A 55,636-nucleotide genomic window follows, 5' to 3' on the forward strand; every position below is an offset into this window, starting at 1 on the left:
GGCATCGTCGTCGCCTTGCTGCGCACCGGCCAGACTTGGCAACCAAACTACCAAGCCTAAACACAGTTGCTCATCCGTCGGCTTCGCCGACACCTTCTCCCACGAGGGGAGAAGGGCGCCCCGAGGCGAACTCACAAACGTCCGATTGTCCCACGCAAAGGGACGGACCGCTGGTCGGGCGGGACGAGCCGTTCTGGCCCCGGTCGCCGGCCGCCGGCAGCATCGGGGCCTGTTCGACGCGATGGAGCCTGGGCCTTGAAACGACTGTTGATCGCCACGCTGTTGCTGGCCGCCACCTTGGCGGAAACCGCCGCCGCCAGCGTGATCACCACCTCCGGCCGGGTGGAGGGGCGACAGGAAGACGGTCTGACCGTCTATCGCGGCCTGCCGTTCGCCGCGCCGCCGGTGGGTCCGCTGCGCTGGCGCGCGCCCCGGCCGGCGCCGGCCTGGACCGGGGTGCGCCGCGCCGCCGCCTTCGCGCCCGCCTGTCCGCAGACCGGCGTCTCGATGCCGGGCGAAGCGGCGACCGCGACCAGCGAGGATTGCCTCTATCTCAACATCTGGACCCCCGCCCGGTCGGCCAAGGAACGGCTGCCCGTGCTGGTCTGGATCCACGGCGGGGGGTTCAGCAACGGCGCCACCGCCCTGCCCCTCTATGCCGGCGACCGGCTGGCGCGGCGCGGGGTGGTGGTGGTGAGCATCGCCTATCGGCTGGGGCCGCTGGGCTTCCTGGCCCATCCGGAGCTGACCGCCGAGTCCGGCCACGCCAGCTCCGGCAACTACGGCCTGCAGGACCAGGTCGCCGCCCTGGCCTGGGTGCGGGACAACATCGCCGCCTTCGGGGGCGATCCTGGCAAGGTGACCATCGCCGGCCAGTCGGCGGGGGCGATGTCGGTCAGCATCCTGATGGCCTCGCCCCAGGCCCGGGGCCTGTTCCACCGGGCCATCGGCCAGAGCGGCGGCTTCTTCGAGCCGGTCGAACTGGCGCCGCAATACCGCCTGGCCCGGGCCGAGCAGGACGGCGTCGCCTATGGCGCCTCGGTCGGGGCCAGCTCCCTGGCCCAGCTTCGGGCCCTGCCGGCGGAGGCGCTGCTCGGCGGCAGGGCCGGGCAGGTCTCGCATCCGGTCATCGAGCCCTGGCTGCTGCCCGCCTCGCCCTACGAGGTCTTCGCCGCCGGCCGGCAGAACGACGCGCCGCTGCTGGTCGGTTACAACGCCGAGGAGGCCCGGTCGCTGACCGACGTCAGCCAGGTCACCGCCGCCAGCTTCGCCGCCGACCTGGCCGCCCGCTGGGGACCGCTGCCGCCGCCTCTGGTCGCCGCCTACCCGTTCACGACCGATGCGGAGGCCCGCGCCGCGCGGCTGGCCTTCGAGCGGGACCTGCGGTTCGGCTGGGACATGTGGGCCTGGGCGCGGCTGCAGAGCCATTCCGGCCGCCGGCCGGCCTGGCTGTACCAGTTCACCCTGGCGCCGCCCTTCCCGGCGGGGTCGCCCCAGACCGACTGGCGAGCCGGCCACTTCGTCGAGCTCTGGTACATGTTCGGGCAGGTCGAGCGCGAACCCTGGGCCCGGCCGGTCGACCGGAACCTGTCGGAGGCCATGACCGGCTACTGGAGCAACTTCGCCCGCGACGGCGATCCCAACGGCCCCGGCCTGCCGTCCTGGCCGGTCTACAGCGGGCGCGGGTCGGAGGTGCTGCAGCTGGGCGAGGCGATCACCCTCGGCGGGGTTCCAGACCCCGAGGGGCTGGCCACCTTCGACGCCGTCTACGGCCAGCTTCGCGGGTCCTGAGCGCGTTACGGCCGAGGCGCATCCGGGGCGTCGCGCAGCTTGCGCATCAGGTGGCTGGCGCGGCGGTAGCAGGTGATGATGCTGCCCAGGGCGATGACCGCCAGCCCGCCCAGGATGACCTGGCCCGTGCCGCCCCACAGCGGCTCGAAGGCGGCGATGAGGCAAGTGAGGGTCAGCACGAACATGCGGTGCGGCTTGGCCATCGGGCCGCTGAAGTCGGCGGCATACCCCAGGCCCCGGCCCAGCTCGCGGACATAGGCGGTCAGCACCGCCAGCACGGCGGCCAGCCAGCCCAGCCATTCGCCGGCCGGCAGCTTGATGGCCGCGCAGTAGCCGGCGGCGACGATGAACAGGATGTCGGCGATGCGGTCGGGCAGCTCGTTCCACACCGGACCGGTGGGCGAGGCCATGCCGTGCTCCACCGCCACCATGCCGTCGATCATGTTGCACAGCAGGCGCAACTGGACGCAGACCGCCGCCAGGATGAGGGCGATGCCCCGGCCGACGCCACCGCCGTCGTCGGTGCCGGCCAGCAGCATCAGGGCGGCGCCGAGGGCGGCGAAGACGACGCTGATCGCCGAGATATGGTTGGGCCGCACGCGGGCCTTGCCGAGGGCCCGGGCCAGGCCGACGGCCCAGCCCTTGGAGCGGGTCTTCAGGGGGCGGCGGTTGTCGAGCTCGGTCATGGGGTCTGCGTCCGGCGGCCGCGGACCAGCGCCGCATTGTAGATGAAGGCGTAGAGGGTCGAGAGGCTCCACGGAAAGGCGATGGTGGCGACCAGTTCCGGCGTGCCGATCATCCTGTGGACGAGGGTGAGGGTGGCGAGGACGGCGCTGGCGGTGACGACCGGCGGCAGGACGAAGGCGACAGGCCCGGAAAAGCGGCCGTCCATCCACTCCAGGGCCCGCTTGATGACGCCGGTGAGCAGGGCGCTGATCACGCCTTGGGCGAGGGCCGGCAGCCAGGCGGCGGCCAGTCCGTGGTTGCGATTGGCGAACAGGGCCCAGCCGCCCATCAACAGGAAGCCGAAGGCCATGTGGACCAGGCTGGACTTCATCAGGCGCTGGATCATGGGCCCTCTCCCGTCCCGGACCGTGGGGGCGCCTGCCCGGTGGGTCAAGTCTCGAAGCGGCGGAGTATTTTACCACGGAGGGAGCGGCCGCAAGACCTGAAATTCACTTAATGCATTGTTTTATCAATATTATTTCGTCGGTACTGAGACTGGAAAACACCGGTCCGGCATGCGGATTGTATGGGGGTGGCGTTGTGGAAACGACGGGGTCGCATGGGGGGTGAATCTGTGGCCCGAAGGCGGAGGTCGGTTAGCGGCGAAAGGCCGCTAACCGCCCCTGAGAATTTTACCCGGCGGAAATGGCCTGGGCTTCGACGAGGCCGCGGCGGCGGGCGGCCACCCGGGCGAAGGCCTCGTGGTAGCGGGGGTTCTCGGTGCCCATCCAGCGGTCCCACCAGGTGAAGTAGAGGCCGAAATTATAGCCGGCCTGGGAGTGGTGCAGGTCGTGGTGGGTGACGGTGGTCATCCAATCAAACATCGGCCGGCCGTCGCGACGGGCCGGGAACAGCTCGTAGCCCGAGTGGCCGATCACGTTGCGGGCGATCTGGTGGATCATGAACAGGCCGAAGGCCGGCCAGCTGACCGGGACCAGCAGCAGCCAGAGCGGGCTGAAGGCGGCCATCAGCGCCGCTTCGCCGAGGTCGAAGCTGTAGGCGGTGAAGGGGGTGGGGTTGTTGGAGCGGTGGTGACGGCGGTGGAAGGCGCGGAACAGCCGGGGCCGGTGCAGGGTGCGGTGGACCCAGTAGAAGTAGGCGTCATGGGCCAGGATGGTCAGGACCAGGGAGGCGGCGGTCCAGATGAGGGGCGGCGTCTCGCGGAAGGCCTCGCCCCAGAGCAGGCCGGCCTTGTGCAGGCCGACGGTGATCAGGGCGACGGTCGAGAAGACGGCGACCGAGCGGATCGAGCAGAGCAGCTCGACAAGGTGCTGCAGGGCCGGCGGACGGCCCTCGCGGATCTTCCAGGTCTTCAGGACCGGGGCCAGGAGGACGCAGAGGATGAGCCAGGCCAGCGGCGCGGCGACGATGTAGCGGGTCAGGTCGCCCTGGAAGCCGGAGAGCCAGGCGCGGCCGATCGAGAGCAGGGATTCGGGGAGGGTCATGAGGCGGTCTCGCGGTGGATGCCGGGGGACCGTGGCTGGCGTGGGGGGCCGGGTGCTTCCTTCGAGGCTCGGCGCCTTGTCTGTTTTGAATTCAGCGAGGGTTTTTCAGTTTCAGCGATCCCCCTCCCCCCGACTACCCCGACGAAAGTCGGGGCCCAGCGTCCACCGGGCTTGGCGGTTCGCTCTGATCAGCGCGCGACCTTCTTCTACCTGCCAGCTGGGCCCCGACTTTCGTCGGGGTGGTCGGAAGAGGCCAGCGCCGCCACCCGCCACGCCGACGGCGTCTGGCCGGTGGCCTCCTTGAAGGCGCGGTTGAAGGGGCCGAGGCTGGCGTAGCCGAGGTCGAAGGCCAGGGCGGAGATGGAGGCGCGGGCGTTGGCCGGGTCGGCCAGGGCCGTCTTCGCCGCCTCGATGCGCCGCGCCCCGATGAAGTCGGCGAAGTTGCGGTGGCCAAGGCCGCCGTTGATCAGCCGGCGCAGACGGTGCTCGGGCACACCGACCTCGCCGGCCAGCTGGCCGATGGTCAGGCCTTCGCGGCGCCAGGCGCCCTCGTCCATCAGGGCCTGCAGCCGGGCCAGGGCCGGGCGGTCCTGGGGATCGACGGCGTCGGGGTCGGGGCCGCGGGCCGGTGCGGCGAACAGGGCCGGCCGGGCCTGCAGGAAGGCCGCGGCGGCGGTCAGGCTGATCAGGGCCAGGCTGATGGCCTGCAGCAGGTCCAGCTGATGCGACCGCAGCCCGAACTCGGCGCCGACCTCGAACCCCGACAGGACGATGGCGTAGACGGCGATGAGGATGATCACCGGCGCCCGCAGGGCCCGCCGGGCCTCGACGAGGTCGCCCTGGCGATGGCGCCAGACGACCGCCAGCACATGCAGCATCAACAGCGCCTCGAGAACGTTGTGGGTGATCCACACCCCGGAGCGATAGGAGCCGGGCGTCAGGATGCCGACCACCCCGACCAGGGTCATGACCAGGGGCGGGATCCAGCGGTCGAGGCGGAACGGCCGATCCTCGAACAGGGTGACGGCGAACATCCAGAAGAAGCCGGAACCGCCGAGCGACAGGAACCAGATCGGCGGCATCAGCGTGCGCACCGCCTGGGTGACGACGCCGCCGGAGTTGAGCGCGAAACAGGCGGCCGACAGGCAGAACAGGGCGCCGGTCCAGCGGGCGGGAACGCGCACGCCGCCTCGCAGCAGGCCGATGGCCGTGCACAGCGTGGCCCCGATGGCCAGGCCGCGCAGCAGGACTTCCAGCGTTTCCATCGGCCCTCCCCGCGCGCCTTCCTTCTCTTCGCACTCTTCGCAGAACAACGGCCGCCGGGCCAAGGCTCTTTCGCGGCAAACGAACGTGCTAGCCTTGAGGAATGAGCGCCACCCTGCATCTGATCTGCGGCCTGCCGGGCTCCGGCAAGAGCACGCTGGCGCGGCGGCTGGCCGGGGAGACGGGGGCGTTGCGGCTGAGTTCCGATGTCTGGCTGAAGGCGCTGGAGGCGGACGGCTATGACATCGCGGCGCGGGCCCGGGTCGAGGCGTTGCAGTGGGACCTGGCGACGGAGCTGCTGGCGCGGGGGGTGAGCGTTATCCTGGAGGCCGGGTTCTGGACGCGGGCCGAGCGCGACGCCTGCCGGGCCGGGGCGGCGGCGGTGGGGGCGCGGGCGGTGCTGCATTTCTGCGATGCGCCGGTCGAGGAGCTGATGGCCCGGGTGGCGGCGCGGAACGCGAAGCTGCCGGCGGACAGCTATCGGGTGGAGCCGGGGGACATCGCCGACTGGGCGCCGCTGTTCGAGCGCCCGGGGGCGGATGAGTTGGAGTAGGGGTCGGCAGGGTGTTCGCTCTCCGCCCTCTGGGCGGAGGACGGTTCGGAGCGTGAGCGACGGACCAGGAGGCGGGCCCACCGGCGGTGGGGATTAGCGCGTTCCCTTTCACGCTCGCGGCAGCGGTCGCACCTCACATCCGCCGGTGGAAGTCCCGCCTCGGTTTGGCTCGCTTGCAGCGCTCGCCAAAGCCACTCCGCCCCAGGGGCGGAGAGCGATTGCTACGGCGCCGGCGGCATGGCTTCGGCCTCGGCCCGCAGCCAGCGCAGAAACGTCTTCAGCGCCCTACCCTCCTCGCCAGGCGCTGGGATCAGCACGAAGTCGCTGTCCGAGGGCAGGAAGCCGAGGGGGGCGACGAGGCGGCCGGCGGTGACGTCGGCTTCGACCAGGGGCCAGGGGGCGATCATGGCGCCCAGGCCCGCCACCGCCGCGTCGAAGGCGAAGTGGAGGTGGGCGAAGGCGCGTTCCGGGCCCGGCGGCAGGGCCGCGCCGGCGAGGTCGGCCCATTCGCGCCAGCCGCCCGGATGGGTGGCCGAGACCAGGCGGGGGACGGCCAGGACATTGCCGCCGCGCCCGGCCAGGACATCCGGCGCGACGACGGGGCCGACGGCGTTGGCCATGAAGCGGTGGCAGGGAAGGCCCGCCTGGTCGGCCCGGGAGAGCACCCGCAGAGCGCCCTGGGCCTGGCGCTGGCGGCGGGCGTTGGTGTGCAGTTCGGTGAGGTCGAGGGTCAGGCCCGGCTCGGCGGCGGCCAGGCCGGAGAGGCGCGGGATCAGCCACTTCACCGCCAGGCTGGGATGGACGGCGAGGCGCAGCGGACCGGCCGGGTTGCGGGCGGTGGCGACGGCGACGGCCAGCTGGTCGAAGGCCAGGGTCAGGGGGCGCAGGAGGTCGCGGCCGGCGGCGGTCAGCTCCAGGCGGTGGCGGGGGCCGGTGAACAGGGCGGCGCCGAGGCTGCGCTCCAGGGCCTTCACCTGGCGGGAGACGGCGCCGTGGGTGACGCCGAGTTCGGCGGCGGCGGTCGTCGCGCCGCCGGTGCGGGCCATGGCCTCAAAGGCGCGCAGGGCGTTGAGGGAGACGGTGTTGAGGGTCGGCGCCGGCTTTGAGGCTGTGAGTTTTGCGCACATGAAGGAGGGATACGGCCGGGCAGCGGGATGCGCAATCGCGGCGTCGGCGTCGGCGCAGCTGATAATCCGGGGACACTATATAGATTTCCGCTAATGACCGGCGGCGGACCGACGAGCGCGGCCGGAAATCTATATAGTGTCCCCGGATTATCAGCCCCCGGGCGGTCGGGCGTCTCCTGCTTGCCGCTTGACCCCCGGCGCCAGCCCGGCAAGGTGTCGGCGGTCGGAGGGCGGCGTGCGGATATCTGAGACCATCGAAGCCTTCGTCGCGCGTCAGCCCGCCATCCTGCTGTGGGGGCTGGGCGGCGTGGTGGCGCTGCTGAGCGTGGCGGCGGCGATTTCGGCGGTGCTGCCGCTGATCAACAGGACGAAAGACTACAAGGAGCTGCGCCAGCGGATCACCAGCTGGTGGGTGATGGTGGCCTTGCTGGCCGCCGCCCTGTTGCTGGGCTGGCAGGCGACGACCCTGTTGTTCGTGGTCATCAGCTTCATCGCCCTGCGCGAGTTCCTGTCGCTGGCCCCGACGCGCAAGGAAGACCGGCTGATCATCCTGGCGGCCTATCTGTCGATCCCGGTCAGCTACTTCTGCATCGCCATCGACAAGTACCTGATCTTCCAGGTCATCGTGCCGGTCTACGCCTTCCTGCTGACGCCCTTCCTGATGGCGGCGTTCGGCCAGACCAAGGGCTATCTGGGCCGGGTGGCGATGTTCCACTGGGGCATGATGACCTGCGTCTACAACCTCGGTTACGCCGCCTTCCTGATGCGGGTGCCGGACGCCGAGGCGCCGGCCGGGGCGGCGGGGCTGGTGCTGATGCTGCTGGTCGCCACCGAGTTCAACGACGTGGCGCAGTACGTCTGGGGCAAGACGCTCGGGAAGCGGAAGATCGTGCCGACGGTCAGCCCCAACAAGACCTGGGAAGGCTTCCTTGGCGGCTGGGTGAGCACGGCGTTGCTGATCTGGTTCGCCGGGCCCTACCTGACGCCGTTGACCGGCTGGGGGCTGGGCATCGTGGCGGTGAGCCTGCCGCTGGCCGGATTCGCCGGCGACGTGACCATGAGCGCCATCAAGCGCGACATCGGGGTCAAGGACACCAGCCACCTGATCCCGGGCCATGGCGGCCTGCTGGACCGGGTCGACAGCCTGACCTTCACCGCGCCGCTGTATTTCCACCTGCTGGCCTTCTTCGCGGTGGAGAAGTTCTGATGCTGCGCTGGCTGCGCCTGGCGCTGATCGTGGCGGTGGCCCGGCCGGTGGCGCGGTTCTTCACCGGCGCCGATGTGGAGGGGCGCGAGCGGCTGCCCGTGAAGGGGCCGGCGATCATCGCCGCCAACCACAACAGCCATGTCGACACCCTCTTGCTGCTGACCATCTTCAAGGCCCGGGCGCTGCATCTGGTGAGGCCGGCGGCGGCCAGCGACTATTTCCTCAAGGACCCGGTGATCGGCTGGGTGTCGCGCAACCTGATCGGCATCGTGCCGGTGGCGCGGCGCAAGGCCGGGAGCGGCGAGGATGTGCTGGCGCCGGCCCGGCAGGCGCTGGCTGAGGGCGCCATCGTGGTGGTGTTTCCGGAGGGGACGCGGGGCGATGCCTCCGACACCATGGCCCAGCTGAAGAACGGGGTGGCGCGGCTGGCCGAGGCCTTTCCGGAAGCGCCGGTGATCCCGGTGTGGATCCAGGGGGCGGGCCGGGTGCTGCCCAAGGGCAAGGTGATCCCTGTGCCGATGACCTGCGCCGTGCTGGTCGGCGAGCCGATCCGCTGGGAGGGCCGGCGGACGGCCTTCATGGAGGGACTGCGGGATGCGCTGCTGGCGCTGAAGGCCCAGGCGCCGCCGCTGCGCTGGAGCGAGGGGGAGGACTAGCGCCAGGGCCGGTTTGAAGGCACACCGGCGCCATGCGCATCGTCTCCGGCCAGTTCAAGGGTCGCCCCATCGTCACCCCGCCCGGCCAGACCACCCGGCCGACGAGCGACCGCGCGCGGCAGGCGGTATTCAACATCCTGGAGCATGCCGCCTGGGCGCCGGAATTGAAGGGCGCGCGGGTGCTGGACCTGTTCGCCGGCAGCGGGGCGCTGGGGCTGGAGGCCATCTCGCGCGGGGCCGGCTTCTGCCTGTTTGTCGAGACCGACGATGCGGCGCGCGGGGCGATCCGTGAGAACATCGAGGCGTTCGGGCTGTTTGGCTCAACGCGCATCCATCGGCGGGACGCCACCGACCTGGGCGTGCGGCCTGGGAGCGCCGGGCCGCCGTTCGACCTGGCGGTGCTCGATCCGCCCTATCACAAGGGGCTGGCCGAGAAGGCGATGGCGGAACTTGTGGCGCATGGCTGGTTGAAACCGGGCGCGGTGGTCATGGTCGAGCGCGGCTCGGACGAGAGCCCGTTCGCGCCAGCCGGATACGCGGTGCTCGATGCCCGCGACTATGGCGCGGCGCGGGTGCATTTTCTGCGCTTTGAAGGTGCTTGACCCTCACGGGACGTGAGACCGCAAACCTCTCCTCATGACGAGGACATCCAGGGATATGAGCAGGCAATACACGGTGGCGGAGGTGGCGCGGCTGTCGGGCGTTTCGGTCCGGACGCTGCACCATTACGACGCCGTCGGGCTGCTGAAACCGGCTGAGGTCGGCGCCAACGGATACCGGCTGTACGGGCGGGAGGAGCTGCTGCGGTTGCAGCAGATCCTCTTTCACCGCGAGTTGAAGTTTCCGCTGGAGGCGATCAAGGCGGTGCTGGCCAGCCCGGACTTCGACCGGTTGGCGGCGCTGAAACGCCAGCGTGCGGCGCTGGCGGAAGAGGCGGCGCGGTATCGGAAACTGCTCAGGACCCTGGATGCGACCCTCGCCGATCTGGAAGGAGAGACGAGCATGAGTGAGCGCGAACTGTTCGGCGGGTTTTCGCCGGAGAAACAGGCCGAGCATGAGGCCTGGCTGATGGACCGCTATGGCGACGGGACCAAGGCCCGGATCGCCGGGTCGAAGGCGAGGATGAAGGGCTGGAGCAAGGCCGACTTCGCCGCGCTGAAGGCCGAGGGCGAGGCCATCGAGCAGGCCATGGGCCGGGCGCTGACCGACGGCCTGCCGGTCGACAGCGGCGCGGTGCGGGCGCTGATGGCCCGCCACCACGCCTGGGTGGCCTTGAGCTGGCCCAGCCCGCCGACGGCGGAGGCCTTCGCCGGGCTGGGGGCCATGTATCTGGAGCACCCGGAGTTCACCGCCCGCTATGAGGCGGTCGCGGCGGGGTTGGCGGAGTACATGGCCGAGGCGATGCGGTCGTACGCTGAGGCGGAGTTGTAGGGACCGGTTCGCTGCGCGAGCAGCGTACCTGTCCCCGGTTGGCGTAGACGGTTGAAGCGCGCGCGATCCAACCGGTTGTGCTGACCGGGGACAGGTAGGCCGCGTTCGCGGCCAACCTGTCCCCACCGTCACCAAGCCTTCGCCGTCACCCGGTTGTTGAGTTGGGCCCGCAGGTTGGCGAGGCCCTGCCGCGTGATGCGGTAGGGTCCGCCGCCGGTGCTGGCGATCAGCCTTTTGGCCTTGAGGCTCTTGAAGACCGACAGGGTGCAGTCGGTCATCAGCCAGCCCTCGCGGGACCAGCATTCGACGTCCGTCACCTTGTCGGCCTCGCGCACGAGGTCGATCCGGCCGCCTTGGGCCAGGGCATGCAGCACGCGTTGCTGCGTCTTTGAGATGTTCACTGGAAAGTCCGATGTCGTGAGGCATGACAAGCCGCGCCCTCACAGCCGCGAGGACGGGCGGGTTCAGCGGGCTCTTCGACGACCGGAGCTTGTTATCCGGCCGTCAGGCCCATGCCTCGACGGCAAGGGGTGACATAGGGCGTACCTCTGTTGACGGACGCTGGTTAGCGCGCAGAGCGCTGTTCGGCCAGAGGGCCCAAGCGCCTCAGGGCGATCTCAGGCGCCGGGTGGCGTGAAGGACACAACCACCGATTCGGCCGAGCGCTCGGCCTCGCCATGGAAGACGACCTCGATGTTGTTGCCGTCCGGGTCCCAGAGGAAGCCGGCGTAGTAGCCGGGGTGGTAGGGCCGCTCGCCGGGCTTGCCGTTGTCGCGGCCGCCGGCGGCGAGGGCGGCTTTCCAGACGGCGTCGACCTGGGCGCGGTCGGCGGCCTGGAAGGCGAGGTGGACGTGGGTCGGGGCCGGCGTCTTGTCGTCGGCGGCGTCGATCCACAGTTCGTCGGCCTGCAAGTGGGTGGCGTCCGAGACGACGGGAATCGATAGGGCCTGCAGGAGGGCGGTGTAGAACTTCTGCGTCGCGGCGAGGTCGCCCGCGCGCAGGTGGACATGATCGATGAGGCGGCCGCGGTGGAGGTCCATGGCGGTTTCAACGCCAATGACGCGATACGGTTGCTACAGCGCCGGCTGGCTGGGCGGCGGCACATAGGCGGCGCGGGCGGCCAGAATCGCCGGCTGCTTCTCCTCGGCCCAGGCGACCAGGGAGGCCAGCGGGCCGTTGAGGCCGCGGCCCAGCTCGGAAAGGGCGTAGTCGACCTGGGGCGGGACGGTGGGGTGGACGGTGCGGATGACGAGGCCGTCCTGCTCCAGCCGGCGCAGGGTCTGGGCCAGCATGCGCTGGGAGATGTCGCCGATGCGGCGCTTGAGGGCCGAGAAGCGCACCGGCCGGCCGTCCTTGAGGATCAGCAGGATGAGCACGCTCCAGCGGTCGCCGATGCGGTCCAGCACGTTGCGGATCGGGCAGCTGGCGGCGTCTTCGAAGGCGGGCGCGTTGTCACTCACGGGTGGTCCTCCAGTCCGGGGCGGTCACTGCGCGGTAACCGGGTTACGCCGGCGACCCTTCTTGCGGGGCCGGCCGGCAGGGGCGATCTAGGCGGTATTGAAAGTATACCAGGTACGATCTGGTTATCACAAAGGACCACTCCATGACCATCGCCCTGATCGGCGCCACCGGCTTCATCGGCTCGCGCCTGCTGAAGGAACTGTCCGACCGCGGCCACGCCGTCACCGCCATCGCCCGCGACGCGGCCAAGGTTCCGGCCCTGCCCGGCGTGACGCCGAAGGCCGGCGACATCCATGACGGGCCGGGGCTGACGGCACTCCTGAAGGGCCATGCGGTGGTGATCAGCTCGGTCCACTACCTGGCGACCGACCCGGAGGTGCTGCTGTCGGCGGTGAAGGCGGCGGAGCCGGAGCGCTATCTCGTCGTCGGCGGGGCCGGCAGCCTGTTCGTGGCGCCCGGGGCGCGGCTGATCGACCAGCCGGCGTTCCCGGCCGAGTACAAGGCCGAGGCCTCGAAGGGCGCCGAGTATCTGGCGCGGCTGCAGGCCGAGCCGGCGCTCGACTGGACCTTCCTGTCGCCGTCGGCGGAGATCTTCCCGGGCGAGCGGACGGGCCGGTTCCGGCTGGGCGGCGACGAGGTGCTGTTCGCCGAGGACGGATCGAGCCGCATCTCGGCCGAGGACTATGCGGTGGCGCTGGTCGACGAGATCGAACGGCCGGCGCACCGGCGGGCGCGGTTCACGGTCGGCTACTGAGGGCAGGTATTCCTCCCTCCCCTTTATGGGGAGGGACCGGCGGCGAAGCCGCCAGGGTGGGGCACTGGGAGGCGTCACCTGGCGGCGGGGATTGGCGGCGTTCGACTTCCCCACCCTGCGCGCTTCGCGCGCTGTCCCTCCCCATAAAGGGGAGGGAGGGCGCGAAACCGCCTCTCCGTCGTTACCGCCGCCCGAACAGCCGTTCTATGTCGGCCAGGCGCAGCTCCACATAGGTCGGGCGGCCATGGTTGCATTGGCCACTGTGGGGGGTGGCTTCCATCTCGCGGAGCAGGGCGTTCATCTCGGCGCCGGTCAGGCGGCGCCCCGCCCGGACCGAGCCGTGGCAGGCCATGGTCGAGCAGACCTCCTCCAGCCGCTCCTTCAGGGCCAGGGCCTGGCCGTTCTCGGCCAGGTCGTCGGCGATGTCGCGGATCAGGCCGCCGGCGTTGGTTTCGCCCAGCAGCGCCGGAGTCTCGCGGACCAGGACGGCGCCCGGGCCGAAGGGCTCGATGACCAGGCCGAGCGCCGCCAGCTCGTCGGCGCGGGCGCAGACCCGTTCGGCCTCGGACGGGTCGAGGTCGACGACCTCGGGCAGCAGCAGGGTCTGGCGGGCGACGCCGCCGGCCGCCATCTCCTTCTTCATCCGCTCGTAGACCAGCCGCTCGTGGGCGGCGTGCTGGTCGACGATGACCATGCCGTCGCGGGTCTGGGCGACGATGTAGGTCTCATGCACCTGGGCGCGGGCGGCGCCGAGCGGGAAATCGACGGGGTCGATCTGGCCGGGCTGGGGCGTCGAGGGGCGCTCGAGAACATCCATGTCGAAGCCGGCCATGGCCTCGGCGAAACCGCCGGGAGCCGGCTCGACGCGGGCCGAGACGTCCGAGAGGCCGGGCAGGTTGCCGGTCTGCTGGGGCTGCCAGCCGCCCTGCTGCCAGGCCGAGAAGCCGGTCGCCGACGGCGGCGGGCGATAGCCGCCATAGCCGCCGCCTCCGCCGGGCCGGAAGCCCGCCAGGGCCGCCCCGGCGACGGTGGTGCTGGCCCGGTGGCCGGCCCCGGCCAGGGCGTGCCGCAGGGCCCCGATGATCAGGCCGCGGACCAAGGCCGGGTCGCGGAAGCGGACCTCGGCCTTGGCGGGGTGGACGTTGACGTCGACCAGGGTCGGCTCAAGCTCGAGGTAGAGGGCGGCGGCCGGGTGGCGGTCGCGGGCCAGGTAGTCGGCGTAGGCGGCGCGCAGGGCCCCCTGCAGCAGCCGGTCGCGCACCGGCCGGCCGTTGACGAACAGGTACTGGTGGGCGGCGTTGCCGCGGTTGTAGGTCGGCAGGCCGGCGAAACCGGAGAGCCGCACCCCTTCCCGCTCCTGGTCGATCTCCAGGGCGTTCTCCTGGAACTCGCGGCCGAGCACGGCGGCGAGGCGGGCCAGCCGCCCTTCCGGGCCGGGCGGCTCGGCCGGCAGGCGCAGGACGCGGCGGCCGTCGAGGTCGAGGCTGAAGGCGGTGGCCTCATGCGCCATGGCCTGGCGCTTGACCTCCTCGGTGATGGCCATCTGTTCGGCCCGCTCGGACTTCATGAACTTCAGGCGGGCGGGGGTGGCGTAGAACAGGTCGCGGACCTCGACCCGGGCCCCGTGGGCGCCGGGGAAGGCGGCGGGGCCGGGCTGGCCGGTGGCGCCGCCCTCGACGAGAATGGCGTGGGCGTCGGCCGAACCCTTGGCGCGGCTGGAGATGGTCAGCCGGGCCACCGAGCCGATCGACGGCAGGGCCTCGCCGCGAAAGCCCATGGTGGCGATGTTGAGAAGGTCCCAGGTCCCGTCGGGGCCGGGATTGAGCTTGGAGGTGGCGTGGCGCTCGACGGCCAGACTGAGGTCGTCCGGGCCCATGCCGGCCCCGTCGTCGGCGATCAGGATGCGGCTGAGGCCACCGCCGTCGGCCTCGACGGCGATCTTCAGGGCCCCGGCGTCGAGGGCGTTCTCGACCAGTTCCTTGACGGCGCTGGCCGGCCGCTCGACCACCTCGCCGGCGGCGATGCGGTTGACGGTCTCGGGCGGAAGACGGCGAATGGGCATAAGAGAACCAACCTAGCCGATTCCGAGGGTCATGACCGTAGCGATCAACAGACGCCTCCTGGGCGCGGCCACCATAGCCGTCCTGGCCATATGGCCCCTGGCGCCGGGCGGCGCCACGGCTCAAGCCACTGACGATCCCGAAGGGGTGCTGGTCGAGGAGCTGGTGGTCGCCTCCAACCTCGGTGGCCCGGCCTTCTGGAAGGTCTCGGACGGCGACACCACCCTCTATGTGCTAGGCGCGCCCGGGGCCCTGCCGAAGGGGACCAAGTGGGACGAGCGCCGCCTGGCGATGCGGCTGGACGGGGCCAAGGCGCTGATCCTGCCGCCGAAGATCAAGGCCCGGCCGGTGGTGATGACCGCTTTTTTCCTCAGCAATCAGAAGAAGTTCCAGGGCGGCCCGCCGCTCGACGGTGAGCTGGCGGCGCGGCTGGAGCGGGACCGGGCGGCGTTGAAGATCAAGCCCGAGAAGCTGGCCAAATGGAGGTGGGGCATCCAGGGCGCCATCCTGGCCGGCGAGCTGCAGAAGCCCCTGAAGATGGACGACGACCAGCCGATGACCCGCGTTCTGGCCCTGGCCCGCAAGGCCAAGGTCAAGCAGGTCCGGGCCGGGGCGGCGATCGACCCGATGCCGGCGGTCAAGTCGCTGCTCAGCCTCGACGACGCCGGCCATCGGGTCTGCCTGGAGGATGCGCTGGACGAAGTCGAGGCCGGGCGGGGCCGCATCCGCGAGGCGGCGGCCGGCTGGGCGCGGGGCGATGTGAAGGCGGCGCTGCGGGCTGAACGCGGCTTCGATCGCTGTCTGGCCCGGCTGCCGCTGCTGGCGACCCTGAGCCGCAAGGCCATGGCCGACACCAGTGGCGCCATCGCCCGGCAGATGGCCGTGCCGGGCAAGGCGGTGGCGGTCGTCGAACTGCGCCAGCTGCTGGCGCGCGGCGGGGTGCTGGATCAGCTGAAGGCGCGGGGGTTCAAGGTGGAGACGCCGGCGAGCGCGGGGTGAAGCTCCGCCACCCCCAGGTCGTCATCCTCGGGCTTGTCCCGAGGACCCATACGCGCGGAAGGTCGGCGTAGCGTCCATGCTCGCGCCTCATCTCACCCTTTCGTCGAAGCGGACGAATGGGTCCTCGGGACAAGCCCGAGGATGACGGCGGATGACGACGGATAGAGTGGCCTACAGGCCCGGCAGCTTCACCCAGCCGGACTTTTCGCGCTTGATGACGACGTTCTTGCCGCCGGTCAGCGTCTTGATGCGGGCTTCCTCGGCGGCGGCGTCGACGACCGGGGCGGTCGACGGGTCGGCGCTGGCGGTCGCCGGCTTGTCTTTGCGCCAGAACATCACCGTGTCGGCGAAGCTCTTTTCCTTGTGGGCGACATCGCCGAACTCGTCGTCGACGACATAGCGGACCAGCGGGTCGGCGTTGCCGGCCCCGGCCTTGGCGACCAGCACCTTTTCACCATCCGAACGCTCGGTGGCCAGGACGCGGGCCTGGGCCGAGGCGCGGGAGGCGCTGTCGGGCTCAAGCTCGGCCGGGCGCGGCTCGCCGGGGGCCGGCGGGCGCAGGGCGTAGTCCGGCGGCACGACCAGCGGCGCCTTGGTGACGACCTTGAACTCATCCGGGGTGATCTTGGCGAGGCCCAGCGCCTTGGACGTGGACTGGCACCCGGCCAGGCCGGCGCTGGCCACCAGGGCAGTGATGACGATCGCGCGGTTCAGCTGCATAGCCAAAGAGAAACTCCAGTGGCCCCCCGGCCAAAAATCAGAAGGGATCAGATACGCCAGAACGATGCGGGCGCCAACTGGGACAGTTTACCCGCTCTTCTGCTTACGATCGGCGAGGAATGTGTCGATCAGAAGGAGTACGACGCCAACGCTGATGGCGCTGTCGGCGACGTTGAACACCCAGGGGAACATCAGGTCGGTGAAGTCCAGGAAGTCGGCGACGGCCCCGAAGCGGATGCGGTCGATCATGTTGCCGACCGCCCCGCCCATGATCAGCCCGAAGGCCCAGCCCAACAGCGGCCGCTGGACCTTGCGGGCCCAGAAGGCGATGACGATGGCCACGGCCAGGGAGAAGAAGGTCAGCGCCCAGCGGATCCAGTCGACCTCGGCCCGGAACAGGCCGAAGGAGACGCCTCGGTTCCAGACCATGGTCAGGGAGAAGGGGCCGAACACCGGCCGCGATTCGCCCTCCAGCAGCCCCTGGCTGAGAAACCAGAGCTTGCTCATCTGGTCGCCGACCAGGACGGCCAGCGCCAGGCTGTAGGCCGTCGGCCCCTGGCCAGCTCCGGTGACGGATTCGGGCTCGGGGGTCGGGACCGTGGCGATCTGCGGATCGGCGGGCGTTTCCGGGGTCTCGATGCTCAAGCGGGAGCGCTCCTTGAAGTCAGGCCCAACCGATATCAGGCCGCGCTGGCCTTGTCCCAGGCGGCGACGGCGTCCTCGCAGCGCAGGCACAGCTGGGTGGCCGGCTTGACCTCGGTGAGGATGCGCCAGCAGCGGGCGCACTTTTCACCCTCGGCCAGGGCCGGGTCGACGCTGATCCCTTCCCCGCCTTCCTTGAAGCGAGCCGAGCTGGTGCGGAAGATTTCCGCCGCGTCCAGGCCGTCGAAGGCCGACAGCAGGGCCGGATCGCCGACGGTGACCACCGGGGCGGCCTCCAGCGACGAGCCGATGCGCTTTTCGCGGCGTTCGACTTCCAGGGCGGCGGTCACTGCCGAGGTGACCTGCTCGATCCGGCCCCAGCGGGCGGCGGCCTCGTCATTGCGCCACTCGGCCGGGGTGTCCGGGATGACGCGGAAGGCGTTGGCCGAGGCGTCCGGGAAGCGGCTGGCCCAGGCCTCGTGCATGGTGAAGGGGGCGATCGGGTTCAGCCAGGCGGTCAGCCGCTCGAACACCGCCTCCAGCACCGTGCGATAGGCGCGGCGGGCCAGGGCGTCGGGCCGGTCGCAGTAGAGGCTGTCGCGGCGGATGTCGAAGAACAGGCTGGAGAGGTCGCCCTGGCAGAAGTCGAGCACCGGCCGCAGAACGTCGGCGTAATTGTAGGCGCCATAGGCCTCGCGCACCTGGCCGTCCAGCTCCCACAGGCGATGCAGGATGTAGCGTTCCAGCGACGGCAGGTGGTCGAGCGGCACACGCTCGGCCTCGTTGAAGTCGGCCAGGGCGCCCAGCATGTAGCGCAGGGTGTTGCGCAGCTTGCGATAGGCGTCCGACACCCCGGCCAGGATGGTCTTGCCGATCCGCTGGTCCTCGGCGTAGTCGGTCAGCGCCGTCCACATGCGCAGGATCTCAGCGCCGTATTCCTTGATGATGTCGGCCGGGTTGGTGACGTTGCCCAGCGATTTGGACTGCTTGCGGCCCTGCTCGTCGAGCGTGAAGCCGTGGGTGACCACCGCCTTGTAGGGCGCCGCGCCACGGGTGCCGCAGGCCTCCAGCAGGGAGGACTGGAACCAGCCTCGATGCTGGTCGGAGCCTTCCGAATAGAGGTCTGCCGGCCAGTGGGTGTTGCCCCGGCCTTCCAGGGTGAAGGCATGGGTCGAGCCGGAGTCGAACCAGACGTCGAGGATGTCCTCGACCTTCTCGTACTTGGCCGGGTCGAGGTCGCCGAGGAAGTCACTGGCCGGGCGCAGGTACCAGGCGTCGGCGCCCTCGGTCGCGATCAGGTCGGTGATGCGCCGGTTGACGGCGGCGTCGACCAGCGGCTCGGCGGTGTCCTTGTCGACGAACATGGCCAGCGGCGTGCCCCAGGCCCGCTGGCGGCTGATCAGCCAGTCGGGGCGGGTCTCGACCATGCCGCGGATGCGGGTGCGGCCGGCCTCCGGGTAGAAGGCGGTGGCGTCGATGGCGGCCAGGGCTTTGTCGCGCAGGGACGGGCCCTGTTCGCTGTCCATCCGCACAAACCATTGCGGCGTGTTGCGGAAGATGACCGGGGCCTTGGAGCGCCAGCTGTGCGGATAGGAGTGTTCCAGCCGGCCACGGGCCAGCAGGTTGCCGGCCTCGATCAGCTTTTCCATCACCGCCGGGTTGGCGGGGCCGAACTTACCCAGCTTCTTGCCCTCGGTCTCCAGCACCTTGAGGCCGGCGAACAGGGGGACGTGGGGGTAGTAGGCGCCGTCGGGGTCGACGGTCTCCGGGATGTCCTTGTGGCCGTGCTTGAGCCAGACCAGGTAGTCGTCGGCGCCGTGGCCGGGGGCGGTGTGGACAAAGCCCGTGCCGGCGTCGTCGGTGACATGGTCGCCGGCCAGCAGCGGCACCGGAAAGCCGAAGCCCTGGCGGTCGTCGGCCGAGGGGGCCAGGGCGGCCAGCGGGTGGGCCGTGGTCAGGCCGGCCGGATCGACGGCGTCCAGGCGCGTCCAGCTGGCGGCCTTGGCGGCTTTCAGCACCTCTTCGGCCAGCTTGTCGGCCAGCACCAGCCGGTCGCCGGGCTTCACCCAGGGCTCGAACGCCAGGTCGGCTTCCAGGCTGGCGATACGGTAGAGGCCGTAGTCGATGGCCGGGTTGAAGCTGATCGCCCGGTTGGCCGGGATGGTCCAGGGGGTGGTGGTCCAGATGACCACGGCGGCGTCATCGAGGCCCTTGGTCACCGGGAACTTGACCCAGATGGTCGGGCTGACGTGGTCGGCGTACTCGATCTCGGCCTCGGCCAAGGAGGTGCGCTCGACCGGGCTCCACATCACCGGCTTGGAGCCGCGATAGAGCTGGCCCGAGGCGACGAATTTGTGGAACTCGGCGACGATGGTCGCCTCGCTGGTGAAGTCCATGGTGGCGTAGCGGTTTTCCCAGTCGCCGAGCACGCCCAGGCGCTTGAAGCCCTCCATCTGCACGCCGATCCAGCCCGCGGCGAATTCGCGGCAGCGGCTGCGGAACTCGGCCGAGGGGACCTCGTCCTTGGCGCGGCCCTTGGCCTTGAACTCCTTCTCGATCTCCCATTCGATGGGCAGGCCGTGGCAGTCCCAGCCGGGCACGAAGTCGACGTCGAAGCCGAGCAGGAAGCGGCTGCGGACCACGAAGTCCTTCAGGGTCTTGTCCAGCGCATGGCCGATATGGATGGCGCCGTTGGCGTAGGGCGGGCCGTCGTGCAGCACGAACAGCGGGGCGCCGGCCGCCTGCCGCTCGGCGCGGATGGCGTTGTAGAGGTCGGCCTCTTCCCAGGCCTTGAGGATCTCGGGCTCGAGCTTGGGCAGGCCCGCGCGCATCGGGAAGGGGGTGTCGGGAAGGAAGACGGTTTCGCGGTAGTCGCGGACGGGAGTGGCGTCGTCGGCCATGGGTGTAGGTCTCGGATTATCTGATCGGACGGGCGAAGGAGATCCCGGCGCGCGCGACGGAGGCCGGCGGCGTCACGCCGGGCGGGTAATTCGCGAAGTCATCCGGACACGGGTCATGCCCCGGGCTCTAACAGAGCGGGCGGGGGAGCGCCAGTGTCAGCCCTTCGCCTCAGCCTCGCCGACCAGCTTGGAGCCGATCCAGCTGGCGATGCCGATGATGATGGCGCCCCAGAAGGCGGGCCAGAAGCCGTTGACCTCCAGCCCCTTCATCAGCCAGCCGACCAGGCCCAGCATGGCCGCGTTGATGACCAGCAGGAACAGGCCGAAGGTGATGAACACCACCGGAAAGGTCAGCACCACCAGGATCGGCCGCACGATGGCGTTGGCGATGCCCAGCAGCAGGGCGGCGATGACCAGGCTGGTCCAGCCGTGCGCCTCGATGCCAGGCACCCAGGCCTGCGCGGCCCAGAAGCCGGCGACGGCGAACAGGAACTGGACCAGGAAGCGGGCCATGACGGTATCCTAATGCGCGGCCGTTACTGCGGTTGCTCAGGCGCCGACATGCTGGCCGACATCACCCCGTCCCAGGGCAGGCGGTCAATCTTCAGGCTCGGGCCCCGGGGATCCTTGGTCGCCTTGGCGTCGCCGTAGGTGGCGATGACCTGCAGCGGCCGGTCGGTGACGACGACGAACTCGCAGTCGCCGACCAGGGTCTTGGGCCCGGTCGTCCAAGGGCTTTCCTTGGTCGGGCGGCGGTCGACCCGGCCGCAGGCGCGGCCGCCGACGGTGATCACCAGGGCCTGGGCGGCGCCCTCGCCCTGGGCTGTCGAGGTGCCGCTGGCGCGGGCCATGTAGCGGCCGGCGACCATGGCGGGGATGGTGCACATCGTCTGGGTCTGGCTGATCACCCGGCAGGCGGCGGCGCCGACCTCGGGCTGGGTGTAGCCGGGGAAGGCGCGGGGCGGGCCAAGGGGCGCGGCCGGGGCCGGCGGCGGCGTCGGCGCGCCGGCCGAGGGCGCCTTGACCGGCGGGGTCTGGGCGACCGCCATCTGTCCGGAGGGGGCGGCGACCATCAGCATCGTGGCGGCGAGACCCAGGGCGAGAGATTTGATCATACGCAAACTCCTGATGGGGCGCTTAGGCCGCGTCGCGACGGTTGGTCTTGATGACGCCACGGCTTTCCATGGCCGCCTGGAGCGTATTGATCTTGTTGAAGAGATCAACGGCGCCGTCGAGGTCGAGCACCAGACGGCAGACCGGGCTGGCCGCCTTGCCGCCGGCCTCGTCGGTCGGCCGCTCGACGCAGAACTCGATGCGCAGGGTGCGGCCGTCGAAGGTCAGGCGGTGGGCCTTGTCGGCGAAGGTCTCGGCCAGGTCCGGGCGGTCGATGTAGGTCGCCTCGGCGGGCGCGGGAACGGCTTTGGGCATGGATATTCCTCGATGACGTTCGATGATCTTTGAATGAGGCGCTCTGGCGGCGCCGTTGCGAAGGGCGGAATGCAAACGGGCCGGTCTTGCGACCGGCCCGTCCGAAGTCTGGTCGACGACGGGCGACCTACCAGCGCCAGCGGATGCCGAGGCTTCCGTCAACCGACTGGTAGTCGTCCTGGAACTTCACGCCGAGGTTCAGGAAGGCCGAGAAGCGGTCGTCAGCGCCGTAGACGTTCACGGTGCCGCCGACTTCCCCGAAGCTGCCCGAGAAGTCGTCGGTCAGGGTGAAGTCCGGGCCGGCCGAGTGGAAGGTGACGTCGTTTTCACCCTCGAACTCGTTCCAGTAGCGCGCCACCAGGGCCCACTTCGAAGAGAAGGTCCCATGGTCGACATCGACGCCCAGTCGGCCGCCGAGGCTGAGGCGCAGGCTGGTCACGTCGTCGAAGTCGACGTTGGCCCCCGGCACATCCACCGCGTCGATCGACGAGGAGAGGTAGGACAGCGAACCCAGCGGCTCGAAGAAGCCGTTGCCGCCAATCGGCACCGTCCAGCCACCTTCGACCTGGAAGCCCAGGCTGTCGACCGAGCCGGTGAAGATGTTGTTTGGGGCCGGGGCCAGGGTGATCGCCTGGTGCTCGTAGTCCAGCCAGTTGGCGTTGACGATGGCGTCGATGAACAGCGGGCCCGAGACGTAGGTGCCGTAGACCCCCAGCGTCGTGCCCTCGAAAGAGGTCAGGGTGTTGGAGTTGTCGAAGTTGACGTCGCTGTCGACGAAGCCGAATTGACCACCGATGACCCAGGCCTTGCCCGAACCGCCGCCCATGTAGTCCAGGCCGCCGATCAGGCTGATGGTGTTCTGCTGGTAGGAGGTGTCGAAGTTATAGGTCACCCCGAACAGGTCGTAGCCCTGGATCCGGTCGCGCTCGGCGGCGGCGCCGCTGACCTTGACCCAGATGCCCGCGCCGCTGTCGTCGAGCGCCGGCAGCTGGGTGCGCAGGTCGGCCTGGCGTTCGAACCACATGCCCGTGGTCGTCTGCCAGATGCTGGAGACGGCGGCCCCGAAGGTGGTGAACTCGAAGGCCTCGCTGTCCGGCAGGCCCACCAGGACATGCTGTTTGTTGAGGTTCAGGGTCAGGTCGTAGAAGAACAGACCCTTATCCAGCACGCCATCCGCCGAGTTGAGGTCGGCGCGCCAGAACGACGAGGTCGGATCCAGCGAGAAGTGCGTCGCCGCCGTCGCGCCGGCCCCGGCCACGTCAACCAGGACGATGCCGGTCGGGTTGAAGGCCCCGAAGGCGTTGCCGCTGGTGTCCGTCACCTTGATCTGGGTGCTGCCGGCCGTGCTGCCGCCGGTCAGGCTGAGGCAGTCGGCGGCGGCCAGGACCGCGCAGCTGGTCTGCACCACGGCGCCGAGGTTGGCGTCCATCACCAGGCGGCTGGAGCCCGAACCGGTGAAGGTCGTGCCCGAGGCCAGGATGCGGTCGTTGATCTGGCCGTCCGAGAGGGCGGTCAGGTCCACGCCGGCGCTACCGAAGACGATACGGCCGCTGTTGTTGAGCGCTTCCAGGTTGGTGATGGTCAGGGTGGAGGTGGTCAGCGCCGGCTCGCCGACCACCAGAAGGCCGGTGTTGGTGAAGGTGTCGACCCCGGCTCCGAAGTCGAAGCTGGTGTCGTTGTGGCCGGGCAGGCCGCCGACGGTGCCGGCGTTGGTGAAGATCGCCCCGGTGTTGTTCAGGACGTCGGCCCCAGGCGAGAAGACGGAGGCGCCGACGGTGTGCCAGCTGGTCAGCGAGCTGTTGTTGAACACCACATTGCCGGTCAGGCCGCTGAACCGCACCACGCCGTTGATGCGGCCGGCGTTGTTGACAATGACGCTGCCGCCGACGCCGCGGATGGCCAGATCGTTGTAGCCGCCGACGGTGTTGTCGGTCGAACGGACGATCGAGCCCGCGCCGACGTTGAAGGTGGTCGTGCCGCCCGCCGCGTTGTTGAGATCGACGACCCAGCTGGTCCCACCGGCGCCGGCGCCGACGATGGTCGAGCCCGTGCCGGTGTTGACGGTCACCGCGCCGCCGCCCGAACCGGTGCGGATGGCGCTGCCGTTGACGTCCTGAATGGTCCGGCCGTTGGCGATCAGGACGTTGACCGCGCCCGTGCCGGTGGTCGCGGCGTTGATAGCCGCCAAGCCGGCGCCGGTGGCGGTGACGTTCTGGTTGACGTTCAGGGTGCTGACGCCCGCGCCGCCGTTGGCGGTCAGGATGCCGTTGGCGCCGCCGCTGACGGTGGCGTTGTTGGTGACGATCAGCGTCGCGCCGGTGGTGCCGGCCTGGATGCCGTCAGCGCCGCCAACGACCGCGGCGCCGGTGACGATGGTCACCGCGCCGCCGACCGAGGTGGCGTTGATGCCGTCGCCGGCCGTGCCCGTGACCGCGGCGGCGGTGTCGACGGTGATCACTCCGGCGCCGGAGGCCGTGGCCAGGATGCCGGTGTCGGCGCCGGTCACCGTACCCAAGGTGTCGATGTCGATGAAGCCCGTCGTGTTGGAAGCTTCGATGCCGTCGTCGCCGCCGATGACCGTGGCGCCCGTGCCGATGGTCACCGTGCCGCCGACCGTGGAGGCGTTGATGCCGTCGCCGGCCGTGCCGGTGACCGCCGACGCCGCGGTGGTGTTGACGGTGATCACCCCGGCGCCGGAGGCCGTGGCCAGGATGCCGACATCGGCGCCGGTGACGGTGGCGGCCGTGTCGATGTCGATGAAGCCGGTGGTGCTGGAGGCGTCGATGCCGTCGTCACTGCCGTTCAACGTGCCGCCCGCCACCGTGAAGATGGTCGAGTTGCCCGTCGTCGCGCTGGAGAAGATGGCGTCGCCGCCGGTCGCCGTCACCGTCCCGCTGGTGCCGACGCTGATCGTGCCGCTGGTGTTGGTGGCGATGATGCCGGCCCCGGCGCTGTTGATGGCCGCGTTGTTGGCCACCTGCGCCGTACCGCCGAGGGTGTTGACCCAGATACCGGCGCCGCCGGCCCCGGTGACGGTGATCGGGCTGGTCGCGGTCGTGAAGGCGAACACGTTGCCCGTGCTGGTGGAGTTGGCGCGGATGCCGGTGTTCCCGGCCCAGATGCCGCCGCCGGTCGACTGGATGTTGATGCTGGCCCCGCCGTTGGCCGAGCCGATGATGCCGTTGGAGGTCACCGCGTCACCCGCCGAGCCGATGGCGCCGCTGTTCACGACGACGATCTGACCGGCGGCGTTGCTGTCGAGGCCGACGATGCCCGAGAAGGCCGAGCCGCCGATGGCGCCTGAGTTGGTGATCGAGATGCCGCCGCTGCCGACCTGCACACCGAGGATGCCGTAACCGCCCAGCCCGCCGGTGTTGGCGTTGATGGCCGAGCTGTTGATGACCTGCACCAGCTGGGTGTTGGCGGCGTTGCTGGCGCCGGCGGCGATGCCGTCGAAACCGGCCGTGATCGTGCCGCCGCTGGTGCTCACCAGGACAAAGCCGTCGGTCCCGGTGTTCGCGGCGGTGACGCCGTTGCCCTGGACGCTGGTGATCGAGGCGGTGGAGAAGACCGAGGTGTCGCCCGTGCCGGTGTTGAGGGCGCTGATGCCGGCGCCGGCGACGGCGCCGATGAAGGCGCCGCTGTTGACCACGACGTTGCCGTCGACGGCCTCGGCGCTGATCCCCGTGTCGCTGGAGAAGATCTGGGCCGTGGAGACCACGGTGACGGTCCCGGCCCCGCCGCTCTCGGCGAAGATGCCGGCCGCGTCGAGGGTTCCGTTGTTGACCGCGATGGCGGTCGCCGACTGGATCAGGATGTTGCCCGAGGTCGAGATCGCCCCGATGCCGGCCGAACCCGGGAAGTTGCCGGTCAGGTCGACGCTGTCGAGGCCGAGGATGTCGATGGTCCCCGTGCCGGTGGTGATGAAGATGTCGCCGCCGACGCTGTTGGCGCCGACACCGACGGCGTTGTTGCCGGTCATGGTCAGGTTGAGACCATCGCCGATGTCGATGTCGATGCCGCCGGTCGCGCCGGTAGCCACGGCGATGACGCCGCCACCGCCGTCGGCGTCGCCCGCCGCGCCGTCGTCGACGGTGATGCTGGCGCCCGTGCCGATGGTGATCTCGACGGACTCATCACCCACCGCGTCGTCGGCCGCCTGGCCGCTTTCGGCGTAGACGCCGTAGGCGATGTTGTCGGCGTCGGTGTTGCCGACCACGATGATGACGTTGTTGCCGATGGTGACGGTGGCGTCATTGGCCGCCGAGGAGGTGTAGGAGCCGTAGTCGTCCGGATCGATGGTGACGCCGGCCCCGATGACCGTGGTCGCCGTGCCGAGGCCGGTGTTGATGGACCGCGTGCCGGCGACGCCGGCGGTGATCGAGGAGCCGTCGCCGACGGTGACCGTCACGCCATCGGCGTTGGCCGCGTTGAAGATGCCGCCACCGACCCCGGTCGTGCCGCTGACCATCACGCCCTGGAAGGAGACGTCGACCGCGCCGGCCGTGTTGCCGCTGACGCCGGCGACGCCGGCCCCGAAGGCGCCGGCGCCGTCGGTGTAGATGTTGTTGACCGCCACGACGGTGACCGTGCCGGTCCCGCCGGTGCTCAGGCCGAGGATGCCGCCAGACGCGGTCGGGTCGCCCGGCGTACCGATGTTGCCGGTGTAGCCGACGATGACCTGGCCGCCGGCCGTGGCCTGGGCCAGGATGCCGTAGCCGTCGGAGGCGTCGATGCTGGCCGAGCCGAACACGGCGGCCGCGCCGCCGCCGGTGGACAAGGCCGTGACGCCGTTGCCGCCGGTCGAGACGATCGTGCCGGCGGTGATCGCCTGGGCGACGCCGTTGACGGTGGTGACGGTGATGCCGTCGCCGGCCGTGCCGGTGACGTTGTTGCTGAAGACCAGGGCGACGCCCGAGGTCGACGTCGCCGAGATGCCGGTCGTGCCGGTGATGCCGGCGCCGGCATCACTGACGAGCGCCACGCCGCTCGTGGCGCTGGCGGTCGCGCCGATGCCGCCGGTGGCGCTGATCGTCGCGCCCGCTTCGTTGACGATCTGGGCGATGCCGGTGGTCGTCGTCGCCTGCGCGCCGTCGCCGCCGGTGGCGACCAGGGCGCCGGCGTTGTCGATGAAGGCGACGCCGGTCGAGCTGTCGGCGTTGGCGCCGTCGCCGGCCGTGCCGGTGACCGTCGCGCCGGCCTGGACGGTGATGGACGCCACGCCGCCGCCGGTGCTGACCGCCGTGATGCCGGTCGCGCCGGTGACGTTGGCGCTGGTGTTGAGGTCGACAGTTCCGGCGCCGCTGCCGGCGATGCCGGTCGCGGCGGCGGTGATCACCGCGCCGTTGTTGACGTCGACGCCGCCGTCGCTGGTGGCGACGATGCCGTTGCCGCCGGCCCCGATGGTCCCGCCGGTGGTCACGGTGACCAGGCCGGTGTTGCTGACGGCGTTGATGCCGTCGCCGCCGCTGCTGCTCGCCGAGCCACCGGTGTTGATGGTGAGCGTGCCGGTGTCGGTGGTGGCGCTGATCGCCGGGCCGGCGCCGATGTTGTTGACCGAAGCCGAACCCGTCACCAGGACGTTGCCCGAGCCGAGCGCGAAGGCGCCGACGCCGCCGTCCACAACCGTGCCGCCGAGCGAAATGGTCGCGTCGCCGGAACCGGTGGTGGTGGCCACGGCGCCGTAGCCGGCCCCGGTGGCTTCCACGCTGCTGGCGCCGCCCAGGTTGACCGTGGCCGTGCCCGTACCCGTGCCGGTGACGCTGACGCCGGTCGCGCCGGTGACGTCGCCGTTGATGTTGGCCACACCGGCGCCGCCGGTGGTGACCTGCACGCCGATGTCGGTGGCGGTCACCGAGCCGCTGATGTTGATGTTCACCGAGCCGCTGAGGCTGATGGCGTCAACGCCATCGTCGCCGGCCGTCACCACGCCGCTGCTGAACACGGTGATCGGACCGCTGTTGCTGAACAGGTTGAAGCCGTCGGCGTCGGTGCTGCTGACATCGCCCGTCAGGTTGATGAACAGCAGGCCGGTATCCGTCGAGGCCGCGACCGCCGAGAAGAGGTTGAGCATCGAGACGTTGCCGTCGCCGTTGATATCCACAGTGCCGGCGCCGACGGCGAAAGCCCCGATGCCGCCGTCGGTGACATCGCCGCCCACGGTGACGATGGCGTTGCCGCCGCCGGTGGCGTTGGCGAGGGCCCCGAACAGGAAGGGGTCGGTGGCGTTGATGGTGGCGCCGGTCTGGACCAGGGCGAAGGCCGTTCCGGACCCGTTGGTGATGGCCGCGATGCCGCCGCCGCCGTTCAGGGCGCCGTTGGCGATGACGGTGGCGTTGCCGTTGTTGCTGGTGCCGATGGCGCCGTAGCCGACCGAGCTGGTGTCGTTGACGGTGATGGTGACCGCGCCGTTGGCGGTGACATCGACGCCGGCCCCGGTGACGCCGGTGACCAGGCCGTCGGAAGTAACCGTCACGTCGGTGGCGCCGGTCGTGCCGTCGACGACGACACCGTCGTCGCCGGTGACGTCGGAGACGTTGACGGTAACCACGCCAGTGCCGTTGGAGACGATGGAGACGCCGGCGGCGCCCGTGCCGGTGATCGCGGTCCCGAAGGCGTTGAGGGTGTAGTCGGCGTCGCCGACCTGGCCCGCGACGCCGATGCCGGCCGTGCCGGTAACGTCGCCGTTCAGGGTGACGACGGTGGTCCCGGCGGTGCCGGAGTTGGTGACGATGCCGGCCATGCCGCTGACGTCGCCATTGGTGGTGACCGTGACATTGCCGCCGGTCGAGGTGGCGCTGATGCCTTGAGCGCCCGTGACGTTGACCGCGCCGGTCGTCACATCGACGCCGCCGGCGCCGTTGGCGAACACGCCGATGCCGGCGCCCGAGAGCAGACCGGTGGCGAACACGGTGGAGGTGCCGCCGCCGGTGGAGATGGCCCGCACGGCGGTGCCGGAGGCGGTGACGGTGGTCTCATTGGTCAGGTTGACGAGGACGTCGCCACTGCCGACGGCGTTGATGCCGAAGCCGGCCACGGCGTTGACCGAGCCTTCGTTCATCCGCACCTGCACCACGCCCGCGGTGTTGGTGGCGTTGATGCCGCGGCCGGAGCCGATGGCCGGCCCGGGGCCGCCGTCGACGCCGACGTCGGTCGAGCGCAGGTCGACGAGGACCGCCGGGCCCTGGCCCTGGATGTCGATGGCGTAGCCGAGGGGATTGACGATCGTCGGGTCGCCGGCGCCGACCACATTGGTCGTCGCCCGCACGGTCAGGCGCTCGCCGGCGTTGCCGGTGATGGCGATGCCGTTGGTGACGGTGACGCCGTCTTCGAGGTTGAGGGTCAGGTCGCCGTTGGTCGTCGTCGTGTAGTCGACCGCCACATAGGCCCCGGCGCAGACGAAGATGTCGTCGGCTCCGGCGTTGGTCGAGGGGTCGCCACATTCGTCAGCGGCCATGGCCACCCCTGGCGCGATGGCCAGGCTGGAAAGGCCCACGACGCCGGCCAACAGGCTGGCGGCGACCAGCGAGGAGCTGGCCAGCAGGGATACGCGACGACGGTTACGGATGGAAACGGACATATGGGCAGCCCCCTCAGGTTGCTTATTTTCTTGGCAGGCGCGCGGGCGCACGCCGCCAAATTTGGAAACATCGTTCGGCGAACCTAGGCGAGGGCGTGGCCAACGTCCATCGGGAAATTTCGTGTCGTCTGCCTTGTTTGGGGGGCAAATCGCTCTAGACGCGAACATTGTTCGATTTGATGACCCATCTTGAGTAATGCCATTCGCGCCAACGTGTTATGACGCTTTTACGTCAGGGTCGCATGGCCCAGAATGAGGATACAGGCGGTCGATGACGGGTTTGCGCGGATGGCGGTCGGAACTGGTCTGGACCTTGGGCGATCCGGCCTCAAATGCGGCGGCTTTGCGGCATTTTCCAGATGGTCTGCTGCTTGTCGAGGCAGGCCGGATCATTCAGGCCGGGGCCTGGGACGACCTGGCCCCGACCCTGCCGCAGGACGTGCCGATCGAGGCCCTGCCCGGCCGCATCCTCACCCCCGGCTTCGTCGACGGCCACATCCATTTTCCGCAGCTGGACATGATCGCCTCGCCCGGCGGGGCCCTGCTCGATTGGCTGGAGCGCTACACCTTCCCGGCCGAGCGGGCCTTCGCCGATCCCGGCCACGCGCGCGAGGCGGCGGGACGCTTCCTCAACACCCTGCTGGCCAACGGCACGACCACGGCCATGGTCTTCGGCTCGGTGCATGCCGCTTCGGTCGAGGCGCTGTTCGAGGACGCGCTGGCCCGCGACATGCGGCTGATCGCCGGCAAATGCCTGATGGACCGGGGACCGGAGGGCCTGCGCGACACCGCGCAGGGCGGGGCGGAAGAGACGCAGGCGCTGATTCGGGCCTGGCGCGGCCGCGGGCGGCTGGGCTACGCGGTGACGCCGAGGTTCGCGCTTGGCAGTTCGCCCGAGCAGCTGACCCTGGCCGGGCGGCTGGTGGCCGACAACCCCGACGTCTGGATGCAGACCCACCTGTCGGAGAACGCCGCCGAGATCGAGGCCACCCGCCAGGCCTTCCCCGAGGCCGCCGACTATCTGGACGTCTACGACCGCTTCGGCCTGGTCACCGACCGCTCGCTGTTCGCCCACGCCATCCATCTGGACGACCGGGCCCTGACCCGCATGGGCCAGGCGAAATGCGCCTGCGCCTTCTGCCCGACCTCCAACCTGTTCCTCGGCAGCGGCCTGTTCGACCTGGAACGCACCCGGGGCTTCGGGGTGAAGGTGGCGCTGGGCACCGACATCGGGGCGGGGACCAGCTGGAGCCTGCTGACCACGGCGGCCGAGGCCTGGAAGGTCGGCCAGCTGAAGGGGACGACGCTCGACCCCCTGACCGCCCTCTATCTGGCCGGCCGGGGCGGGGCCGAGGCGCTGGGCCTTCAGGACCGCATCGGCGCCTTCGAGCCGGGGATGGAGGCCGACTTCGTGGTGCTGGACCCGGGCGGCGTTCCGGGGCTGGGCCGCCGGACGGCGGGGGCGAGCAGCCTGGCCGAGCGATTGTTCGCCCTGATGGTGCTGGGCGACGACCGGACGGTCGAGCGGACCTATCTGGCGGGCGAACTTGCGCACCAGCGCGGGTGATGGGGACTGGTTCGGCGCGAAGCGGCGTACCTGTCCCCAAGGGCAATTTGTGGTTAAACAATCATAACGATCCGGCAATTCAGTAAACGTTCGCTAACCATCCCGTGCGACCAAACACGGTATACGGACCTTTACTGTATATCTTGAGCATATCCTAAGCCCCCACCCGTAACCCTGTCTGTCAGTTCGGGGAGTCCGCGACCGCGGGACCCCAGGGGTAACGCGGGGACGTCAAAATGCGTGTCGCCACTATAGTCAGCCTGGGGGCATCGGCCCTGCTGGGCGTCGGAGCGCTGGTCGTCGCCAAGACCTGGCTGCCCGATGGGACCGGACAGGGCAAGGCGGCGGCCTCCGTCGCCCCCGTCCAGAACCTTATTCCGGTGGTCGCGGCCAAGGCCGACATCCCGTTCGGGGTGAAGCTGACCTCCAAGGACCTGATGATCATCAAGCTGCCCAAGGACGCGGTCCCGGACGGCACCTATTCGACCATCGACGCGGTCACCGCGCTGGACAACGGCGGCCCGGTCACCCTGGCCCGCTTCTCGGCCCGCGAACCGCTGCTGCCCGCCAAGCTGTCGGGCGGCGGCGTCAAGGCCAATGTCGCCGCCGTCATCGGCGAGGGCATGCGCGCCTACACCATCAAGGTCACCGACGTCTCGGGCGGCGGCGGCCATGTCACCCCCGGCGACCGGGTCGACGTGCTGGTCGCCATGGAGCCCAGCGACGACGTCAAGGTCGAGGGGGCCGGCGGCAAGGGCGGGGCGGTCAGCGGCGCGGTGCTGCAGAACGTCAAGGTTCTGGGCATGGACCTGATCGCCGACCCGGCCAACGTCGACAAGTTCATCCCCAAGACCGCCACCCTGGAAGTGTCCCTGGAGGACGCCGCCAAGCTGGCCGTCGCCGCCCAGGTCGGCGAGCTGTCCCTGGCCCTGCGCCGCACCGGCTCGGTCGAGCTGGCCCAGGCCGCGCCGGTGCGCACCCTGACCTGGACCTCCGGGGGCCTGGCCCCCGCCCCGGTCGGCGCCGCCAAGCCCGCCCGCCGCGCCGTCGGCCCCCGTCGCCCCGCCGCCGCGCGGGCCCCTGAACAACACACCCTGACCGTGGTCCAGGGCTCCGAACGGGTGACCGTCCAGGTGCCCACCGATCGCCTGGGAGGCTTCTAAGATGCGCGTTCTGTTGCTGACCGCCGGCGCCTGCCTGGCTTGCTTTTCCGTTTCCTTGGGGGCCGCGGCGCCCGCCTTCGCCCAGGCCCCGGCCCAGGCCAAGAAGGGGACGCCCGTCGTCGCCCCCAACATCGCGGCCGCCGTGCTGCCCGACGTCGATTTCCCGACCTTCACGGCCGACGCGGCCCCCAGCCGCTCGATCACCGTCGCCAAGGACAAGTCGACGGCCTTCCGCCTGAGCGGTTCGGCCGGCCAGATCGTCGTCGCCCAGCCCGACATCGCCGAGATCGTCGCCAACACCGACCGCAGCCTCTACATCCGCGGCAAGACCCTCGGCGCGACCAACATCCTGGTCTACGACACCAACAAGCGGCTGGTCGAAGTCATCGACGTCAAGGTCGGCCACGACCTGTCCGGCATCCAGTCCGACATGACCGCCGCCCTGCCGGGCGAGCCGATCAAGGTGTCGAACCTGGCCGGCGGGCTGATGCTGACCGGCGAGGTGTCGACCAGCTCGGTCGCCGCCCGCGCCAAGACCATCGCCGAACGCTACGCCCCCGGCGGCGTCAGCTCGACCCTGACCGTCGAGGCGGCCCAGCAGGTGATGCTGGAGGTCCGCATCCTGGAGGCCAGCCGCGACAGCCTGAAGGACTTCGGCGTCAACCTGGCCGTGGCCAACAACAGCGGCATCGTCTTTGGTTCGGGGTTGGGCCTGATCGGCAACAACCCGGCCCAGGGCACGCTCGGCATCTCGACCAACGTCGGCCCGACCACCATCGACGTCACCCTCAGGGCGCTGGAGGAGAAGGGCATCATCCGCACCCTGGCGCGGCCGAACCTGGCGGCGATCAGCGGCGAGGAAGCCACCTTCCTGGCCGGCGGCGAGTTCCCCTATCCGGTGCCGGCCGGGGTCGGCGAGGTGACCATCGAGTTCAAGCCGTTCGGGGTGAACCTGAAGTTCACCCCGACCGTCCAGGACAGCGGCCTGATCCGCCTGAAGGTGGCCCCCGAGGTCAGCGCCCTGGATCCGACCAACGCCCTGCGGATCGGAACCTACGAGCTGCCGGCCCTGACCGTGCGCCGCGCCTCGACGACCATCGAACTGCGCGACGGGGAAAGCTTCGCCATCGCCGGCATGTTCCAGCAGGACTACGTCAACGCCGTGCGCCAGCTGCCCTGGCTGGGCGACATCCCGGTGCTGGGGACGCTGTTCAAGTCCGGCCGCTGGAAAAGGTCCGAGACCGAGCTCTTGATCCTGGTCACGCCGCGGCTGACCACGGCGGCCGGCAGCCGGGCCCTGACCCCCAACCCAATGATCGCCGGCTCCGAGCCGACCGCCATCGACGTCATCTTCCAGAGCATGGTCATGGACAAGCCGATGACCGCTCCCGTCGGCCAGACCCCGCCCGGCCTGCCGTCCGTCAACTAGAGGAAGCTTAAGACCATGAGTTTCGCCGACCGCCGCGTTCTGGCTATCGGGCCCGGTCTGGCCGAGGCCTGCCGGGCCGCCTTCGAGGGCGCGCGCCTGGAGGTCGTCGCCGCCGACATGCTGCCGCCCGGCTGGCCGCCCGGTCATGAGCCGGAGCTGGTGGTGCTGGACGGCTCGGCCGATCCCGTGGCCCTGGCCGAGGCCATCGCCCTCTTGGCCCGCCTGCCCTTCCCGCCGGCCGCGATTCTGGCCGGCGACCAGCTGCCGGCCGGGCTGATGCGGGCCCTGCTGCGCCTGCCGCGCGCCGACATCGTCGAGGCCCCGTTCGCGCCCCGCGACCTGGGCGAGGCGGCGATGCTGCTGCTCAAGCCCACCGAGATCGCCCAGCCGGCGGCGCATGTGCAGACCGGCCGCTGCTGGACCGTCACCGGCGCCGTCGGCGGGGCCGGCGCGACCACCCTCTGCGTCGAGCTGGCCGCCGCCCTGGCCGAGCGGGCCCAGGGCAAGAAGCGGGTGGTGCTGATCGACCTCAACCTCGCAGACGGGGCCAGCGCCGCCTACCTGGGCGCGGCCGCCAACATGATGCTGGGCCGCGCCAGCCAGGAGCCGGAGCGGATCGACGCCGCTCTCTTGGAGGTGTTCGCCAGCCCGGCCCCCGGCGGCTTCGACCTGATCGCCCAGACCCGCGATCCGCACGGCTTCGAGAACGTCTCGGCCGAGGCGGTGGTGCGGGTGTTGGAAGTGGCCTGCCAGGTCTATGACTTCGTCATCGTCGATGCGCCGCGTCATCGCCGGTCCTGGACCATGGACGTCATGGCCGGCTCGGACGCCCTGCTGGTGGTCAGTGAGCTGACGGTGCCGGCCCTGCTGGCCGCCCGCAGCCTGGTCAGCGAGTTCGAGGCCGACCTGCCGGAGGGTCCGGGCCCGCGCATCATCCTCAATCGCCTGGCCAAGCGGGTGTTCGGTCCCGCCCCCTCGACCTCGGAGGCCGAAAAGGCCCTGGGCCGCAAGGCCGACGGCGGCCTGACCAGCGACTGGGAAGCCGCCGCCGCCTCGGTCAACCTGGGCGGTCCGATCCGCAGCCACCGGCCCAAGAGCCGCATCGCCAAGGACGTCGACGACATCGTCGACCGCCTGCTGGCCGCCGCGCCGCACCCGGCCCATGCGCCCGGTCACGCCGGGAGGGCTGCCTGATGGCCCGCTTCTCCCTGCGCCGCGCGCCGGTCGCCGAGCCGGTCTTCGAAGGGGTTGCGACCACCATCGTCGCGGTCGCCGAGACCCCGCCGCCGTCCAGCGTCGACAACGACATGCTCGACATGCGGCTGAGGCTGCACGCCCGGCTGATCGAGGAGATCGATCTGGGCAAACTCGGCGAGCTCGACGAGGGCGAGATGCGCCGCCAGGTGCGCAAGCTGGTCGGCGAGTTCGCCAAAGATGGCCGCTTGGCGCTGAACACCGTCGAGCTGGACCAGCTGGGCGCCGAGGTGTTCGACGAGATGGTCGGCCTTGGTCCCATCGAGCCGCTGCTCAAGGACGAGTCGATCAACGACATCCTGATCAACGGCCCCAACCAGGTCTATATCGAGCGGCGCGGCGAGCTGGTGCTGACCCCGATCCGCTTCCGCGACAACGACCACCTGCTGCGCATCGTCAACCGCATCGTCGCCGCCGTCGGCCGGCGGATCGATGAGTCGAGCCCGATGGTCGACGCCCGCCTGGCCGACGGCAGCCGGGTCAACGCCGCCATCTATCCGATCACGGTGGACGGCGCGGCTGTGTCGATCCGCAAATTCTCCAAGAAGCCGCTGAGCCTGGAACGGCTGGTCGGGGTCGGGGCCATGCCGGCCTGTGTCGCCGAGTTCCTGCACGGGGCGGTCAAGGCGCGGGTCTCCACCGTCATCAGCGGCGGCACCGGCTCGGGCAAGACCACCCTGCTGAACGCCTTCTCGGCCGCCATCAGCGAGGGCGAGCGCCTGATCACCATCGAGGACGCCTGCGAACTGCAGCTGCAGCAGCCGCATGTGGTGCGGATGGAGACCCGGCCGCCGAACATCGAGGGCAAGGGCGAGATCCGCCAGCGCGAACTGGTCAAGAACGCCCTGCGGATGCGGCCCGACCGGGTCATCCTGGGGGAAGTCCGGGGCGAGGAAGCCTTCGACATGCTGCAGGCCATGAACACCGGCCACGAAGGCTCGATGGCCACCATCCACGCCAACACCCCCCGCGACGCCATCACCCGTCTGGAGCAGATGGTGGCCATGGGCGGTCTGAGCCTGACGCCGGAAAGCATCCGCGGGCAGATCGCCAGCGCCGTGGGGATGATCGTCCAGGTCATGCGTCTGTCGGACGGCAAGCGGAAGGTGATGAGCGTCTCGGAAATCACCGGCATGGAGGGCCAGGTGGTCCAGATGCAGGAGATCTTCGGCTTCCACCGCACCGGCACCGACGCCGACGGCCATGTGCAGGGCGAGTTCAGGGCCACCGGCCTGCGCCCCAAATGCCTCGACGAGATGAACCGCCGGGGCATCCACTACGACACCGCCAACTTCGATCCCCAAAGACCCTTGTGATGGGGCCGCCCTAGATGCCCAGCTTCACCTTCGATCCCAAATGGGCCGTGCTGATCATGGTCTTCGCGGCGGTGTTCACCGGCGTGCAGGCGATCACCGGCCTGGCGCGGGTCGGCGTCGCCCGGCGCAAGGTCAACAAGCGGCTGGCCACCGTCGAGAAGACCGGCAGCCTGGAACAGCTGGTCGGGGAACTGCGCAAACAGCGGGGACTGACGGCTGACGGCGAGGTGGCCCGCGGCATGGGCTGGTTCAACGACCTGGTCATCCGCTCGGGCGTCAATGTGCAGCTGAAGAAGCACCTGCCGATGGTGCTGCTGGGCGCGGCCCTGGTCAGCGCCGTGGTCTTCATGTGGACGCGCAACTGGATGATCGCGGCCGGGGCCGGGCCGGCGCTGGGGATCATCGTTCCGGTCTTCTTCCTGAAGTTCAAGGCCGGGGCCCGGGCCAAGGCCATCGGCCTGCAGCTGCCCAACGCCCTGGAAGTCATCATCCGCAGCCTGGAGGCCGGCCACCCGGTGCCGACGGCCATCGCCCTGGTCGGCCGCGAGATGCCCGATCCGCTTGGCAGCGAGTTCGGCATGGCCGGCGACGAGATCGCCTATGGCGCCACCCTGCAGCAGGCCATCGGCCGCATCGCCGACCGTTGCCGCCACCCCGACGTCGACCTGTTCGCCGCCACCATCCGCCTGCAGGAGAAGAGCGGCGGCAACCTGACCGGCCTGCTCAAGATGAACGCCAAGGCCGTGCGCGAGCGCCACAAGATGCGGCTGAAGATCAAGGCCGCCTCCTCGGAAGGGCGGGCCAGCGCCATCATCCTGACCGCGGCGCCGTTCGGGGTGCTGGGCATTCTTACGTTCGCCAGCCCGCACTTCTACGGCGACGTCATCGGCGAGCGGCCGGTGCAGATCGGCCTCTGTATCCTGGGCGGATGGATGTTCCTGGGGAACATGGTCATGCGCAAGATGATCGACATGAGGATCTGACATGGACCCCGTGCTCTTCCAGCAGATCCTGACCTATGCGGCGGCCGGGCTGATCGCCATGAGCGTCGGCGGCGGCGGCATGATGCTGCTGCGTGAGGCCCGCAGCGGGGCCAAGCGCCGCCAGCGGCTGGCCGGCGACACGGTCGCCAGCCGCCCCGGCCAGGCCAAGTCCGACAGCGGCGTCATGCGCGGCGTCAAGCGGCTGGGCGAGAAGATGGCCATCCAGGACCCGGCCCAGCTCAGCAACATCCGCGCCAAGCTGATCCAGGCCGGCTGGTACAACCGCGAGGCCGTGGCCATCTACCTGGGCGCCCGCGGGGCCAGCCTGATCGTCGCCACCGTCGCCACCCTGTTCACCGTCCCCTGGGCGCTGAGCGGCATCGGCGGGCCGGCGGCCATCGCCGCGGCGGGCGTCTTCGCCGTGGCGGCCATCCTCGGCCCCGACCAGGTGGTCAAGGGCCGGCGGAAGAAGATGGAACTCGAGTACATGGAGGGGTTTCCCGACATGCTCGACCTGCTGGTCGCCTCGGTCGAGGCCGGCCTCTCCCTCGACGCCGCCGTCAACCGGGTGGCCGAGGAGATGGGCCGCCGCTATCCCAACCTGGCCGCCCACCTGCGGTTCCTGACCCTGGAGCTGCGGGCCGGCAAGGCGCGCCGGGAAGCCTGGGGCGCCTTCGCCGAACGGCTGGGCATCGAGGAGGCCCGGTCCCTGGCCACCATGCTGCGCCAGGCCGAGGAGATGGGCACCAGCCTGGGCGAGACCCTGGCCGTCTTCTCCGACGACATGCGGTCCAAAAGGATGCTGCGGGCCGAGGAGAAGGCCATGGCCCTGCCGGCCAAGCTGATGGTCCCGCTCATCCTGTTCATCTTCCCCTGCCTGCTCGGCGTGCTGATCCTGCCGGCGGCGTATCGGATCAGCCAGTCGATGGTCGGTGGGGGGTAGTCCTACGGAGTTGCGGGGACACCAGACTTATCTCGCCCCCGCTCGTTGGCGCAGTTTCGGGGACACTATACTTAATTCCGTTGGCCTTGCTTGTGCAGCCAGCGGTGTGGCCGGAATTAAGTATAGTGTCCCCGAAACTCGGTCCCCGCCGGTTGCCTGAGATAAGTCTGGTGTCCCCGTAACTCCTGCGGCTTCAGGCCTTGGCCAACGCGCTCTTCCGCCGTCCGTAGAGCAGGTAGACCACCACGCCGATGCCGTTCCAGATGAAGAAGCCCCAGATGGCGGTGTTGGGCAGGGTCGTGAACAGGTAGAGGCAGCCGAGCACGCCGAAGACGCCGACCACCGGCCAGAGCGGGGTCTTGAAGATGCGCTTCAGCTGCGGCGCCTTGACCCGCAGGATCATCATGCAGACCAGCACGGCCACGAAGGCGGCCAGGGTGCCGGCATTGGCCAGGGCGGCGATCTCGCCCAGCGGCAGGAAGCCGGCCAAGAGGGCGGCCAGGACGCCGGTGATCAGGGTGACGAAACTGGGGGCGCCGCGCTTGGAGACCTTGGCCAGTCCGACCGGCAGCAGACCGTCGCGGGCCATGACGAAGAAGATGCGGCTCTGGCCGTACATGAAGGCCATGATCACCGTCGGCAGGGCGATGACGGCGGCGGCGGCGACCAGCTTGGCGGCCCCGGCGTGGCCCAGCTGCTCCATGACATAGACCAGCGGCGCGTCGGCCTTGGCGAACAGGTCGGGCAGGACGGCGCCGATCGCGGCGGCGGCGACCAGCATGTAGATGGCCGTGCAGGCGATCATCGAGCCGACGATGCCGATGGTCAGGTTCTTTTCCGGATTCTTGGTCTCTTCGGCGGCGGTCGACACCGCGTCGAAGCCGTAGAAGGCGAAGAAGATGATCGAGGCCGCCGCCATCACCCCGACCTTGGTCCCGTCGGCGTTGACGCCCGAGAAGCCGAACGGGCTGAAGGGGGTGAAGTGGCTGGCGTCGAAGGCCGGCAAAGCCAGAAAGACGAACAGGCCCAGCGCCGCCAGCTTCACGGCGACCAGGATCATGTTGACCGTGGCGCTCTCCTTGGTGCCGACCAGCAGCAGGCCGGCGACGAGGAGGGCGATCAGGGCGGCCAGCAGGTTGAAGCCGCCGCTGAAGACGAGGTGGCCGCTCTCCAGCGCGAAGGTCGAGGCCATCCATTTGGGGTCGACGGGGATGGTGACGAACTCGGCCGCGTGGCCGGCCCAGCCGGCGGCGACGGCGCCGCAGACGACGGTGTATTCGAGGATCAGGCTCCAGCCGACGATCCAGGCCAGGCCCTCGCCGAGCACCGAGTAGCTGTAGGTATAGGCGCTGCCGGCGGCCGGCATCATGGTGGCCATCTCGGCATAGGCGAGAGCCGCACAGGCGCAGACGGCCCCGGCGATGGCGAAGCTGAGCATGACGCCCGGCCCGGCCAGCCCGGCTCCGACCCCGATCAGGGTGTAGATACCGGTGCCGACGATGGCCCCGACGCCGAGCGCGATCAGGTGCGGCCAGCCCAAGGTGGCCTTGAGCTTGTGATGCTCGGCGACGAACCCGCCGTCCATGGGCTTGCGACGCGTCAGGAAACTCATGCGGATTCTCCCCGGAATTGGCGCGAGGATGGGGGTGTTTTGCCCGCCCTGAAAAGTCCCTTCTCCCGCTCGTCGGGAGAAGGTGGCGGCGTAGCCGCCGGATGAGGGCAGCGCCGGCCCCGGATAGCTGGGCGCGTTCTGGCGCGTTCGGCGCTGTCGCCAACCTTCACCTTCCGCTCTGCCCTCATCCGACCCGCTTCGCGGGCCACCTTCTCCCGACCAGCGGGAGAAGGGATTGCGTGGGCAAATCGGCCGGTCCAACCTCGCCGCCGCATCATCGGAGAGACCCCGCCATGTGGAAGGCCCTGAGCGCCGCCGCCCTGATCGTCCTCGTTCCCATGGCCGCCGCGGCCCAGGCGCCGGACTCGAAGGCCAGGCTGGACGCCATCGTCGCCGACTACCAGGCCTGGTCCGACCGCGAGAACCCGATCGGGGCCGGGGCCAACGGCGATCGCGAGGCGCTGGGCAAACTGCCGGACGTCACCCTGGCGGCCGACCAGCGGCGGGCCAGGGACCTGGCCGGCTTCGAGGCGCGGCTGAAGGAGATTCCCGAAGGCGGCCTGTCGGAGAACGACGCCCTCAACCGCGCCATCCTGATCCGGGTGGTCGACGACGACATCGCCTCGATCAAATTCGACCAGAGCCGCTTCGCCTTCTCCAGCGACGACACCTGGGAAGGCAACCTCAGCTACCTGGCCGACAGCGCCCCGATGAGCAGCAAGGCCGACGCCGAGGCCTGGCTGAGCCGACTGGCCGGCGTGCCCAAGCTGTGGGCCGACAGCACCGACAACGCCCGCCGGGGCATCAAGACCGGCTGGGTGCAGCCGCGCTACATCGCCGAACGGGTGCTGGGCGAGGCGAGAGCCAACGTCGCCAAGCCGGTCACCGAGGCCGACCCGCTGGTGCGGGTGTTCGACAAGCTGCCGGCCAGCGTCACCCCGGCCGAGAAGGCCGCCTTCAAGGCCCGCGGCGTCGCCCTGCTGACGGAGAAGATCACCCCGGCCCGGGCCGCCTTCGTCACCTTCCTGGAGAAGGAATACATCCCGGCCACCAAGCCCGAGATCGGCGTTGGCCGGCTGAAGGGCGGCAAGATCTATTACGCCTGGCTGGCCCGCCACTACACGACCACCAACATGACGCCCGAGGAGATCCATGCGCTGGGCGTCGCCGAAGTGGCGCGCATCCGGGCCGAGATGGACACCGTCATGGCCCAGACCGGGTTCAAGGGGACCTTTCCCGAGTTCCTCGCCTTCCTGCGCAGCGACAAGCGGTTCGTCGCCGAGTCGCGGCAGGACCTGATGGAGAAGGCCTCGGAGATCGCCAAGCGCATCGACGACCGCCTGCCGGCCTTCTTCGGGACCCTGCCCCGCCTGCCCTACGGCGTGCGCGAGGTGCCTCGGGAGATCGAGGACAACTACACGACCGGCCGCTACTTCCCCGGCAGCCCGCAGCTGGGCGTGGCCGGCGGCTATATGGTCAACACCGGCAAGCTGGACCAGCGGGGCCTGTACGAACTGCCGGCCCTGACCCTGCATGAAGCGGTCCCCGGCCACCATCTGCAGATCGCCCTGAGCCAGGAGCTGCCGGAGGTCCCGGCCTTCCGCCGCGACGCCGACATGACCGCCTTCGTCGAGGGCTGGGGGCTGTATTCCGAGCGGCTGGGCGTCGAGATGGGCATCTATCGCGACCCCTATGAGCAGTTCGGCCGGCTGTCCTACGAGATGTGGCGCGCCTGCAGGCTGGTCGCCGACACCGGCATGCACTACCTCGGCTGGGACCTGGAGAAGGCCCGCGCCTGCTTCACCGACAACAGCGCCCTGTCGGCCCACAACATCGACGCCGAACTGGCGCGGTATGTGAGCTGGCCCGGCCAGGCCCTGGCCTACAAGATCGGCGAGCGGACCCTGGTGAAGGTGCGGGCCAAGGCCGAGACGGAACTGGGCGAGACGTTCGACGTCCGCCGCTTCCACGACGCGGTGCTGCTGGCAGGACCGCTGCCGATGGACCTGCTGGAAGCGCGGATCGACCGGTGGATCGCGAGTGAGAAGGCGCGTTAGCCTCTTTCAATCTGTCATCCTCCGGGCCCGCGAAGCGGGAACCGGGGGACCCATCTTTCCGCGTGAAAACTGCGGGGAGTCCTTCCGGAGCCGCCATGGGTCCCCCGGTCCGCTACGCGACCGGAGGATGACAGCTATTTTTGGTGTTTCGGTGGGCTAAACCCCCGCCCCTGTCCAGTCCCCGTACCCCGCCCCGTCCGGCTTGCGGCCGGTGAGCTTGGCGTTGAGGCGATGGATGGTGCGGCTGCCGGTGGTCTTGAACATCGCCGGCACGAGGCCGTGAACCAAGCAGGCCAGCCCCGCCGCCAGCAGGGTCAGCCCCACGCCCCAGGAGGCGCGGAAGTGTTCGGTATAGGTCTCGCCAACCGCGCGGGGGTGTGCGGTGAAGGGGTTGTCCATCGTCGGCCCTCGATGTGGTGGCCCTGCTTGGCAGGGGCTGGCGGCGGGATCAAGGCGGCAGGGTAATCGAAGCGGCGACCACTATAGCAGGAGCGGCCCCGGGGTAAGGCCCGATTGTTCAATGTTTTCCGCTATTTGATGCAGGGATGGCGGCTGTATTGAATGTCGGTGAAGCGACAATTTCATGGAGGTCGTGGCTGTAAAAGATGGCGGTCGAATGATGAAATTCAGCCCAGTTCGCGCGAGCGGGCGACGGCGGCGGCGACCGCCTGTTTCAACAACGGCTCGAGGCCCGATTCGGCCATCAGCACCTCCAGCGCCGCCTGGGTGGTGCCGCCGGGCGAGGTGACCTGGCGGCGCAGCTCGGCCGGCGGCGTGTCGCCCGAGGCCATCAGGGCGGCGGCGCCGGTCAGGGTGGAGCGGGCCAGCGTTGCGGCGGCCTCGGGGCTCAGGCCGGCGGCGACGCCCGCCGCCTCCAGCGCCTCGGTGAAGGCGTAGAGGTAGGCGGGGCCGGAGCCGCTGACGGCGGTGGCGGCGTGCATCAGGTCTTCGTCGGCGATCTCGACCACCTTGCCGAGCGGGTCGAACAGGGCGTGGGCGCGGGCCCGGGCCTGGGGGTCGGCGGCGCAGACGGATGCCGTGCCCTGGTTGATGGCGACGGCGGTGGTCGGCATGACGCGGGCCACCCGCAGGCCGCCGAAGGCCTGCGCGATGTCGGCGGCGGCGACGCCGGCGGCGATGGAGACGATCACGGCGTCGGGGGAGAGGTGGGCCGAGACCTGGGCGGCGGCCTCGCGCCAGACCTGGGGTTTGACGGCGAGGAGGACGGTGCGGCAGGCGCCGAGCTCGCTGTCCGGCGGATTGAGCCGCATGCCGTGGATGTCGGCGGCGCCGGGATTGGGATCGCGGATGTAGATCTCGGAGGCGGAAAAGGTCCCGGCCCGCCGCCAGCCCTCGATCATGGCGCCGCCCATGCGTCCGACGCCGAGGATGAGGAGAGGGGTCATGGGGGGCGGGTCCTGCGCTCGAACACTCCCTCCCCTTTATGGGGAGGGACAGCGAGGCGAAAGCCTCGCAGGGTGGGGTACGAAAATCAAAGGGCGCCAAACCCGAGGGATTGGCACCCGTCATCCGACTTCCCCACCCGTCACGCTGCGCGTGACACCCTCCCCATAAAGGGGAGGGAGGGCGCGAGCCCTTCACCGTCGGTGAAGCTACGCCCGGCCGACCGTCTCGAACATGCAGGCGGCCATGGCCTCTTCCGGCGATTTCGCGCCGGCCAGCAGGAAGTCGAAGGCCGGGTAGAAGCGGTCGGCGGCTTCCATCGCCACGTCGATCATTGCGGCCGTCTGGGCCGGGGTCGGGCGTTCGGCGCCGAACAGGCCCATGGCGTGGCGGAAGACCACCTCGCCGTCGTCGGCCCAGATCTCGAAATGGCCCTGCCAGAGGCGCTGGTTGACCAGGTTGGCGAGGTCACAGGCCTTGCCGCGCGTGGCCTTGCCGGCCTTCAGGTCGATGGAGAGGCACAGCTGCAGACACTCGGCCTCGGGCCGCCAGGCGAACCACAGCTCGTAGTCCTTCCAGTCACCGGCCAGGGAGAAGGCGAGATCGCCGTCCTCGGTGCGGTCGAAGGCCAGGTTTTCCGCCGAGAGGACGTGTTCGACCACCTCGAGCGGGTCGAGCGCCAGGAAGGCTTCGTCGTCTTCGGGAGCTGAAATGTCCATCGGTCTTACCGTCCTTTGGAAGGCAGGCGGCGACGGTGGAGGTTCCCCCGAATCACCTGCACGTCCCGACCCTAGTCCTGTTCGTTTACGAGGTCACAACCGCTTCATTCGCGGCGGGAGCGCTACTCGCCCTTTGTCGTTTCAGGCGCCGCACCCTTGAGGGCGGCGACTTCGGCGCGCAGGGCGGCGATCTCGGCTTTCAGGGCCTCGAACTCGTCGCGGCGGATCAGGTCGAGTTCGGCGGCGAAACGGTCGCCCTGGGCGCGGAAGGCGGCCTTGGCTTCTTCGCCGGCGGCCTGGGCGAGGCCGGCGGCCGCGGTGGTCAGCTTGGCGATCTCGTCCAGGAAGGGGTTCTGGGTGTGCATGGCTTAACTCATATGGGAAACGATTGGTGAATGCGAAGGAGATTAGCTAGGACATCCCCAAGTTTCGTCTCTTTCGTGGTCGCGCGTTTGGCCCGATAACCGGTTCCCACTTATCGGAACGCGCTAAGCGAGGTTAACGTCCGTGCCCTTCCCTGACATCAGCCCCTACGTCGGCGGCTGGACCATCGAGCTGTTCGGCGGCACCTTCGGGATCCGCTGGTACGCCCTGGCCTATGTGGCCGGCATCCTGCTGGGCTGGCGCTACGCCGTGCGGCTGGCGCGCAATCCGAAACTGTGGGGCGGCCAGACGCCGACGGCCAACGCGGCCCAGATCGACGACCTGATCCTGTGGGTGACGCTGGGGGTCATCCTCGGCGGGCGGCTGGGCTATGTGCTGTTCTACCAGCCGCACCTGATCTGGGAGAACCCGGCCGAGATCATCAAGATCTGGCAGGGCGGCATGAGCTTCCACGGCGGCCTCTTGGGAGTGATCGCGGCGCTGGTCTTCTTCGCCCGCGGAAACAAGATCGACCTGATCAAGCTGGGCGATCTGGTGGCGCCGGCGGTGCCCATCGGCCTGTTCTTCGGCCGGGTGGCCAACTTCATCAACGGCGAGCTGTGGGGCCGGCCGACGACCATGCCCTGGGGCGTCATCTTCCCCGGCGCCGACGGCTTCCCGCGCCATCCGAGCCAGCTCTATGAGGCGGCGCTGGAGGGGATCGTGCTGTTCCTGGTGCTGCGCTGGGCGACGCACAGCAAGCTCTGGCTGCAGCGGCGGGGCGTGGTCTGCGGGCTGTTCCTGGCCGGCTACGGCCTGGTGCGGATGGCGCTGGAGAATGTGCGCGAGCCCGACAGCTTCCTCTCCGACCTGTTCGGCCTGGGCGGCAGCGTGACCATGGGCATGCTGCTTTCGCTGCCGATGCTGGTCGGCGGGGCCTGGCTGATCTGGCGGGGGCTGAAAGAGCCGGTGGCAGTTGTGAAGACCGACGCCGCCCCGGCGAAGGAAGAGGACGCCAAGTCGGCCCCATGAGCTTGAAAGAACGGCTGAAGGCCGAGATCGCGGCGGGCGGGCCGATCCCGGTCGCCGACTACATGGTGCGTTGCCTGCACGACGGCAGGGACGGCTACTACGCCACCCGGCCGGGCTTGCCCGGTCTTGGGGGCGGCGACGGCGACTTCGTCACCGCCCCGATGGTCAGCCAGATGTTCGGCGAGCTGATCGGCCTGTGGTGCGTCGAGAGCTGGACGCGGCTGGGCAGGCCGGGGCGCTTCCGGCTGGTCGAGATGGGGCCCGGCGACGGGACCCTGATGAGCGACCTGTTGCGCGCCGTGCGGCTGGCCCCCGATTTCCTGGCCGCCGCCGACCTGTGGCTGGTCGAGACCTCCGGGCCGTTGAAGACGGCGCAGGATGCCAAGCTGGCCGGTTCGGGCGCGCAGTGGGCCGACAGCCTGGACGCCGTGCCGGGCGGGGCGCCGTTGATCCTGATCGCCAACGAGCTGTTCGACTGCCTGCCGGCCCGCCAGTATGTGCAGACGCCGGGCGGCTGGGTCGAGCGGCTGGTGGGCCTGACGCCGGACGGCGAACTGACCTTCGGCCTGGCGCCGAGCGAGCATGGCGAGACGCCGGCTGAGGGGGCGATGATCCTGGAGGTCTCGCCGGCCCAGGACGCGCTGGCGGCGGCGATCGCCACGCGGGTGGTCGAGGACGGCGGCGCCGCCCTGATCGTCGACTACGGCCGCGACAAGCCGGAGTTCGGCGACACCCTGCAGGCGCTGAAAGGTCATGAGAAGGTCGGGGCGCTGGATTTCCCGGGCGAGTCCGATCTCACGGTGCATGTCGACTTCCCCAGCCTGCTGACCGCCGCCCGCGAGGCCGGCGCCGAGGCGGCCGACCCCGTGCCGCAGGGTCTGTTCCTGGGGCGGCTGGGAATCCAGCATCGGGCCGAGGCGCTGATCGCGGCGCGGCCGGATCGCTCGATGGTGATTGGGCGACAGCTGGCGCGCCTGGTGGCGCCGGACCAGATGGGCGAGCTGTTCAAGGTGGTGAGCATCCACCAGCCGGGGTTTGTCCCGCCGGGGTTTGAGAGCGCCTGACGACAGCGCCCGATAATCCGGGGACACTATATAGATTTCCGCATCCCGCGACCTGCCAGTCCTCCGATGGCGGCGGCGAAAATCTATATAGTGTCCCCGGATTATCGGCCACCGGCGGTGGAAGTCCTGTCGCTGACCGGCGTTCTCCGCGCTTGCTAATAACTGACCAGTCAGTTATTAAGGCGTCATGCAACCCGGTCCCCCCAAGTTCCAACGCCGCAAGGAAGACCGTCCCGGCGAGATCGTCGCGGCGGCCCTGGCGGTGTTTTCCGAGAAGGGCTTCGCGGCCGCCAAGCTGGATGAGATCGCCCGGCGGGCCGGGGTCTCGAAGGGGGCGCTGTATCTCTATTACGAGACCAAGGAAGACATCTTCCACGCGGTGGTGAAGACCGCCGTCGCCCCCGACATCGAGGTGGTGAAAAGCCGGCTGGAGGCCTTCCCCGGGCCGTTCGGCGGGCTGTTGGAGATCTTCCTGCCGACCATCGCCGGCATCCTGTCGGTGTCGCCGGTGGCCGGCATCGGCAAGATGGTGATCAGCGAGGGGCGCAATTTCCCGGAGCTGGCCCGCTATTGGCACGACGAACTGGTCGCGCCGATGATCGGCCTGGTCAGCGGCCTGATCGCCCGGGCCCAGGATCGCGGCGAGGTGCGGCCCGGCGATCCGAAGCTGTTCGCCGTCCAGATGGTCGCCCCCTTCCTGATGGCCCTGCTCTGGCGCGAGACCTTCGTGCCGGTCGGGGCCAAACCGTTCGATCTCAACCTCCTGGCCGCCCAGCACCTCGCCGTGCTGAAGGACGGCTTGTTGATCGGGAGCGCGTCATGAAGCGTCCGCCCAAAGCTGTCCTGATCGGCCTGGGGGCCGTGATCATCGCCGCCGTCGCGGCCTGGGCCTTCTGGCCCAAGGGCGGGCCCGAGCCGCTGACCGGCTATGTCGAGGGCGAGACCCTGTATTTCGCCGCCCCGCAGTCGGGGGCCCTGACGGCGCTGAACGTCGAGCGCGGCCAGCGGGTGGCGGCCGGGGCGCCGCTGTTCCAGGTCGATCCGGGCACGGCGCGGGCCCAGGAAGCCCAGGCCGCGGCCCAGGCGGCGGCGGCCCAGGACCGGGCGGTCGATGCGCTGAAAGGTCAGCGGCCGCAGGAGCTGGCGGTCATCCAGGCGCAGCGGGCCAGTGCGAAAGCGCAGCTCGACCAGGCCGAGGCCGATTTCCGCCGGGTGCAGACCCTGGCGGCCAAGGGCATCTATGCGCCGGCCAGGCTGGACCAGGCGCGGGCCAGCGCCCAAGTGGCGCGGGCGCAGTACCAGGAGACGGTCAAGCGGCTGGACGTCGCCGAGCTGGGGGCCCGCGAGGACCAGGCCCGGGCGGCGGCGGCCGAGGCCCAGGGCGCGCAGGCGGGCCTGAGCGAAGCGGAGATCCGCGCCCGCCAGCTGGCCCCCGTGGCCCCGACGGCCGGGCGGATCGAGGATGTCTTCTACAGGCCCGGCGAATGGGCGGTGGCCAACACGCCGGTCGTCGCCCTGCTGCCCGACGCGCGGGTCAAGCTGCGTTTCTATGTGCCGGAGACCGAGGTGACGCGGTATCGGCCGGGTGGCCGGGTGCGGTTCAGTTGCGACGGTTGCAAGGGGGGCGAGGCGAGGATCGCCTACGTCAGTCCGCGCCCGGAGTTCACCCCGCCGGTGATCTACAGCCGGGGCAATCGCGAGCGGTTGGTGTTCCTGGTCGAGGCGACGCCGGAAGCGCCGCGAGAGCTGGCGCCGGGGCAGCCGGTGGACATTGAAAGGCTGGGTCGGTGAGCGGCGCAATCCGAGCCCTTCTCCCGCTTGTCGGGAGAAGGTGGCCGCGAAGCGGTCGGATGAGGGCAGCGCCGGCCATCGACGACTGCGTTCGTTCTGGCGCCGTCGGCAAGGCCGCCAACCTTCCAATGCCGGCGCTGCCCTCATCCGACCCCCGTCGGGGGCCACCTTATCCCGACAAGCGGGAGAAAGGCTGGGTCGGTGAGCGGCGCAATCCGAGACCTTCTCCCGACAAGCGGGAGAAGGGACGGTGACTTCCCTCGCCATCGACGTCCACGGCCTCAACAAGGCCTTCGGCGACAAGCACGTCGTGCGCGATCTCGACATCCAGGTGCAGTCCGGGAAGGTCACCGGCTTCCTCGGCCCCAACGGCTCGGGCAAGACCACCACCATGCGGATGCTGTGCGGCCTCTTGACCCCCGACAGCGGCGAGGGCGAGGTGCTGGGGCTGGATTTCCGCAAGGAGGCGCGGGTCATCAAGCGGCGCACCGGCTACATGACCCAGAAGTTCTCGCTCTATGACGACCTGACCATCGCCGAGAACCTGGAGTTCACCGCCCGGGTCTATGGCATGGACGGCCGGCGCAAGCGGGTCGACGAGGCGCTGGAGAAGCTGGGCCTGAGCTCGCGGCGGAGTCAGCCGGCCGGGGCGCTGTCGGGGGGGTGGAAACAGCGACTGGCGCTGGCGGCGGCGACCCTGCATGAGCCGGACCTCCTGCTGCTCGACGAGCCGACAGCCGGGGTCGACCCCAAGGCCCGGCGGGAGTTCTGGGACGAGATCCACGCCCTGGCGGCCGGCGGGCTGACGGTGATGGTCTCCACCCACTACATGGACGAGGCCGAGCGCTGTCACGACATCGCCTACATCGCCTACGGCCGGCTGATGGCGCGAGGGACGACGGCGGAACTGATCGACCAGTCGCGGCTGGTCACCTATCGCGCCGAGGGCGCCACTCAAGAAGGAATGGGCGCCGATCATCTGTCCACGGAGCTTTCGCAAAAGCCGGGCGTCGAGATGGCCGCGCCGTTCGGCTCCGCCCTGCATGTCAGCGGCACCGACCGCGCCGCCCTGGAGGCCGCCATCGCCCCCTATCGCCGGCCGGGCCTGACCTGGAGCGAGACGCGTCCGACCATCGAGGACGTCTTCATCCATCTGATGAACCAGGCGGAGGACAACTTCGCATGAATGGGCAACGCATCCTGGCGGTGCTGATCAAGGAGTTCATCCAGCTCACCCGCGACCGGCTGACCTACGCCATGATCCTGGCCATCCCGATCGTGCAGCTGTTGCTGTTCGGCTATGCCATCAACAACGATCCGCGCCACCTGCCGGCCATCGTGCTGGACCAGGACCGCAGCGCCTTTTCCCGCTCCGTCCTCGTCGCCCTCGACAACACCCAGTATTTCCGCTTCGTCGAGGAGGCCCACAGTCCCGCCGAGCTCGACGCCGCCATCGAGGAGGGCCGGGCCCAGTTCGCCATCACCATTCCGCAGGACTTCGGCCGCCGGGTGGTGCGCGGCGACAAGGCCCAGGTCCTGATCGAGGCCGACGCCTCCGATCCGACCACGGTCGGCGGGGCGGTGGCGGCGGTGTCCGGCCTGACCAGCCAGGCGCTGAGCCACGACCTGACCGGTCCGCTGGCGGGCAAGGCGGCGTCGGCGCCGTTCGAGGTGGTCGTCCACCGGCGCTATAACCCCGAGAACATCACCGCCTACAACATCGTGCCGGGCCTGCTGGGCGTCGTGCTTTCCATGACCCTGGTGATGATGACCGCCCTGGCCCTGACCCGCGAGCGCGAGCGGGGGACCATGGAGAGCCTGCTGTCGACGCCGGTCGAGCCGCTGGAGGTGATGATCGGCAAGCTGGCGCCCTATGTGGTCATCGGCCTGATCCAGACGGCGATCATCCTGATCTTCGCCAAGCTCCTGTTCGATGTGCCGTTCGTCGGCGGCTGGGGGGCGTTGAGCCTGGGGGTGATGCTGTTCATCGTCGGGTCGCTGAGCCTGGGCTTCCTGTTCAGCACCCTGGCCAAGAGCCAGCTGCAGGCCATGCAGATGTCCTTCTTCTACCTGCTGCCCTCGATCCTGCTGTCGGGCTTCATGTTCCCGTTCCGCGGCATGCCCGGCTGGGCCCAGGCGATCGGCGAGGTCATCCCGGTCACCCATTTCCTGCGCATCGTGCGGGGGGCCCTGCTGAAGGGCGTCGGGGTCGAGCATGCCTGGGGGAGCCTGTTGGCGCTCACATTGTTCGTGGCGGTGGTCACCGGGCTGGCGATGAGTCGCTATCGCACGACCCTGGACTAGACAAAGCGCGCCGGCTCACGCATCCCCCGCCCATGGCGGTCTATACGGACATCACCGACGAGGAGCTGGAAGGCTTTCTCGCCCGATACGATCTGGGCGAGCCGCTGGCGTTCAAGGGCATCGCCGAGGGCATCCAGAACTCCAACTTCCTGCTGGAGACGGCGGGCGGACGGTTCATCCTGACCGTCTATGAGCGCGGGGTGACGGCGCAGGAACTGCCCTACTTCCTCGATCTGATGGGTTACCTGGCCGAGGCCGGCTTTCCCTCGGCGCGGCCGATCCCCGACCGCGAGGGCGTGGTGCTGCAGTCGATCCGCGGCAAGCCGGTGGCGCTGGCCCAGTTCCTGCCCGGCCTGTCGGCGCGGCGGCCGACGGTCGCCCAGTGCCGGCAGGCGGGCGAGGGCCTGGCCTGGCTGCACCAGGCGGGCGCCGGCTTTGCGGGACGGCGGGTCAATGACCTGGGCCAGGCGGCCTGGGCGCCGTTGTTCAAGGGGCTGGAAGGCGCCGCCGAGGGGCTGAAGCCCGGGCTGTCGGCGACGATCGCGGCCGACCTGGCGCATCTGGCGGCGCACTGGCCGAAAGAGCTGCCGGCCGGGGTGATCCACGCCGACTTCTTCCCCGACAATGTCTTCTTCCGCGAGGGGCGGTTCGCCGCCGCCATCGACTTCTACTTCGCCTGCGACGACGCCTATGCCTACGACTTGGCGGTGACCCTCAACGCCTGGTGTTTCGAGAGCGCCGGGGAGTTCAACATCACCGCCGGCAAGGCGCTGCTGGCCGGCTATGAGGCGCGGCGGCCCTTGAGCGACGCCGAGCGGGCGGCGCTGCCGGTGCTGGCCCATGGGGCGGCGATGCGGTTTTTCCTCACCCGGCTGGCCGACTGGATCAGCACGCCGGCGGGGGCTCTGGTCAAGCCGAAGGATCCGATGGAATACGAACGCAAGCTGGCGGTCCACCGGGCCGGCCTATCGATCCTGACGGACGCCGTATGACCCCCAAGGTGGTGATCTATACCGACGGCGCCTGCCGGGGAAATCCCGGGCCGGGCGGCTGGGGCGCGGTCTTGATGATGGGCAAGCACATCAAGGAGCTGAAGGGCGGCGAGCCGGCGACGACCAACAACCGCATGGAGCTGATGGCGGCGATCCAGGCGCTGGAGGCGCTCAACAAGCCCTGCACGGTCGAGCTGCACACCGACAGCAAATACGTCCAGCAGGGCATCAAGGAGTGGCTGCACCTGTGGAAGGCGCGCGGCTGGAAGACCTATTCCAAGGGGGCGGTCAAGAACGACGACCTGTGGAAGCGGCTGGACCAGGCGCGGCTGCGGCACGAGGTCGACTGGCGCTGGATCAAGGGCCACGCCGGCCATGAGTGGAACGAGCGGGCCGACGTGCTGGCCGGCGAGGGCATGCGCGAGGCGCTCGGGGAAGCCTGAGTCCGGCGAAGGCTTGACAAGTTCAGCGTTGAACGAGTTAATTGGTTCAACGTTGAACGAAAGGCGCGTGCGCCATGGACCGTCGAAACTTCATCTCCCTGGTCGGCGGCGGCGTGGTGATGGCCGCCGGGCTTTCCGGCTGCGCCAAGGGGCCGGACGCCAGCGTCGCCTGGGTCTCGCCCGGCTCGTCGGAGCGGGACGTGCGCCGCTACGCCCTGGCCCACGCCATCCTCGCCCCCAACCCGCACAACCGCCAGCCCTGGCTGGCCCGGCTGGACGGCGAGGACACGGTCACCCTGTTCATCGACCGGACGCGCCTGCTGCCGGCCACCGACCCGTTCAGTCGCCAGATCGTCATCGGCTGCGGGGCCTTCCTGGAGCTGCTGGCCATCGCCGCCGGGGCCAAGGGCTATACCGCGACCGTGACCGCCTTCCCGGACGGACAGCCGGCCGACACCCTGGATGACCGGCCGTTCGCGCGGGTTGTCTTCGCCAGGGGCGGGACGCTCGACCCGCTGTTCCGCCACATTCTCCGTAGACGGACGGTTCGCGAGCCATTCGACAGAACCCGCAAGCTGCCGGCCGCCGACCTGGCCGCCCTGCAGGCCGTCGCCGGCGAGGGACTGCGCGCCGGGGCCGCGACGACGGGAGCGTCGTTCGACGGCTGCAGGGTCGTCACCTTCGAGGCCTTCGAACGGGAGTGCGATACCCCGGCGGCGCACCAGGAGACGGTCAACCTGATCCGCATCGGCGACAGGGAGATCGCCGAGCACCGCGACGGCATCTTCCTGCGCGGTCCCGGAATCGAGGCGCTCAAGACGGTCGGCCTGCTGACCCGCGAGACCCTGGCCAAGCCCGGGAGCCAGGCTTTCAAGCGGGCCAAGAGCTTCGCCGCGCCGCAGAGCGCCACTGCCGCCGCCTTCATCTGGCTGATCAGCGACGGAAACGACCGACTGGCCCAGATCGCCTCCGGCCGGGCCTACGCCCGCATGACCCTGGAGGCCACGGCCCGCGACATCGCCCTCCAGCCGATGAGCCAGGCCCTGCAGGAGTATCCGGAGATGGCGCCGCTGAAGGCCGAGATCGACAGGCTGGTTGGCGTTCAGAGCGGCGAGCGGCTGCAGATGCTGGTCCGGGCCGGCTACGCCAAGGACGTGGTTCCGGCCCCGCGCAAGGGCCTCGACGATCTGTTCCGGCCCAATCCTTTGAGGGGCGCCTGATGGCCCTGAAGGACCGGCCCGACGTCTCGGTGCTGACCGAGATCGGCATCATTTCGCAGCTGTCCAACGCGGCGCTGGAACGCAGCCTGCCCGAGGGGATGAGCGCCGCTCAGTTCGGAGTGCTGACCCACTTCATGCGGCGTGGCGGCGAGGAGAGTCCGGCGAAACTGGCGGCGGCCTTCCAGGTCACCAAGGGGGCGATGACCAACACCCTGCAGCGGCTGGAGGGGCAGGGGTTCGTCGCAGTGGTGGGAGATGCGGTCGACGGGCGGAAGAAACGGGTGTCGCTGACGGCGGAGGGCGCGCGGGCCTACGAGGCCGGGCTGATGGCGCTGCGGCCGCGCATGGAGGGGCTGCGGGAGGCGTTCACCGACGCGGAGTTCGCGGCGGCGCTGCCGTTCCTGAAGGCGCTGCGGATGTGGATGGACGAGAACCGGTAGAGCCCCCTCCCCTTCCGACTATCCCGACGAAAGTCGGGACCCAGCTGGCAAACCAGAGGACAGGCTGGCGCTGATCAGAGCCGCACCCGGCGCCGTGAGTGGACACTGGGTCCCGACTTTCGTCGGGATGATCGGATTTTGGGTGGGGCTGCCCCTAAGCCGCCTTCACCCGCAGGCTCGCCGCAGAAATCACTTCCAGCACCTGCACCGGCTTGCCCGGGATGAGCGCGTCATCGCTGAGCGCGTCCCATTCCTTGCCTTCGACATGCACCCGGCCACGGCCTTCGGCGAAGATGCTGGCCGCTTCGCCGCGGGCCCCGATCAGGCGGGTGATGTTGTCGTTGATGTCCGGTCCGTCGCCCGAGATGTTGCGCGGCAGGTAGCGCCGCGCCGTCACCGTGACGCCGATGGTGATCACCGCGTAGATCAACAGGTGCACCGCGACGTTGGACGGCAGCACGAAGGTCAGCGCCGCCATCACCGCCGCCGTCACCGCCGGCCAGAGCAGCCAGCCGGACCCCGTCATCAGTTCGGCCCCGAGAATGACCGCCCCGAGGGCCAGCCAGAACCAGACCGCATGCAGGGCGTAGAGGGCTTCCATGGGTTAGCTCCTCGGAGTCCGGGGCGGCGGCGACGGGGCGACGCGCGCGTCGCCGCCGCTCAAGGTCTTCACCAGCTCGCCGATGCCGGCGATGGAGCCGGTCAGGCCGGCGAAGTCGGCCGGGACGATGACCGTCTTCTGCTGCGGGCTGGAGGCCAGCAGGGCGAAGGCTTCGACGTACTTCTGGGCGATGAAGTAGTTGATGGCGTTGACGTCGCCGCGGGCGATGGCTTCCGAGACGAAGGCGGTGGCCTTGGCTTCGGCTTCGGCTTCGCGTTCGCGGGCCTCGGCGTCGCGGAAGGCGGCTTCCTTGCGGCCCTCGGCCTGCAGGATGGCCGACTGCTTGGCGCCCTCGGCTCTAGCGATCTGGCTCTGCTTTTCGCCGTCGGCCTCGGTGATCACGGCGCGGCGTTCGCGTTCGGCCTTCATCTGGCGGGCCATGGCGTTGGTGATGTCCGGCGGCGGGGTCAGATCCTTGATCTCGATGCGCGTCGCCTTGACGCCCCAGGGGTTGGTGGCATGGTCGATGGTGGCCAGCAGGCGGCTGTTGATCTGGTCGCGCTGGCTGAGCACCTCGTCCAGCTCCATCGAGCCGACCACGGTCCGCAGGTTGGTCATGCACAGCTGGGCGATGGCGTAGTTGAGGTTGTCGACCCGGTAGGCGGCGTTGGCGGCGTCCATCACCTGGATGAAGACGATGCCGTCGACCTTCACCACCGCGTTGTCCTTGGTGATGACTTCCTGCTGCGGCACGTCCAGCACCTGTTCCATCATGTTTACTCGCCGGCCGATCGTCTCGATGAACGGGGTGAGGATGGAGATGCCGGGCTTGAGGGTGCGGGTGTAGCGGCCGAACCGCTCGACGGTGAACTCGCGCCCCTGGGGTACGATCTTGAGCACGCTGAAGACGAGGAACAGCGCGACCGCCACAAGGATCAGCGCGAAAATCCAGAACATCGGTAGGCCCTCCCAATCTGAACTTGAGATGACCCTAGCCGAGGTTCCCTTCAAGGGCGAGCCACGCCGAATATCCCAACAGTTGTTGGGCTATTCCTGCGGTTCGGCCGCGGGCGTTTCCCCGTCCTTGAAGGCCGGATCGTCCGGGCCCATGCGCTTGACCGTCCGCACCGAATTGGCGAGCCGCTTGGACAGGCCCTCGCCCTTGCGGGCCACGGCCAGCTCGGCCTTGCGGCTGTCGGGGCCGCAGGCCGGGAACTGCGACTGGCGGGCGGCGAAACCGCTGTTGAACGCCTGCTTGAGGCGGGCCTCGAAGTCGGCGTCGGCCGCCTCGGTGTTGATCAGCTCGGCCATACGGTCGCGCCAGTGCTGGTCGCCGTCGCCGTTGCAGACCTGGCGCAGGGCGTGAGATTCGCCAATGGCGTAGGCCAGGTCGACCAGGGCCTGGCGCTCGGGCGGCGGGCGTTCCTGGGCCAACGCCGGCGTGGCGAGGAGGGCGCAGAGGGCCAGAACGGGAAGGACGCGTTTCATGGTCCGCATCTGGTTCAAGTCTCGCGCCAAGTTCAAGCCCGTTCCCGTGACCGGTTAGCCCAGCATGATGGCGCTGAGCAGGCGGCCGTAGTCGGGCTCGCCGGCCTTGAAGGCGCGGCGGTTGGAATAGAAGAGATCGCTTTCCGTGCAGGTGTCGCGCCCGACCCATTCGGCTTGCTGCACCCCCGCCTGCGCCAGGCGCGACAGCACGAAGCCCGGCAGGTCAAACTGCCGCTTTCCGGGGACGCCGGGGACGAACCAGGCGGCGTGGGCCGGGTCGGCCTCCAAGAAGGTCGCCTCGAACTCCTCGCCGACCTCGTAGGAGGCCTGGGCGATGCAGGGGCCGACGGCGGCGACCATGTTGGCGCGATCCGCCCCCAGCCGCTCCATGGCCGCGACGGTTTCGGCGACGATGCCGGCCCCACCCTTAGGGCCCAGGGCGCCCTTCCAGCCGGCGTGGGCGGCGGCGACCACCCGGGCCTGGGGGTCGGCGATCAGCACCGGGGCGCAGTCGGCGTGCAGGGCGCCGCAGACGACGCTGCGCTGGTCGGTGACCACGGCGTCGCCCTCGGGGCGATAGCGGCCCCAGGGCGCCTCGGCGGTCAGGGCCCGGGCCGAGTGGATCTGATAGCAGGTGTTCAGGGCGTCAGGCATGACGCCGAACCAGCCGGCGGCGCGGGCCCGGTTCTCCTCGACATCGGCGGCCTCG

Annotated in this window: 51 protein-coding genes (1 of these 51 cut by a window edge); 26 read left to right on the forward strand and 25 right to left on the reverse strand. The window is 69.8% G+C overall.

Annotated elements, in window-relative coordinates:
- Positions 1–255: 255 nt before the first annotated feature.
- Positions 256–1,791 carry a carboxylesterase/lipase family protein gene (locus AC1RSK_RS11405; RefSeq protein WP_492907654.1) on the forward strand — a complete coding sequence of 512 codons (1,536 nt, stop codon included), beginning with the start codon at positions 256–258 and terminating at the stop codon, positions 1,789–1,791.
- 5 nt (positions 1,792–1,796) lie between these two features.
- Here the strand turns inward: AC1RSK_RS11405 and AC1RSK_RS11410 are convergent, their stop codons facing one another.
- From AC1RSK_RS11410 to AC1RSK_RS11425, 4 genes are all read right to left on the reverse strand, one after another.
- Positions 1,797–2,477, reverse strand: a complete 681-nt coding sequence (locus AC1RSK_RS11410) for a CDP-alcohol phosphatidyltransferase family protein (protein ID WP_492907655.1) — start codon at positions 2,475–2,477, stop codon at positions 1,797–1,799.
- A complete protein-coding gene (locus AC1RSK_RS11415) occupies positions 2,474–2,863 on the reverse strand; it encodes a hypothetical protein (RefSeq protein ID WP_492907656.1) in 390 nt (129 codons plus the stop codon). The genes AC1RSK_RS11410 and AC1RSK_RS11415 overlap by 4 nt, the downstream gene beginning before the upstream one ends.
- Positions 2,864–3,149: 286 nt before the next feature.
- Positions 3,150–3,962, reverse strand: a complete 813-nt coding sequence (locus AC1RSK_RS11420; RefSeq protein WP_492907657.1) for a sterol desaturase family protein — start codon at positions 3,960–3,962, stop codon at positions 3,150–3,152.
- 206 nt (positions 3,963–4,168) lie between these two features.
- Complete coding sequence (locus AC1RSK_RS11425) at positions 4,169–5,227, reverse strand: helix-turn-helix domain-containing protein (protein ID WP_492907658.1); 1,059 nt, start codon at positions 5,225–5,227, stop codon at positions 4,169–4,171.
- Positions 5,228–5,328: 101 nt separating this feature from the next.
- Between AC1RSK_RS11425 and AC1RSK_RS11430 the strand changes: the two genes are divergently transcribed.
- Positions 5,329–5,778, forward strand: coding sequence for a P-loop nucleotide/nucleoside kinase family protein (locus AC1RSK_RS11430; RefSeq protein ID WP_492907659.1), 450 nt, complete (start codon positions 5,329–5,331; stop codon positions 5,776–5,778).
- A gap of 221 nt (positions 5,779–5,999) precedes the next feature.
- Here the strand turns inward: AC1RSK_RS11430 and AC1RSK_RS11435 are convergent, their stop codons facing one another.
- A complete protein-coding gene (locus tag AC1RSK_RS11435) occupies positions 6,000–6,905 on the reverse strand; it encodes a LysR substrate-binding domain-containing protein (protein WP_492907661.1) in 906 nt (301 codons plus the stop codon).
- A 235-nt stretch (positions 6,906–7,140) separates the two neighbouring features.
- Between AC1RSK_RS11435 and AC1RSK_RS11440 the strand changes: the two genes are divergently transcribed.
- From AC1RSK_RS11440 to AC1RSK_RS11455, 4 genes are read left to right on the forward strand one after another with little or no spacing between them, the layout of a single operon-like run.
- Positions 7,141–8,112: a phosphatidate cytidylyltransferase gene (locus AC1RSK_RS11440; protein ID WP_492907662.1), complete on the forward strand. Its 972-nt coding sequence runs from the start codon at positions 7,141–7,143 to the stop codon at positions 8,110–8,112.
- Positions 8,112–8,768: a lysophospholipid acyltransferase family protein gene (locus AC1RSK_RS11445; RefSeq protein WP_492907663.1), complete on the forward strand. Its 657-nt coding sequence runs from the start codon at positions 8,112–8,114 to the stop codon at positions 8,766–8,768. The genes AC1RSK_RS11440 and AC1RSK_RS11445 overlap by 1 nt, the downstream gene beginning before the upstream one ends.
- Before the next feature lie 32 nt (positions 8,769–8,800).
- Positions 8,801–9,370 carry a 16S rRNA (guanine(966)-N(2))-methyltransferase RsmD gene (gene rsmD / locus AC1RSK_RS11450; RefSeq protein ID WP_492907664.1) on the forward strand — a complete coding sequence of 190 codons (570 nt, stop codon included), beginning with the start codon at positions 8,801–8,803 and terminating at the stop codon, positions 9,368–9,370.
- Between the two features lie 55 nt (positions 9,371–9,425).
- A complete protein-coding gene (locus tag AC1RSK_RS11455; RefSeq protein WP_492907665.1) occupies positions 9,426–10,199 on the forward strand; it encodes a MerR family transcriptional regulator in 774 nt (257 codons plus the stop codon).
- Between the two features lie 128 nt (positions 10,200–10,327).
- Here the strand turns inward: AC1RSK_RS11455 and AC1RSK_RS11460 are convergent, their stop codons facing one another.
- The 3 genes from AC1RSK_RS11460 to AC1RSK_RS11470 all read right to left on the reverse strand — a co-directional run bounded on the left by AC1RSK_RS11460 (position 10,328) and on the right by AC1RSK_RS11470 (position 11,659).
- Entirely contained in the window at positions 10,328–10,600 is a 273-nt protein-coding gene (locus AC1RSK_RS11460; protein WP_492907666.1) for a YjhX family toxin, read from the reverse strand.
- A 216-nt stretch (positions 10,601–10,816) separates the two neighbouring features.
- Positions 10,817–11,239, reverse strand: a complete 423-nt coding sequence (locus tag AC1RSK_RS11465; RefSeq protein ID WP_492907667.1) for a VOC family protein — start codon at positions 11,237–11,239, stop codon at positions 10,817–10,819.
- Between the two features lie 33 nt (positions 11,240–11,272).
- Complete coding sequence (locus tag AC1RSK_RS11470; protein ID WP_492907668.1) at positions 11,273–11,659, reverse strand: winged helix-turn-helix transcriptional regulator; 387 nt, start codon at positions 11,657–11,659, stop codon at positions 11,273–11,275.
- A 143-nt stretch (positions 11,660–11,802) separates the two neighbouring features.
- Between AC1RSK_RS11470 and AC1RSK_RS11475 the strand changes: the two genes are divergently transcribed.
- Entirely contained in the window at positions 11,803–12,414 is a 612-nt protein-coding gene (locus AC1RSK_RS11475; RefSeq protein WP_492907669.1) for an NAD(P)-dependent oxidoreductase, read from the forward strand.
- A gap of 181 nt (positions 12,415–12,595) precedes the next feature.
- Here AC1RSK_RS11475 and mutL read toward each other — a convergent pair whose 3' ends face one another.
- Positions 12,596–14,476: a DNA mismatch repair endonuclease MutL gene (mutL, locus tag AC1RSK_RS11480; RefSeq protein WP_492907670.1), complete on the reverse strand. Its 1,881-nt coding sequence runs from the start codon at positions 14,474–14,476 to the stop codon at positions 12,596–12,598.
- 31 nt (positions 14,477–14,507) lie between these two features.
- Between mutL and AC1RSK_RS11485 the strand changes: the two genes are divergently transcribed.
- Positions 14,508–15,473: a TraB/GumN family protein gene (locus tag AC1RSK_RS11485; protein WP_492907671.1), complete on the forward strand. Its 966-nt coding sequence runs from the start codon at positions 14,508–14,510 to the stop codon at positions 15,471–15,473.
- A gap of 171 nt (positions 15,474–15,644) precedes the next feature.
- On the opposite strand, the gene AC1RSK_RS11490 is transcribed toward AC1RSK_RS11485, so the two are convergent.
- The 7 genes from AC1RSK_RS11490 to AC1RSK_RS11520 form a co-directional block, all read right to left on the reverse strand.
- Entirely contained in the window at positions 15,645–16,193 is a 549-nt protein-coding gene (locus tag AC1RSK_RS11490; RefSeq protein WP_492907879.1) for a DUF3035 domain-containing protein, read from the reverse strand.
- Positions 16,194–16,280: 87 nt separating this feature from the next.
- Positions 16,281–16,799: a signal peptidase II gene (gene lspA / locus AC1RSK_RS11495; RefSeq protein WP_492907880.1), complete on the reverse strand. Its 519-nt coding sequence runs from the start codon at positions 16,797–16,799 to the stop codon at positions 16,281–16,283.
- A gap of 74 nt (positions 16,800–16,873) precedes the next feature.
- Positions 16,874–19,735 carry an isoleucine--tRNA ligase gene (gene ileS, locus AC1RSK_RS11500; protein ID WP_492907672.1) on the reverse strand — a complete coding sequence of 954 codons (2,862 nt, stop codon included), beginning with the start codon at positions 19,733–19,735 and terminating at the stop codon, positions 16,874–16,876.
- Positions 19,736–19,891: 156 nt separating this feature from the next.
- Entirely contained in the window at positions 19,892–20,248 is a 357-nt protein-coding gene (locus AC1RSK_RS11505) for a phage holin family protein (protein WP_492907673.1), read from the reverse strand.
- Positions 20,249–20,271: 23 nt separating this feature from the next.
- Positions 20,272–20,850: a hypothetical protein gene (locus AC1RSK_RS11510; protein WP_492907674.1), complete on the reverse strand. Its 579-nt coding sequence runs from the start codon at positions 20,848–20,850 to the stop codon at positions 20,272–20,274.
- Positions 20,851–20,872: 22 nt separating this feature from the next.
- A complete protein-coding gene (locus AC1RSK_RS11515; RefSeq protein WP_492907675.1) occupies positions 20,873–21,163 on the reverse strand; it encodes a hypothetical protein in 291 nt (96 codons plus the stop codon).
- Positions 21,164–21,290: 127 nt separating this feature from the next.
- Positions 21,291–28,742, reverse strand: a complete 7,452-nt coding sequence (locus AC1RSK_RS11520; RefSeq protein ID WP_492907676.1) for a hypothetical protein — start codon at positions 28,740–28,742, stop codon at positions 21,291–21,293.
- 271 nt (positions 28,743–29,013) lie between these two features.
- Between AC1RSK_RS11520 and guaD the strand changes: the two genes are divergently transcribed.
- From guaD to AC1RSK_RS11555, 7 genes are all read left to right on the forward strand, one after another.
- The gene (gene guaD / locus AC1RSK_RS11525) at positions 29,014–30,309 is read left to right on the forward strand and encodes a guanine deaminase (protein ID WP_492907677.1); all 1,296 of its coding nucleotides are present in this window, start codon (positions 29,014–29,016) and stop codon (positions 30,307–30,309) included.
- Between the two features lie 236 nt (positions 30,310–30,545).
- Positions 30,546–31,472: a Flp pilus assembly protein CpaB gene (gene cpaB / locus AC1RSK_RS11530; RefSeq protein ID WP_492907678.1), complete on the forward strand. Its 927-nt coding sequence runs from the start codon at positions 30,546–30,548 to the stop codon at positions 31,470–31,472.
- Between the two features lies 1 nt (position 31,473).
- A complete protein-coding gene (locus AC1RSK_RS11535; protein ID WP_492907679.1) occupies positions 31,474–32,901 on the forward strand; it encodes a type II and III secretion system protein family protein in 1,428 nt (475 codons plus the stop codon).
- A gap of 15 nt (positions 32,902–32,916) precedes the next feature.
- Positions 32,917–34,095: a CpaE/TadZ family protein gene (locus tag AC1RSK_RS11540; RefSeq protein WP_492907680.1), complete on the forward strand. Its 1,179-nt coding sequence runs from the start codon at positions 32,917–32,919 to the stop codon at positions 34,093–34,095.
- Positions 34,095–35,471 carry a TadA family conjugal transfer-associated ATPase gene (locus AC1RSK_RS11545; protein WP_492907682.1) on the forward strand — a complete coding sequence of 459 codons (1,377 nt, stop codon included), beginning with the start codon at positions 34,095–34,097 and terminating at the stop codon, positions 35,469–35,471. The genes AC1RSK_RS11540 and AC1RSK_RS11545 overlap by 1 nt, the downstream gene beginning before the upstream one ends.
- 14 nt (positions 35,472–35,485) lie before the next feature.
- Complete coding sequence (locus AC1RSK_RS11550; RefSeq protein WP_492907683.1) at positions 35,486–36,454, forward strand: type II secretion system F family protein; 969 nt, start codon at positions 35,486–35,488, stop codon at positions 36,452–36,454.
- A gap of 1 nt (position 36,455) precedes the next feature.
- Complete coding sequence (locus tag AC1RSK_RS11555; RefSeq protein ID WP_492907684.1) at positions 36,456–37,397, forward strand: type II secretion system F family protein; 942 nt, start codon at positions 36,456–36,458, stop codon at positions 37,395–37,397.
- 193 nt (positions 37,398–37,590) lie between these two features.
- On the opposite strand, the gene AC1RSK_RS11560 is transcribed toward AC1RSK_RS11555, so the two are convergent.
- On the reverse strand, positions 37,591–39,009 hold the full coding sequence (locus AC1RSK_RS11560; protein WP_492907685.1) for an amino acid permease: 1,419 nt from the start codon (positions 39,007–39,009) through the stop codon (positions 37,591–37,593).
- A gap of 293 nt (positions 39,010–39,302) precedes the next feature.
- On the opposite strand from AC1RSK_RS11560, the gene AC1RSK_RS11565 reads away from it, so the two are divergent.
- Complete coding sequence (locus AC1RSK_RS11565; RefSeq protein WP_492907686.1) at positions 39,303–41,066, forward strand: DUF885 domain-containing protein; 1,764 nt, start codon at positions 39,303–39,305, stop codon at positions 41,064–41,066.
- A 156-nt stretch (positions 41,067–41,222) separates the two neighbouring features.
- Here the strand turns inward: AC1RSK_RS11565 and AC1RSK_RS11570 are convergent, their stop codons facing one another.
- From AC1RSK_RS11570 to AC1RSK_RS11585, 4 genes are all read right to left on the reverse strand, one after another.
- Positions 41,223–41,465, reverse strand: coding sequence for a DUF6356 family protein (locus AC1RSK_RS11570; RefSeq protein WP_492907687.1), 243 nt, complete (start codon positions 41,463–41,465; stop codon positions 41,223–41,225).
- Between the two features lie 227 nt (positions 41,466–41,692).
- The gene (gene proC / locus AC1RSK_RS11575; protein WP_492907688.1) at positions 41,693–42,472 is read right to left on the reverse strand and encodes a pyrroline-5-carboxylate reductase; all 780 of its coding nucleotides are present in this window, start codon (positions 42,470–42,472) and stop codon (positions 41,693–41,695) included.
- A gap of 207 nt (positions 42,473–42,679) precedes the next feature.
- The gene (locus AC1RSK_RS11580; RefSeq protein WP_492907689.1) at positions 42,680–43,189 is read right to left on the reverse strand and encodes a type III secretion system chaperone family protein; all 510 of its coding nucleotides are present in this window, start codon (positions 43,187–43,189) and stop codon (positions 42,680–42,682) included.
- A gap of 122 nt (positions 43,190–43,311) precedes the next feature.
- Entirely contained in the window at positions 43,312–43,554 is a 243-nt protein-coding gene (locus AC1RSK_RS11585) for an accessory factor UbiK family protein (protein ID WP_492907690.1), read from the reverse strand.
- Positions 43,555–43,696: 142 nt separating this feature from the next.
- On the opposite strand from AC1RSK_RS11585, the gene lgt reads away from it, so the two are divergent.
- The 10 genes from lgt (at position 43,697) to AC1RSK_RS11635 (ending at position 52,838) form a co-directional block, all read left to right on the forward strand.
- A complete protein-coding gene (gene lgt, locus AC1RSK_RS11590; protein ID WP_492907691.1) occupies positions 43,697–44,584 on the forward strand; it encodes a prolipoprotein diacylglyceryl transferase in 888 nt (295 codons plus the stop codon).
- On the forward strand, positions 44,581–45,648 hold the full coding sequence (locus tag AC1RSK_RS11595) for a class I SAM-dependent methyltransferase (protein ID WP_492907692.1): 1,068 nt from the start codon (positions 44,581–44,583) through the stop codon (positions 45,646–45,648). The genes lgt and AC1RSK_RS11595 overlap by 4 nt, the downstream gene beginning before the upstream one ends.
- Before the next feature lie 187 nt (positions 45,649–45,835).
- On the forward strand, positions 45,836–46,471 hold the full coding sequence (locus AC1RSK_RS11600) for a TetR/AcrR family transcriptional regulator (protein ID WP_492907693.1): 636 nt from the start codon (positions 45,836–45,838) through the stop codon (positions 46,469–46,471).
- Positions 46,468–47,439, forward strand: coding sequence for an HlyD family secretion protein (locus AC1RSK_RS11605; protein WP_492907694.1), 972 nt, complete (start codon positions 46,468–46,470; stop codon positions 47,437–47,439). Before AC1RSK_RS11600 ends, AC1RSK_RS11605 begins: the two co-directional genes overlap by 4 nt.
- A gap of 250 nt (positions 47,440–47,689) precedes the next feature.
- On the forward strand, positions 47,690–48,625 hold the full coding sequence (locus tag AC1RSK_RS11610) for an ABC transporter ATP-binding protein (RefSeq protein ID WP_492907695.1): 936 nt from the start codon (positions 47,690–47,692) through the stop codon (positions 48,623–48,625).
- Positions 48,622–49,743 (forward strand): ABC transporter permease, encoded by a 1,122-nt coding sequence (locus tag AC1RSK_RS11615; RefSeq protein WP_492907696.1) that lies wholly within the window; start codon positions 48,622–48,624, stop codon positions 49,741–49,743. The genes AC1RSK_RS11610 and AC1RSK_RS11615 overlap by 4 nt, the downstream gene beginning before the upstream one ends.
- A gap of 32 nt (positions 49,744–49,775) precedes the next feature.
- Positions 49,776–50,735: a homoserine kinase gene (thrB, locus tag AC1RSK_RS11620; RefSeq protein WP_492907697.1), complete on the forward strand. Its 960-nt coding sequence runs from the start codon at positions 49,776–49,778 to the stop codon at positions 50,733–50,735.
- Positions 50,732–51,178: a ribonuclease HI gene (gene rnhA, locus AC1RSK_RS11625; protein ID WP_492907698.1), complete on the forward strand. Its 447-nt coding sequence runs from the start codon at positions 50,732–50,734 to the stop codon at positions 51,176–51,178. Before thrB ends, rnhA begins: the two co-directional genes overlap by 4 nt.
- A 74-nt stretch (positions 51,179–51,252) precedes the next feature.
- Entirely contained in the window at positions 51,253–52,398 is a 1,146-nt protein-coding gene (locus AC1RSK_RS11630) for an Acg family FMN-binding oxidoreductase (RefSeq protein ID WP_492907699.1), read from the forward strand.
- Positions 52,398–52,838 carry a MarR family winged helix-turn-helix transcriptional regulator gene (locus AC1RSK_RS11635; RefSeq protein ID WP_492907700.1) on the forward strand — a complete coding sequence of 147 codons (441 nt, stop codon included), beginning with the start codon at positions 52,398–52,400 and terminating at the stop codon, positions 52,836–52,838. Before AC1RSK_RS11630 ends, AC1RSK_RS11635 begins: the two co-directional genes overlap by 1 nt.
- 154 nt (positions 52,839–52,992) lie before the next feature.
- Here the strand turns inward: AC1RSK_RS11635 and AC1RSK_RS11640 are convergent, their stop codons facing one another.
- The 4 genes from AC1RSK_RS11640 to pgeF form a co-directional block, all read right to left on the reverse strand.
- Positions 52,993–53,439 carry an NfeD family protein gene (locus tag AC1RSK_RS11640; protein ID WP_492907701.1) on the reverse strand — a complete coding sequence of 149 codons (447 nt, stop codon included), beginning with the start codon at positions 53,437–53,439 and terminating at the stop codon, positions 52,993–52,995.
- Positions 53,440–53,442: 3 nt separating this feature from the next.
- Positions 53,443–54,396 (reverse strand): SPFH domain-containing protein, encoded by a 954-nt coding sequence (locus tag AC1RSK_RS11645; RefSeq protein ID WP_492907703.1) that lies wholly within the window; start codon positions 54,394–54,396, stop codon positions 53,443–53,445.
- 90 nt (positions 54,397–54,486) lie between these two features.
- Entirely contained in the window at positions 54,487–54,927 is a 441-nt protein-coding gene (locus AC1RSK_RS11650; RefSeq protein WP_492907704.1) for a TIGR02301 family protein, read from the reverse strand.
- A 54-nt stretch (positions 54,928–54,981) separates the two neighbouring features.
- Positions 54,982–55,636, reverse strand: partial view of a peptidoglycan editing factor PgeF gene (gene pgeF / locus AC1RSK_RS11655; RefSeq protein WP_492907705.1) — the 3' portion only. The gene runs 131 nt beyond the window's last position; 655 of the gene's 786 nt are visible here — the last part of the coding sequence; its start codon lies off the right edge, out of view; it ends in the stop codon at positions 54,982–54,984.

The sequence above is a fragment of the Caulobacter sp. GW821-FHT11A05 genome (genome assembly GCF_058809015.1).

Excerpts from the sequence above, each read along its gene's own strand:
- AC1RSK_RS11475 (WP_492907669.1), top strand. The coding sequence starts at position 11,803 with ATGACCATCGCCCTGATCGGCGCCACCGGCTTCATCGGCTCGCGCCTG.
- AC1RSK_RS11410 (WP_492907655.1), bottom strand. The coding sequence starts at position 2,477 with ATGACCGAGCTCGACAACCGCCGCCCCCTGAAGACCCGCTCCAAGGGC.
- AC1RSK_RS11580 (WP_492907689.1), bottom strand. The coding sequence starts at position 43,189 with ATGGACATTTCAGCTCCCGAAGACGACGAAGCCTTCCTGGCGCTCGAC.
- AC1RSK_RS11540 (WP_492907680.1), top strand. The coding sequence starts at position 32,917 with ATGAGTTTCGCCGACCGCCGCGTTCTGGCTATCGGGCCCGGTCTGGCC.
- AC1RSK_RS11605 (WP_492907694.1), top strand. The coding sequence starts at position 46,468 with ATGAAGCGTCCGCCCAAAGCTGTCCTGATCGGCCTGGGGGCCGTGATC.
- AC1RSK_RS11420 (WP_492907657.1), bottom strand. The coding sequence starts at position 3,962 with ATGACCCTCCCCGAATCCCTGCTCTCGATCGGCCGCGCCTGGCTCTCC.
- guaD (WP_492907677.1), top strand. The coding sequence starts at position 29,014 with ATGACGGGTTTGCGCGGATGGCGGTCGGAACTGGTCTGGACCTTGGGC.
- AC1RSK_RS11485 (WP_492907671.1), top strand. The coding sequence starts at position 14,508 with ATGACCGTAGCGATCAACAGACGCCTCCTGGGCGCGGCCACCATAGCC.
- AC1RSK_RS11515 (WP_492907675.1), bottom strand. The coding sequence starts at position 21,163 with ATGCCCAAAGCCGTTCCCGCGCCCGCCGAGGCGACCTACATCGACCGC.
- AC1RSK_RS11645 (WP_492907703.1), bottom strand. The coding sequence starts at position 54,396 with ATGTTCTGGATTTTCGCGCTGATCCTTGTGGCGGTCGCGCTGTTCCTC.
- AC1RSK_RS11600 (WP_492907693.1), top strand. The coding sequence starts at position 45,836 with ATGCAACCCGGTCCCCCCAAGTTCCAACGCCGCAAGGAAGACCGTCCC.
- AC1RSK_RS11585 (WP_492907690.1), bottom strand. The coding sequence starts at position 43,554 with ATGCACACCCAGAACCCCTTCCTGGACGAGATCGCCAAGCTGACCACC.
- AC1RSK_RS11510 (WP_492907674.1), bottom strand. The coding sequence starts at position 20,850 with ATGATCAAATCTCTCGCCCTGGGTCTCGCCGCCACGATGCTGATGGTC.
- AC1RSK_RS11595 (WP_492907692.1), top strand. The coding sequence starts at position 44,581 with ATGAGCTTGAAAGAACGGCTGAAGGCCGAGATCGCGGCGGGCGGGCCG.
- AC1RSK_RS11545 (WP_492907682.1), top strand. The coding sequence starts at position 34,095 with ATGGCCCGCTTCTCCCTGCGCCGCGCGCCGGTCGCCGAGCCGGTCTTC.
- AC1RSK_RS11435 (WP_492907661.1), bottom strand. The coding sequence starts at position 6,905 with ATGTGCGCAAAACTCACAGCCTCAAAGCCGGCGCCGACCCTCAACACC.
- AC1RSK_RS11505 (WP_492907673.1), bottom strand. The coding sequence starts at position 20,248 with ATGGCCCGCTTCCTGGTCCAGTTCCTGTTCGCCGTCGCCGGCTTCTGG.
- AC1RSK_RS11635 (WP_492907700.1), top strand. The coding sequence starts at position 52,398 with ATGGCCCTGAAGGACCGGCCCGACGTCTCGGTGCTGACCGAGATCGGC.
- mutL (WP_492907670.1), bottom strand. The coding sequence starts at position 14,476 with ATGCCCATTCGCCGTCTTCCGCCCGAGACCGTCAACCGCATCGCCGCC.
- AC1RSK_RS11615 (WP_492907696.1), top strand. The coding sequence starts at position 48,622 with ATGAATGGGCAACGCATCCTGGCGGTGCTGATCAAGGAGTTCATCCAG.
- AC1RSK_RS11535 (WP_492907679.1), top strand. The coding sequence starts at position 31,474 with ATGCGCGTTCTGTTGCTGACCGCCGGCGCCTGCCTGGCTTGCTTTTCC.
- AC1RSK_RS11565 (WP_492907686.1), top strand. The coding sequence starts at position 39,303 with ATGTGGAAGGCCCTGAGCGCCGCCGCCCTGATCGTCCTCGTTCCCATG.
- AC1RSK_RS11555 (WP_492907684.1), top strand. The coding sequence starts at position 36,456 with ATGGACCCCGTGCTCTTCCAGCAGATCCTGACCTATGCGGCGGCCGGG.
- AC1RSK_RS11520 (WP_492907676.1), bottom strand. The coding sequence starts at position 28,742 with ATGTCCGTTTCCATCCGTAACCGTCGTCGCGTATCCCTGCTGGCCAGC.
- AC1RSK_RS11430 (WP_492907659.1), top strand. The coding sequence starts at position 5,329 with ATGAGCGCCACCCTGCATCTGATCTGCGGCCTGCCGGGCTCCGGCAAG.
- ileS (WP_492907672.1), bottom strand. The coding sequence starts at position 19,735 with ATGGCCGACGACGCCACTCCCGTCCGCGACTACCGCGAAACCGTCTTC.
- thrB (WP_492907697.1), top strand. The coding sequence starts at position 49,776 with ATGGCGGTCTATACGGACATCACCGACGAGGAGCTGGAAGGCTTTCTC.
- cpaB (WP_492907678.1), top strand. The coding sequence starts at position 30,546 with ATGCGTGTCGCCACTATAGTCAGCCTGGGGGCATCGGCCCTGCTGGGC.
- rsmD (WP_492907664.1), top strand. The coding sequence starts at position 8,801 with ATGCGCATCGTCTCCGGCCAGTTCAAGGGTCGCCCCATCGTCACCCCG.
- AC1RSK_RS11490 (WP_492907879.1), bottom strand. The coding sequence starts at position 16,193 with ATGCAGCTGAACCGCGCGATCGTCATCACTGCCCTGGTGGCCAGCGCC.
- AC1RSK_RS11445 (WP_492907663.1), top strand. The coding sequence starts at position 8,112 with ATGCTGCGCTGGCTGCGCCTGGCGCTGATCGTGGCGGTGGCCCGGCCG.
- AC1RSK_RS11650 (WP_492907704.1), bottom strand. The coding sequence starts at position 54,927 with ATGAAACGCGTCCTTCCCGTTCTGGCCCTCTGCGCCCTCCTCGCCACG.
- AC1RSK_RS11415 (WP_492907656.1), bottom strand. The coding sequence starts at position 2,863 with ATGATCCAGCGCCTGATGAAGTCCAGCCTGGTCCACATGGCCTTCGGC.
- AC1RSK_RS11630 (WP_492907699.1), top strand. The coding sequence starts at position 51,253 with ATGGACCGTCGAAACTTCATCTCCCTGGTCGGCGGCGGCGTGGTGATG.
- AC1RSK_RS11425 (WP_492907658.1), bottom strand. The coding sequence starts at position 5,227 with ATGGAAACGCTGGAAGTCCTGCTGCGCGGCCTGGCCATCGGGGCCACG.
- proC (WP_492907688.1), bottom strand. The coding sequence starts at position 42,472 with ATGACCCCTCTCCTCATCCTCGGCGTCGGACGCATGGGCGGCGCCATG.
- AC1RSK_RS11640 (WP_492907701.1), bottom strand. The coding sequence starts at position 53,439 with ATGGAAGCCCTCTACGCCCTGCATGCGGTCTGGTTCTGGCTGGCCCTC.
- AC1RSK_RS11455 (WP_492907665.1), top strand. The coding sequence starts at position 9,426 with ATGAGCAGGCAATACACGGTGGCGGAGGTGGCGCGGCTGTCGGGCGTT.
- rnhA (WP_492907698.1), top strand. The coding sequence starts at position 50,732 with ATGACCCCCAAGGTGGTGATCTATACCGACGGCGCCTGCCGGGGAAAT.
- AC1RSK_RS11570 (WP_492907687.1), bottom strand. The coding sequence starts at position 41,465 with ATGGACAACCCCTTCACCGCACACCCCCGCGCGGTTGGCGAGACCTAT.
- AC1RSK_RS11550 (WP_492907683.1), top strand. The coding sequence starts at position 35,486 with ATGCCCAGCTTCACCTTCGATCCCAAATGGGCCGTGCTGATCATGGTC.
- AC1RSK_RS11560 (WP_492907685.1), bottom strand. The coding sequence starts at position 39,009 with ATGAGTTTCCTGACGCGTCGCAAGCCCATGGACGGCGGGTTCGTCGCC.
- AC1RSK_RS11465 (WP_492907667.1), bottom strand. The coding sequence starts at position 11,239 with ATGGACCTCCACCGCGGCCGCCTCATCGATCATGTCCACCTGCGCGCG.